General features: G+C 66.1%; 53 protein-coding genes, 2 tRNA genes and 1 pseudogene (1 of these 56 running past the window's edge). 30 read left to right on the top strand and 26 right to left on the bottom strand.

Translation table 11 applies throughout. The features are described from left to right. The 10 genes from rpoE to HV773_RS19920 form a co-directional block, all read right to left on the bottom strand. Positions 1-263 carry the start of an RNA polymerase sigma factor RpoE gene (gene rpoE / locus HV773_RS19965; RefSeq protein ID WP_129562450.1) on the bottom strand. 337 nt of this gene lie to the left of the window's left edge, so only the first 263 of its 600 coding nucleotides appear in the window; it begins with the start codon at positions 261-263; the stop codon falls past the left edge of the window. 236 nt (positions 264-499) lie between these two features. Continuing rightward, complete coding sequence (locus HV773_RS19960) at positions 500-1,057, bottom strand: protein YgfX (protein WP_129562451.1); 558 nt, start codon at positions 1,055-1,057, stop codon at positions 500-502. Further along, on the bottom strand, positions 1,035-2,276 hold the full coding sequence (gene fabF / locus HV773_RS19955) for a beta-ketoacyl-ACP synthase II (protein ID WP_129562452.1): 1,242 nt from the start codon (positions 2,274-2,276) through the stop codon (positions 1,035-1,037). Before fabF ends, HV773_RS19960 begins: the two co-directional genes overlap by 23 nt. 198 nt (positions 2,277-2,474) lie before the next feature. Continuing rightward, entirely contained in the window at positions 2,475-2,714 is a 240-nt protein-coding gene (acpP, locus tag HV773_RS19950; protein WP_004197638.1) for an acyl carrier protein, read from the bottom strand. A 169-nt stretch (positions 2,715-2,883) separates the two neighbouring features. After that, positions 2,884-3,633: a 3-oxoacyl-ACP reductase FabG gene (gene fabG, locus HV773_RS19945; protein WP_129562453.1), complete on the bottom strand. Its 750-nt coding sequence runs from the start codon at positions 3,631-3,633 to the stop codon at positions 2,884-2,886. 41 nt (positions 3,634-3,674) lie between these two features. Further along, the gene (gene fabD / locus HV773_RS19940; RefSeq protein WP_129562454.1) at positions 3,675-4,613 is read right to left on the bottom strand and encodes an ACP S-malonyltransferase; all 939 of its coding nucleotides are present in this window, start codon (positions 4,611-4,613) and stop codon (positions 3,675-3,677) included. Positions 4,614-4,723: 110 nt separating this feature from the next. Further along, positions 4,724-5,713, bottom strand: coding sequence for a beta-ketoacyl-ACP synthase III (locus tag HV773_RS19935; RefSeq protein ID WP_129562455.1), 990 nt, complete (start codon positions 5,711-5,713; stop codon positions 4,724-4,726). After that, entirely contained in the window at positions 5,713-6,858 is a 1,146-nt protein-coding gene (gene plsX / locus HV773_RS19930) for a phosphate acyltransferase PlsX (RefSeq protein ID WP_129562456.1), read from the bottom strand. Before plsX ends, HV773_RS19935 begins: the two co-directional genes overlap by 1 nt. Positions 6,859-7,003: 145 nt before the next feature. Continuing rightward, positions 7,004-7,183: a 50S ribosomal protein L32 gene (rpmF, locus tag HV773_RS19925; protein WP_018441573.1), complete on the bottom strand. Its 180-nt coding sequence runs from the start codon at positions 7,181-7,183 to the stop codon at positions 7,004-7,006. A 130-nt stretch (positions 7,184-7,313) separates the two neighbouring features. Next, positions 7,314-7,982: a DUF177 domain-containing protein gene (locus tag HV773_RS19920; protein WP_129562458.1), complete on the bottom strand. Its 669-nt coding sequence runs from the start codon at positions 7,980-7,982 to the stop codon at positions 7,314-7,316. 318 nt (positions 7,983-8,300) lie between these two features. Here HV773_RS19920 and HV773_RS19915 point away from each other — a divergent pair, with 318 nt between their 5' ends. Next, the gene (locus HV773_RS19915) at positions 8,301-8,948 is read left to right on the top strand and encodes a Maf-like protein (RefSeq protein ID WP_129562459.1); all 648 of its coding nucleotides are present in this window, start codon (positions 8,301-8,303) and stop codon (positions 8,946-8,948) included. Next, entirely contained in the window at positions 8,945-9,667 is a 723-nt protein-coding gene (locus HV773_RS19910; RefSeq protein ID WP_129562460.1) for an SAM-dependent methyltransferase, read from the top strand. The genes HV773_RS19915 and HV773_RS19910 overlap by 4 nt, the downstream gene beginning before the upstream one ends. Positions 9,668-9,772: 105 nt before the next feature. On the opposite strand, the gene HV773_RS19905 is transcribed toward HV773_RS19910, so the two are convergent. From HV773_RS19905 to HV773_RS19890, 4 genes are all read right to left on the bottom strand, one after another. Further along, complete coding sequence (locus HV773_RS19905; RefSeq protein ID WP_129562461.1) at positions 9,773-10,747, bottom strand: S49 family peptidase; 975 nt, start codon at positions 10,745-10,747, stop codon at positions 9,773-9,775. A 15-nt stretch (positions 10,748-10,762) separates the two neighbouring features. Beyond that, positions 10,763-11,182, bottom strand: coding sequence for a Rieske (2Fe-2S) protein (locus tag HV773_RS19900; protein WP_129562462.1), 420 nt, complete (start codon positions 11,180-11,182; stop codon positions 10,763-10,765). Further along, the gene (locus HV773_RS19895) at positions 11,179-11,838 is read right to left on the bottom strand and encodes an HAD-IIIA family hydrolase (RefSeq protein ID WP_129562463.1); all 660 of its coding nucleotides are present in this window, start codon (positions 11,836-11,838) and stop codon (positions 11,179-11,181) included. Before HV773_RS19895 ends, HV773_RS19900 begins: the two co-directional genes overlap by 4 nt. A 79-nt stretch (positions 11,839-11,917) precedes the next feature. Continuing rightward, positions 11,918-12,955 carry an RluA family pseudouridine synthase gene (locus HV773_RS19890; protein ID WP_129562464.1) on the bottom strand — a complete coding sequence of 346 codons (1,038 nt, stop codon included), beginning with the start codon at positions 12,953-12,955 and terminating at the stop codon, positions 11,918-11,920. 917 nt (positions 12,956-13,872) lie between these two features. Between HV773_RS19890 and HV773_RS19885 the strand changes: the two genes are divergently transcribed. The 6 genes from HV773_RS19885 (at position 13,873) to HV773_RS19860 (ending at position 21,405) form a co-directional block, all read left to right on the top strand. Beyond that, positions 13,873-17,154 (top strand): Rne/Rng family ribonuclease, encoded by a 3,282-nt coding sequence (locus HV773_RS19885; RefSeq protein WP_129562465.1) that lies wholly within the window; start codon positions 13,873-13,875, stop codon positions 17,152-17,154. A gap of 189 nt (positions 17,155-17,343) precedes the next feature. Continuing rightward, complete coding sequence (moaA, locus tag HV773_RS19880; protein ID WP_129562466.1) at positions 17,344-18,456, top strand: GTP 3',8-cyclase MoaA; 1,113 nt, start codon at positions 17,344-17,346, stop codon at positions 18,454-18,456. Between the two features lie 23 nt (positions 18,457-18,479). Further along, positions 18,480-19,115: a molybdenum cofactor guanylyltransferase MobA gene (gene mobA / locus HV773_RS19875; protein ID WP_129562467.1), complete on the top strand. Its 636-nt coding sequence runs from the start codon at positions 18,480-18,482 to the stop codon at positions 19,113-19,115. 103 nt (positions 19,116-19,218) lie between these two features. Next, on the top strand, positions 19,219-20,547 hold the full coding sequence (moeA, locus tag HV773_RS19870; RefSeq protein ID WP_129562468.1) for a molybdopterin molybdotransferase MoeA: 1,329 nt from the start codon (positions 19,219-19,221) through the stop codon (positions 20,545-20,547). A gap of 85 nt (positions 20,548-20,632) precedes the next feature. After that, a complete protein-coding gene (locus HV773_RS19865) occupies positions 20,633-20,908 on the top strand; it encodes a DUF3566 domain-containing protein (RefSeq protein ID WP_035522630.1) in 276 nt (91 codons plus the stop codon). Next, positions 20,908-21,405: a GNAT family N-acetyltransferase gene (locus HV773_RS19860; RefSeq protein ID WP_129562469.1), complete on the top strand. Its 498-nt coding sequence runs from the start codon at positions 20,908-20,910 to the stop codon at positions 21,403-21,405. Before HV773_RS19865 ends, HV773_RS19860 begins: the two co-directional genes overlap by 1 nt. A gap of 97 nt (positions 21,406-21,502) precedes the next feature. On the opposite strand, the gene HV773_RS19855 is transcribed toward HV773_RS19860, so the two are convergent. The 5 genes from HV773_RS19855 to pncB all read right to left on the bottom strand — a co-directional run bounded on the left by HV773_RS19855 (position 21,503) and on the right by pncB (position 27,389). After that, on the bottom strand, positions 21,503-23,014 hold the full coding sequence (locus HV773_RS19855; protein ID WP_129562470.1) for a DNA recombination protein RmuC: 1,512 nt from the start codon (positions 23,012-23,014) through the stop codon (positions 21,503-21,505). Next, positions 23,011-24,000, bottom strand: coding sequence for a 2-hydroxyacid dehydrogenase (locus tag HV773_RS19850; protein ID WP_129562471.1), 990 nt, complete (start codon positions 23,998-24,000; stop codon positions 23,011-23,013). The genes HV773_RS19855 and HV773_RS19850 overlap by 4 nt, the downstream gene beginning before the upstream one ends. Positions 24,001-24,066: 66 nt before the next feature. Then, positions 24,067-25,434 carry a sodium:proton antiporter gene (locus HV773_RS19845; RefSeq protein WP_129562472.1) on the bottom strand — a complete coding sequence of 456 codons (1,368 nt, stop codon included), beginning with the start codon at positions 25,432-25,434 and terminating at the stop codon, positions 24,067-24,069. Then, a complete protein-coding gene (locus tag HV773_RS19840) occupies positions 25,431-26,105 on the bottom strand; it encodes a LutC/YkgG family protein (protein ID WP_175196538.1) in 675 nt (224 codons plus the stop codon). Before HV773_RS19840 ends, HV773_RS19845 begins: the two co-directional genes overlap by 4 nt. A gap of 81 nt (positions 26,106-26,186) precedes the next feature. Continuing rightward, on the bottom strand, positions 26,187-27,389 hold the full coding sequence (pncB, locus tag HV773_RS19835; protein ID WP_129563367.1) for a nicotinate phosphoribosyltransferase: 1,203 nt from the start codon (positions 27,387-27,389) through the stop codon (positions 26,187-26,189). Between the two features lie 280 nt (positions 27,390-27,669). On the opposite strand from pncB, the gene fdxA reads away from it, so the two are divergent. From fdxA to HV773_RS19795, 8 genes are all read left to right on the top strand, one after another. Next, positions 27,670-27,993 carry a ferredoxin FdxA gene (gene fdxA, locus HV773_RS19830; RefSeq protein WP_035522616.1) on the top strand — a complete coding sequence of 108 codons (324 nt, stop codon included), beginning with the start codon at positions 27,670-27,672 and terminating at the stop codon, positions 27,991-27,993. A 135-nt stretch (positions 27,994-28,128) separates the two neighbouring features. Continuing rightward, positions 28,129-28,204 (top strand) — tRNA-Asn (locus HV773_RS19825). A gap of 69 nt (positions 28,205-28,273) precedes the next feature. Further along, positions 28,274-28,349: transfer RNA gene (locus HV773_RS19820), tRNA-Asn, on the top strand. Positions 28,350-28,478: 129 nt separating this feature from the next. Further along, positions 28,479-28,970 carry a CreA family protein gene (locus HV773_RS19815; protein ID WP_129562474.1) on the top strand — a complete coding sequence of 164 codons (492 nt, stop codon included), beginning with the start codon at positions 28,479-28,481 and terminating at the stop codon, positions 28,968-28,970. Between the two features lie 27 nt (positions 28,971-28,997). Further along, positions 28,998-29,891, top strand: coding sequence for an AraC family transcriptional regulator (locus HV773_RS19810; protein ID WP_129562475.1), 894 nt, complete (start codon positions 28,998-29,000; stop codon positions 29,889-29,891). Positions 29,892-30,064: 173 nt separating this feature from the next. Further along, entirely contained in the window at positions 30,065-30,853 is a 789-nt protein-coding gene (locus HV773_RS19805; RefSeq protein WP_129563368.1) for an AzlC family ABC transporter permease, read from the top strand. Further along, positions 30,850-31,173, top strand: a complete 324-nt coding sequence (locus tag HV773_RS19800; RefSeq protein WP_129562476.1) for an AzlD domain-containing protein — start codon at positions 30,850-30,852, stop codon at positions 31,171-31,173. Before HV773_RS19805 ends, HV773_RS19800 begins: the two co-directional genes overlap by 4 nt. A gap of 125 nt (positions 31,174-31,298) precedes the next feature. Next, complete coding sequence (locus HV773_RS19795) at positions 31,299-32,051, top strand: DUF4088 family protein (protein WP_129562477.1); 753 nt, start codon at positions 31,299-31,301, stop codon at positions 32,049-32,051. Between the two features lie 24 nt (positions 32,052-32,075). Here the strand turns inward: HV773_RS19795 and HV773_RS19790 are convergent, their stop codons facing one another. Continuing rightward, complete coding sequence (locus HV773_RS19790; protein WP_129563369.1) at positions 32,076-34,286, bottom strand: ATP-dependent helicase; 2,211 nt, start codon at positions 34,284-34,286, stop codon at positions 32,076-32,078. 210 nt (positions 34,287-34,496) lie between these two features. Between HV773_RS19790 and HV773_RS19785 the strand changes: the two genes are divergently transcribed. From HV773_RS19785 to panS, 3 genes are all read left to right on the top strand, one after another. Next, entirely contained in the window at positions 34,497-34,718 is a 222-nt protein-coding gene (locus tag HV773_RS19785; RefSeq protein WP_028215955.1) for an RNA-binding S4 domain-containing protein, read from the top strand. A 162-nt stretch (positions 34,719-34,880) separates the two neighbouring features. After that, entirely contained in the window at positions 34,881-36,299 is a 1,419-nt protein-coding gene (locus tag HV773_RS19780) for an MATE family efflux transporter (protein ID WP_129562478.1), read from the top strand. Between the two features lie 401 nt (positions 36,300-36,700). Beyond that, positions 36,701-37,678, top strand: a complete 978-nt coding sequence (gene panS, locus HV773_RS19775; protein WP_175196536.1) for a ketopantoate/pantoate/pantothenate transporter PanS — start codon at positions 36,701-36,703, stop codon at positions 37,676-37,678. A gap of 76 nt (positions 37,679-37,754) precedes the next feature. Here the strand turns inward: panS and HV773_RS19770 are convergent, their stop codons facing one another. Further along, positions 37,755-38,141, bottom strand: coding sequence for a DUF2917 domain-containing protein (locus HV773_RS19770; protein WP_175196534.1), 387 nt, complete (start codon positions 38,139-38,141; stop codon positions 37,755-37,757). 349 nt (positions 38,142-38,490) lie between these two features. Between HV773_RS19770 and HV773_RS19765 the strand changes: the two genes are divergently transcribed. Continuing rightward, on the top strand, positions 38,491-40,119 hold the full coding sequence (locus HV773_RS19765; protein ID WP_175196540.1) for a phospholipase D family protein: 1,629 nt from the start codon (positions 38,491-38,493) through the stop codon (positions 40,117-40,119). Positions 40,120-40,171: 52 nt separating this feature from the next. Then, positions 40,172-41,572, top strand: a complete 1,401-nt coding sequence (gene fumC, locus HV773_RS19760; RefSeq protein WP_175196532.1) for a class II fumarate hydratase — start codon at positions 40,172-40,174, stop codon at positions 41,570-41,572. Positions 41,573-41,582: 10 nt separating this feature from the next. Here fumC and HV773_RS19755 read toward each other — a convergent pair whose 3' ends face one another. From HV773_RS19755 to HV773_RS19745, 3 genes are all read right to left on the bottom strand, one after another. Next, positions 41,583-42,086 (bottom strand): acyl-CoA thioesterase, encoded by a 504-nt coding sequence (locus tag HV773_RS19755; protein ID WP_129562482.1) that lies wholly within the window; start codon positions 42,084-42,086, stop codon positions 41,583-41,585. Between the two features lie 110 nt (positions 42,087-42,196). Continuing rightward, positions 42,197-43,210 carry a GlxA family transcriptional regulator gene (locus HV773_RS19750; RefSeq protein WP_129562483.1) on the bottom strand — a complete coding sequence of 338 codons (1,014 nt, stop codon included), beginning with the start codon at positions 43,208-43,210 and terminating at the stop codon, positions 42,197-42,199. 124 nt (positions 43,211-43,334) lie between these two features. Beyond that, positions 43,335-43,472, bottom strand: a complete 138-nt coding sequence (locus HV773_RS19745) for a hypothetical protein (protein WP_174220057.1) — start codon at positions 43,470-43,472, stop codon at positions 43,335-43,337. A gap of 242 nt (positions 43,473-43,714) precedes the next feature. Here HV773_RS19745 and HV773_RS19740 point away from each other — a divergent pair, with 242 nt between their 5' ends. Further along, entirely contained in the window at positions 43,715-44,428 is a 714-nt protein-coding gene (locus HV773_RS19740; protein ID WP_129562484.1) for an ArsR/SmtB family transcription factor, read from the top strand. 247 nt (positions 44,429-44,675) lie between these two features. Continuing rightward, positions 44,676-47,372 (top strand): DUF6600 domain-containing protein, encoded by a 2,697-nt coding sequence (locus HV773_RS19735; RefSeq protein ID WP_129562485.1) that lies wholly within the window; start codon positions 44,676-44,678, stop codon positions 47,370-47,372. A gap of 184 nt (positions 47,373-47,556) precedes the next feature. Here the strand turns inward: HV773_RS19735 and HV773_RS19730 are convergent, their stop codons facing one another. Further along, entirely contained in the window at positions 47,557-48,528 is a 972-nt protein-coding gene (locus HV773_RS19730; RefSeq protein ID WP_129562486.1) for a thymidylate synthase, read from the bottom strand. Between the two features lie 637 nt (positions 48,529-49,165). Then, on the bottom strand, positions 49,166-50,557 hold the full coding sequence (locus HV773_RS19725) for a sigma-54 dependent transcriptional regulator (RefSeq protein WP_129562487.1): 1,392 nt from the start codon (positions 50,555-50,557) through the stop codon (positions 49,166-49,168). Positions 50,558-51,133: 576 nt separating this feature from the next. Here HV773_RS19725 and HV773_RS36915 point away from each other — a divergent pair. The 7 genes and pseudogenes from HV773_RS36915 to HV773_RS19690 all read left to right on the top strand — a co-directional run. After that, positions 51,134-51,661 (top strand): hypothetical protein, encoded by a 528-nt coding sequence (locus HV773_RS36915; RefSeq protein WP_227875307.1) that lies wholly within the window; start codon positions 51,134-51,136, stop codon positions 51,659-51,661. Positions 51,662-51,777: 116 nt separating this feature from the next. After that, positions 51,778-52,281, top strand: a complete 504-nt coding sequence (locus HV773_RS19715; RefSeq protein WP_227875308.1) for a hypothetical protein — start codon at positions 51,778-51,780, stop codon at positions 52,279-52,281. Continuing rightward, positions 52,278-52,907: a hypothetical protein gene (locus HV773_RS19710; RefSeq protein ID WP_175196530.1), complete on the top strand. Its 630-nt coding sequence runs from the start codon at positions 52,278-52,280 to the stop codon at positions 52,905-52,907. The genes HV773_RS19715 and HV773_RS19710 overlap by 4 nt, the downstream gene beginning before the upstream one ends. Before the next feature lie 25 nt (positions 52,908-52,932). Continuing rightward, on the top strand, positions 52,933-54,516 hold the full coding sequence (locus tag HV773_RS19705) for a cell wall anchor protein (protein ID WP_129562489.1): 1,584 nt from the start codon (positions 52,933-52,935) through the stop codon (positions 54,514-54,516). Positions 54,517-54,696: 180 nt separating this feature from the next. Beyond that, positions 54,697-55,341, top strand: a complete 645-nt coding sequence (locus tag HV773_RS19700; RefSeq protein ID WP_227875412.1) for a C39 family peptidase — start codon at positions 54,697-54,699, stop codon at positions 55,339-55,341. Positions 55,342-55,355: 14 nt separating this feature from the next. Beyond that, positions 55,356-56,198 (top strand): peptidase C39, encoded by an 843-nt coding sequence (locus HV773_RS19695; RefSeq protein ID WP_129562491.1) that lies wholly within the window; start codon positions 55,356-55,358, stop codon positions 56,196-56,198. 193 nt (positions 56,199-56,391) lie between these two features. Then, positions 56,392-56,687: pseudogene (locus tag HV773_RS19690) on the top strand (hypothetical protein); the annotation flags it as partial.

Here is a 56,687-nt window from a genome sequence, read left to right as displayed (position 1 = left end):
GCAAGGTAGTTCTTCGCCGTGTTGACGGCAATTCGGTACAACCACGTATAGAAAGCGGATTCGCCACGAAACTGCGGCAGGGCCCGATACGCCTTGATAAAGGCGTCCTGCGCCACGTCTTCGACCTCGGCGGGATCCCGCACGAGGCGCGAGATCAGGCGGATGATCTTGCGGTGGTACTTGGAGACCAGAAGTTCGAACGCAGCCTTGTCGCCTTTTTGCACGCGCTCGACCAGCAACTGGTCTATTTCTTTTTCGCTCACCTGAAAAATCCGTTAGCTCATTGAAGTGGACGCGGGGGCACCATTGTAGCGTTACCGCCACGCTGCCACGTTACACGCGTAACAGCCGTTACAGTCGTTACAGCGCTCTGGCAGACGCAACGCAAGACTGGCTGGGGTGCAGCGGCCGGAGACAATGCAGGCAATGCGGAAAAATGCGGGTACGCGAAACCGTAAAAACGCCATCGGCCGTGCAAGCGCGATGGCGCTTGAATGTGTTAACGGCCAGCGGCGGCGCGCGCGCTCACTGCGAGGATGCGGTAAGTCTCGGCACCGAGAGAATCGGCGGCCACGAGCAGCGTCTTGCGGCGTCCGCCCTCTTCCACCACGAGCGCGAGGAGCGCCGCGCCCCACTGCGAGGCGCCGAGCAGGCGTCCGTCGACAAGTTGTGCCCCGGTGCGCGCAAAGGCGGCGAAACGGTCGGCCCCGATTTCGATGAAGGCTGGCTGCGCACGGCGCCATGCCTGAAAAGCGAGCAGTCCGGCTGCGCCCAGCGCGAGCGCCGGCGGCAAAGCCCGCCATGCGCCAAGCCAGGGCGCGAGCGTCGTGAAAAACGCGGCAGTCGCAATCAGCACGCCTGCAAGCAGCAGCGCATGCAGTGCCCAGGACGGGCGCAAGACAATACGCGGCGCACGTATGCGCCGCGTATCGGAAAAGGTGTCGCAGCCGGCCGGCGCATGCAACTGCGCCGGCGCGGCCGCCGTGTCGCACGAGGCGATCACATCGGGCTCACATGCCGTGTTTAGCAGCAGTTCAAGCGAAGCGCTTGAAAACAAGCGTGCCGTTCGTGCCGCCAAAGCCGAACGAGTTCTTCAGCGCGACATCGATCTTCATGTCCCGCGCGGTGTTCGCGCAGTAGTCCAGGTCGCATGCCGGGTCCTGGTTGAAGATATTGATCGTCGGCGGCGACACCTGATTGTGCACGGCCAGCACCGAGAACACCGACTCCAGGCCGCCCGCGCCGCCCAGCAGGTGGCCGGTCATCGACTTCGTCGAGTTGACGACGATGTCCTTCGCGTGATCGCCGAACGCGCGCTTGATCGCGGTGGTTTCCGCAATGTCGCCGAGCGGCGTCGAGGTGCCGTGCGCGCTAACCCAGTTCACTTCGTTCGGATTCACGCCCGCGTTGCGCATCGCGTACTGCATGCAGCGGCGCGCGCCGTCACCGTCTTCGAGCGGAGCGGTCATGTGATACGCATCGCCGCTCATGCCGTAGCCGCCGACTTCCGCGTAGATCTTCGCGCCGCGCTTCTTCGCGTGCTCGTACTCTTCGAGGATCATCACGCCAGCGCCCTCGCCCAGCACGAAGCCGTCGCGATCCTTGTCCCACGGTCGGCTCGCCGTTGCCGGGTCGTCGTTGCGCTGCGAGAGCGCACGCGCCGCCGCGAAGCCACCGATGCCGAGCGGCGAGACGGTCGATTCCGCGCCGCCCGCGATCATCACGTCGACGTCGCCGTACTCGATCAGACGCGAGGCTTCGCCGATACAGTGCAGGCCCGTCGTACAGGCCGTGACGATCGCGAGATTCGGGCCTTTGAGGCCGTACTTGATCGACAGGTGACCGGAGATCATGTTGATGATCGAAGCCGGCACGAAAAACGGCGAAATCCGGCGCGGACCGCGGTTGAGCAGTTCCGTCTGCGTGACTTCGATCATAGGCAGGCCACCGATGCCCGAGCCCACCACCACGCCTACGCGCTCGGCATTCTCTTCGGTGATCTCGAGGCCGCTGTCCTGCATCGCCTGGATGCCCGCAGCAATGCCGTAATGGATAAACGTATCCATGTGACGTGCTTCTTTCGCCGGCATGTAATCTTCGACGTTGAAGCCCTTCACTTCGCCGGCAAAACGGGTCGAGAAGTTCGTAGCGTCGAACTTCGTGATGTTGGCGATGCCGGACTTTCCGGCGACCAGATTGGCCCACCCGTCGGCAACATTATTGCCAACAGGCGAAATCAGCCCCAGGCCTGTAACAACAACTCGACGGCGGCTCACGGTAACCCCTTTTCCATAGATGACAAAACAAAAGCCACAGAGGCCACAGGAAATGCTCCTGTGAGCCCTGTGGCTAGTTGACCGGCCGATGCCCCGCAGCAGATGCGGCGGGTGTTCGCGGTTTCACGGGCAAGCATCCTCGCGGGCCGCTAGCGTGCAACTCGCGTGCGCGCGCCGGCCCGGACAAGGAACAGGCACTCAGGCCTTGACGTTCGCGCGAGCGTAATCGATCGCTTGCTGAACCGTCGTGATCTTCTCAGCTTCTTCGTCAGGGATTTCCATGCCGAATTCGTCTTCGAGGGCCATCACCAGTTCCACGGTGTCGAGCGAGTCTGCACCCAGATCGTTCACGAACGAAGCTTCGTTCTTGATTTCAGCTTCGGCGACGCCCAGTTGCTCGGCGACGATCTTCTTGACGCGCTGTTCGATGTTGTCCATTACCCCTCCAAGGGAAAAAAAGTTAGCTCATAAATGCGAGTGCGCGCATTTTATCAGGTTTGACCTGGCTGAAAAGCGGCGCTCGCGGTTCCGGAACGGCTATTCGCGCACGCGTCCGGCGAGATTATTCGCCAGAGCGCATCAAGGCGCGGATAGTACCCGATTCCGGTTAAGACATATACATCCCGCCATTTACGTGCAACGTAGTGCCCGTGATATAGCCCGCCTGCGGCGATGCGAGAAAGACCACCGCGTGGGCGATATCTTCCGGGCTGCCCAGACGGCCCAGCGGAATCTGCTGCTGGAGCGCAGCCTGCTGCTCGGCGGGCAGATCCTTGGTCATGTCGGTGTCGATAAAACCCGGCGCCACGCAGTTCACCGTGATGCCGCGGCTGCCGATCTCGCGCGCGAGCGCGCGCGTCATGCCCGCGACGCCTGCCTTGGCCGCCGCGTAGTTGGCCTGGCCCGGGTTACCCGACGAGCCGACCACCGACGTAATGTTGATGATGCGGCCGGCGCGCGCCTTCATCATCGGGCGCAGCACGGCGCGAGAGAGGCGGAACACCGACTTCAGGTTGGTGTCGAGCACCGCGTCCCACTCGTCGTCCTTCATGCGCATCGCCAGGTTGTCCTGCGTGATGCCCGCATTGTTGACGAGAATCGCGAGGCCGCCGAACTCCTTGACCGTCGCATCGATAAGCGCTTCGGCCGCAGCCGCGTCGTTGACGTTGAGCACCACGCCGCGGCCCTTCACGCCCGCAGCTTCAAAAGCGGCGGTAATGGCCTGCGCGCCGGCTTCGCTCGTTGCCGTGCCGATCACCGTCGCACCCTGGCGCGCCAGTCCCAGCGCGATGGCCCGGCCGATGCCGCGCGAAGCGCCGGTCACGATCGCGGCCTGATTGTCGAGAGTTTTTTCCATCGTTCGAATCCGTTGCGTTTGATACTTTCCGATGCGGCGGTTTAAGCCTTGAGGAGCGCGAGCGCTTCGTCGAGCGACTTCGGATCGGTCACCGAGGCGCCGGTCAGATTGCCGTCAATGCGCTTCGTGAGGCCCGCGAGCACCTTGCCGGGACCGCACTCGATCACATGCGTCGCGCCCTGCCCAGCGATCGCCTTCACGCACTCGACCCAGCGCACCGGACCGGCGGCCTGGCGCACGAGCGCGTCGCGAATCCTCGCGGGATCGGTTTCGAAAGCCACGTCGACATTGTTCACGACCGGGATGGCCGGCGCATTGAGCGTGACGTTCGCGAGGTATTCGCGCAGCTGGTCCGAAGCGGGTTTGAGCAGCGACGAGTGGAATGGCGCCGAAACCGGCAGCGGCAACGCGCGCTTGGCACCCTTGGACTTGGCGATCTCACAGGCCTTCTCGACCGCGCCCTTGTGGCCCGCGATCACGACTTGCGCCGGCGCATTGAAGTTGACCGCTTCGACCACGCCGCCACTTGCCGCGGCCGCTTCGGTGCAGACCGCGCGCACGGCGTCGTCGTCGAGACCTAGCACGGCGGCCATGCCACCCTCGCCCACCGGCACCGCGCTTTGCATCGCCTGCGCGCGAAAGCGCACGAGCGGCACGGCGTCGCGGAACGCGAGCACGCCAGCAGCCACGAGCGCCGTGTATTCGCCGAGGCTATGGCCCGCGACGATTGCCGGCGCCGGGCCGCCCGCCGCTTGCCACGCACGATAAACGGCGTAAGCGGCAGTGAGCATGACCGGCTGCGTGTTGGTGGTGAGATTGAGTTCGTCGGCAGGGCCTTCGGCGATCAGCTTGCCGAGGTCCTGATTCAGTGCATCGGATGCTTCCTTGAGCGTCTCGCGCACGATGGCGTTGTCGCCGAAGGCGTCGAGCATGCCGACGGCCTGCGAGCCTTGTCCTGGAAATACGAACGCAAATTTCATAACGTCCCCAAAATTCGTTCAAAACAGATGGGCGATGCGCTCCGATGAACCGCTTGCGGGGCCGCGTGTGTCGCAGGCCCGGCCAAGCGGGAGCGCCCGCTTCGGGCAGGTCAGAAACGGATGACCGAAGCGCCCCAGGTAAAGCCGCCGCCGACGCCTTCGATCAGCACGTTCTGGCCGCGCTTGATGCGGCCGTCGCGCACCGCGACGTCGAATGCGAGCGGAATCGAAGCCGCCGAGGTATTGCCGTGCTCGCCCACGGTGACAACCATGCGCTCGGCGGGCAGGCCGAGCTTGCGGCAAGTGCCCTGCATGATGCGGATGTTGGCCTGATGGGGGATCAGCCAGTCGACCTGGTCAGCCGTCAGTTGTGCTTTTTCGAGCGCCTCGATCGCGACCTTCTCGAGCACGTTGACGGCGAGCTTGAACACCGCCTGGCCATCCATATGGAGGAACGCGTTGCCGGCGATCACGCCGCCGTTCACGTTGCCCGGCGTACACAGAATGTGCGCATAGCTGCCGTCGGCGTGGAGCGCGCTCGAGAGCACGCCCGGCTCGTCGGACGCCTGCAGCACGATCGCGCCCGCGCCGTCGCCGAACAGCACGCAGGTCGTGCGGTCGTTGAAGTCGAGAATGCGCGAGAACGTTTCCGCGCCCACGATCAGCGCCGTCTTGTGCTGGCCGCTGCGGATCAGGCTGTCGGCGATCGAAACGGCGTAGGCGAAGCCCGAGCACACGGCCTGCACGTCGAACGCCGCGCCGTGATTGCGGATGCCGAGCTTGTTCTGCAGCAGGCAGGCGGTGCTCGGAAACACGAAATCGGGTGTGGAGGTGGCGACGATGATGAGGTCGATCGATTGCGGATCGACATCGGCGGCCGCGATCGCGCGCTGCGAAGCGGCTAGCGCGAGATCGCTGGTCGTGACGTCGGGCGCCGCAAAGTAGCGCGAGTGAATGCCGGTGCGCGCGACGATCCACTCGTCGCTCGTCTCGACGCCTTTCGCGGCGAGACGTTCGGCCAGATCCTGATTGGTGACGCGCTCAGGCGGAAGAAAACTGCCCGTGCCGAGCACGCGGGAATAGAGAGTCGATTGAGCCATTATGCCTTCGAGGATGATGCGGCGCCGGGCGGCAGATCGCCCGCCGTCTGAGCGGGTAAGCTCGCGGATGGACTCGCGGGCGGCTCCTCGGGAGCCCTTGGGGCGGCGCTGTTCTGGCCGCCGGCTGCCTGTTCGAGTGAACTGGCGTTTTCTTCCATGGCACGCGTGAGACGCTCCAGCACGCCATTTTTGACGGCATCATACCCGCGTTTGATCGCCCACTCAAACGCATAAGCATCCGCGGAGCCATGGCTCTTGAAGACGAGGCTTTTCAGGCCGAGCAGCGCCGCGCCGTTGTACTGGCGGTGATCGACGCGCTTCTTGAAGCGCATGAGCACCGGCAGCGCAGTCAGCGCCATGAGCTTCGTGAGCCACGAGCGGCCAAACTCTTCCTTGATCATGTCGTTGAGCATCTGCGCGAGGCCCTCCGACGTCTTGAGCGCGACATTCCCAACGAAACCGTCACAGACGACAACGTCGACGGTGCCCTTGTAAATGTCGTTGCCTTCCACGTTGCCGCGGAAATTCAGCGTGCTCGCGCGCAGCAGCTCGCCTGCACGCTTGATCGTCTCATTGCCCTTGATGACTTCTTCGCCGATGTTCAGGAGCCCGATGGTCGGCCGGTCCTTGCCCTCGAGCGCGGCAACGAGCGCGTGCCCCATCTCGGCGAACTGCAGCAGATGCTGCGGTTCACAGTCGACGTTCGCGCCGAGGTCGAGCATCGTCGTGTAGCCGCGCTCACTAGGCAGCGCGAACGCGATGGCCGGCCGTTCGATGCCCGGCAGCGTCTTGAGCACATAGCGCGAGACGGCCATCAGCGCGCCGGTGTTGCCGGCCGAGACGCAGGCCTGCGCCTCGCCTTCTTTGACGCGGTTGAGCGCGACGCGCATCGACGAGTCTTTCTTCTTGCGAAGAGCGACTTCGACCGGATCGTCCATTTCGACGACCTCGGTGGCGGGAACGACGGAAAGTGCGGGGAGGTCCTGCGCTTTCAGCTTTTTGAGCTGGGCGCGGATCGCCGTCTCGATGCCCACCAGTTGCAGTCGCGCATCGGGATGCGTGCGAACGAAATTGACTGCGGCAGGCACTGTCACGGACGGACCGTGGTCGCCTCCCATGCAATCTATCGTGAGCGTAACGGTCATGGAGTGCGACGAATTTCAGGCACAAAAAAGCGGCAGTTGAATGCCGCCTTTTTTGCCGAGCCGAAAAATTGTCAAGCGAACGGAATCGCCATGTGCAGCGCTGTGCAAGCCCGGATTCGGGCCGTCGCGCCGCACGCTGGGACGATTAGTCGTTCTTGGTCTTGACGACTTTCTTTCCGCGGTAGTAGCCGTTCGGGCTGATGTGGTGACGCAGATGCACTTCACCCGTGCTCGGCTCGACAGCCAGCGGCGCGCCCGTGAGGAAATCGTGCGAGCGGTGCATGCCGCGCTTCGACGGCGACTTCTTGTTTTGTTGAACTGCCATGATAACTCCTGAAAATTTTCCAAATTCTAACACAGCCCGATCCGGCCGCCGCCACCCTGGGGGATGACCGGACTCCGGGACTGGGCCACGAATTGATACTGCACGCCACCCGCAGCCACCCGGTAAAACCTTAGTGCTTGCTGCCGGGACCGTCCTTCTTGAGCGATTCGAGCGCCGCAAACGGGTTGACGCGCTCTTCCGGCTCGACCTCCTGCTCCGGCACGTCTTCGACGGAATCCACGCCATCCGCGCCGTCGGCACCCGAGGCGAGGCTTTCGTGAATTTCCGGACAAACGTCGTGCTTCGGCACGAGCGGCAGCGAGAGCAACAACTCCTCTTCGATCAAGTCGACGAGATCGAAATGGCGCGAGCCCACAATCACATCGAATTCATCGTCGTCGAGCGAAAACTCGTCCGCCTCATCTTCCGTCTGGACGATCCGGAAGACCGGGTCCGCGTTGAACGCCTGCTCATAGGGAGCGAGGCAACGCTGACACGTAAGCCATGCAGCACCGTGAACCGCGAGCCGCAGGTACGGCTGCGGCCCCTCGGTGCCGTTGTCCTGCAATTCCTGTTGCGTGAAACCCTCGGCCTGCCACGTGAACGCGGTGTCGCGATCTGGCGCATCGGCCGGGACTTCGTTTAGCATGCGCGGCAGTTGCGAGAGACGCACCGTACCCGATGCACCGCGCCCGCTACGCGCAAATTCGAAAATGTCGAAATCGCGCGGATTGAGCGCGCCCTTATCCGCACCTACATCCGATGCGGCGCCCGCAGGCTTGCCAGAATGTTCGGTCATGTGCGCTCTCCTGCTCCAGACGCGCGGCCCGCAGGCGGCGCAAAAGCCCTACACTGCTGCCGATCTGTATCTTGTCGGCCCGCTTCCCTCGTCGCTTCCCTTCATTGCACCCGGACATTGGCCGGACGCACGAGGTGAGCGTACCGATGAAAAGCCCAAAATCATAACGTCTTTATCTTTGCGAGTCAAACACTTAAGCTCACGCTCGCAAGCCTCTGTGCGGCTTGGGTATTTTGGCAAATTCGTTGGTAAATGCGCCCGCCGAATGCCTGGTCCGCCCTGCGCCGCCCTACGACCATTATTCACGATCCGACCATCATGCAGGATACCGCTGCGCCCGCCCGGCAACCGAGCCGACCCACGCTGATTCTCGCCTCCAGCTCGCGCTACCGTCGCGAGCTGCTCGAGCGCCTGCGCATTCCTTTCGACACTGCTGTGCCGGCCATCGACGAAACACCGCACGCCGGCGAAACGCCCGCCGCCACGGCGCTGCGCCTGGCCGAGGCCAAGGCCCGCGCCGTGGCCGCAGCCTTGCCGGCTGATGCTGGGCGCGCGCTCGTGATCGGCTCTGACCAAGTGGCGACCTTTGACGGCCTCCAGATCGGCAAACCGGGCACTCACGAGCGCGCACTCGAGCAATTGCGCGCCATGCGCGGACGCGAAGTGTTGTTCCATAGTGCACTCAGTCTGCTCGACACCGCTACTGGCCAAACGGCTACCGTCGATGTCGTAACCACGGTGCGCTTTCGCGATCTGCCTGACGCCGTGCTCGACGCCTACCTGCACGCCGAGCAGCCCTATGACTGTGCAGGCAGCGCGAAATCGGAAGGGCTTGGCATCGCACTGCTGGAAGCGATCAAGTCCGACGACCCCACCGCACTGATCGGCCTGCCGCTCATCGAGCTCACGCGCATGCTGCTCGCCGCCGGCTATCCGCTACTGACGCCGCAGGAGGCTCGCCAATGACCACGGGCACGCTCTATCTGATCCCGAACACCCTCGGTGACGGCGACGACGCCGCGCTCGCCGCCGTGCTGCCCGGCCCCGTGCGCGAGCGCGCGGGCATGCTGGCCAGCTATATCGGCGAAAACGCCAAGACCACGCGCGCGTTCCTGAAGCGCGTCGGAACCACGCGGCCGATCCAGGAGATCGAGATTCACGAGCTCAACGTCAACACGCCCGCTGGCGAGATCGACAAGCTGCTCGCGCCGCTTCTGGCCGGCATCGACACGGGGCTGGTTTCCGAAGCGGGCGTGCCCGCCGTCGCCGACCCGGGCGCCCTGCTGGTGCGGCGCGCGCACGAGCGCGGCATCAAGGTCGTGCCACTCGTCGGGCCGAGCTCGATCCTGCTCGCGTTGATGGCCTCGGGTCTGAACGGCCAGAGCTTTGCATTCCATGGCTACCTGCCCGTCGACGCGAACGAGCGCACCAAGAAGCTGCGCGAACTCGAGCAGATCTCCCGCAAGGCGAAGCAGACGCAGATCTTCATCGAGACGCCCTACCGCAACCGCGCGCTGCTCGACGCGCTGCTCGCAACCTGCGCGCCCTCGACGCTCGTGTGCGTGGCCGCCGACCTCACGCTGCCCAGCGAGACGATCGTGAGCCGCGCCGTGTCCGAATGGAAAAAGAAGCCGGCGCCCGAGTTGCATAAGCGACCCGCGATCTTCCTGCTGCTGGCGAACTAAGGACAAACTGAGCGCTGCGGCAGCACGCGCAACCGCAAAACAAAACGGCCGCTGTGCATCACACAGCGGCCGTATTTACGTGAGTTTGAGCCAGTTTGTGCAGAGTCAGCGCACCGAGACCCTCCCGCCCGAGATCAGCGAATGCACGGCCGCCGAGCCAACGCTTGCGCCAAAGCGCTTCGCGACGCGGTCGGTGATGCCCTGCTTGACCGTATAGTCGACGATGTCCGGCGCCTTGATAATCTCGCGCGCCACGTAGTCGCTATCGCCGAAGCCGTCGGCGAGGCCGAGCTCGACACTCTTCTGGCCGGTCCAGAAAAGGCCCGAAAAGAGGTCTGGCTCATCCTTCAGGCGCTTGCCGCGGCCCGCCTTCACGGCGTCGATGAACTGCTGGTGAATCTGGTCGAGCATCTCCTGCGCGTGCGCGTCCATCTTCGGCGTATTCGGTGAGAACGGGTCGTAAAAGCCCTTGTTCTCACCCGAAGTGCGCAAGCGCCGCTGGACGCCGAGCTTGTCCATCAGGCCCGTGAAACCGAAGCTATCCATCAGCACGCCGATCGAGCCGACGATGCTCGCCTTGTTCACATAGATCTTGTCGGCAGCAGCGGCAACGTAATAGCCGCCCGAAGCGCACATATCGCCCACCACCACGTACAGCGGAATGGCCGGGTATTTCGCGCGCAACCGGCGGATCTCGTCGTTGATGATGCCGGCCTGTACCGGCGAGCCGCCGGGGCTGTCGATGTGCAGGATCACGCCGGCGGTGCCGTCGTCGTCGAAAGCGCTGTCGAGCGCGCTATTGATGTCGTCGGCGTTGGCGGGCGTGTCCGCCGAAATCTCGCCGCTGAGCGTGACGAGCGCCGTGTGGCGGCCGCCGCTGTCCACGCGCGCGCCAGAAAAGTCGAGGATGCTCCACGCAAGCAGCACCAGCACCGCGAGAAACGCGAAGCGGAAAAAGATCTTCCAGCGCCGCGCCGAGCGTTGCTCGGTGATCGCGGCCATGGCGATGCGCTCGAGCGCTTCGCGCTCCCAGCCGGGCTTGCCGCCGTCGGCGCCATCAGGGGTCAGATTATCGGGCATGCGTGGGCAGTGAAATCAAGATGGGGTCGGACTCAAATCGTCGTCTGGGAGCCAGAATACCGCACGGCCCTCGGGCGTGTCGCGTTCCTCGACACGTACCGCGCGCAGCCGGGCGCCGCGGCACGGCCCGCCCACGCATTTGCCGGTGTCGGGCTGGTAGATCGCGCCATGCGTCGCGCACATGATATAGAGCCCCGACGACTCGAAGAACTGGCCTTCGACCCAGTCGAGCTCCATCGGCACATGGGCGCAGCGGTTCAGGTAGCCGTACACTTCGCCGCCGTAGCGCACGAAGAACACGACGGCGTCGCCGCCCGCATAGGTCGCGCTCATGCGCTGGCCCGCACCGCCCTCGGCGAGCTCCTCGGCGGCGCACACGCGCACAGGCCCATGGCCCGTCTCACGGGTTTCGCTCGCACTGGGCTGCGCGTTCATGCGTGCTCCCGCAGCCAGCCGGCCAGCGCGGCCACGTCCGGCGCGATGAACCGCGGCGCAAGCCCGGCCAGCGCGCCCGACGAATGCGCGCCGTAAGCCACGCCCACGCCCGCCGCGCCCGCGTTCGCGGCCATCTGCAGGTCGTGTGTCGTGTCGCCGATCATCACCGTGCGGTTCAGATCCTGCCCCAGTTCGCGCGTGAGCTCCTGGAGCATGGCCGGATGCGGCTTCGAGAAGGTTTCGTCGGCACAGCGCGTGCCGTCGAACAAGCTCGTCAGGTTGGCTTCGGCCAGCGCGCGGTTCAGCCCCACCCGGCTCTTGCCGGTCGCCACCGCGAGCAGATAGCCCGTGTCGCGCAGCTCAGTGAGCATCTCGCGCACGCCCGAAAACAACTCGGTCTGCTGGTCCTTCAGCAGGTAATGAATGCGGTAACGCTCCACGAGGCGCGGATAGTCGGCGGGGTCGAGCGTGGGCGCGGCAATCTGCAATGCCTCGCGCAAGCCAAGGCCGATCACGTAGCTCGCGGCTTCGTCGCCGGGCACCGGCAGTCCCAGGTCTCGGCACGCGGCCTGGATGCTGCGCGTGATGTGGGCGGTCGAGTCCATCAGCGTACCGTCCCAGTCGAACACAATCAGGTCAAATTGCTCTCGGGCCATGCGGTCCTTCTCCAAACACTGTAATTCTTGAGTCCGGTGTGCTCCCCGGTTCGTCGCGGCAGCCGGCAGCGTCGCACCCTTATTCGGGCCGTGCAGCGGTATGGCTCCCGCCTTCGCCAGCCGCTTCGCGCTGCGCGCGCAGCTCGCTGACAAAGCTGCGCAACTCGGGCGGCAGCGGCGCCTCGAATTGCAGCGGCGCGCCCGTGATCGGGTGCGTGAGCTTCAACCGGTACGCATGCAGGAACATGCGCTTGACGCCGGGCTTCGCACCGGTGCGCGCGAGCGCCTTGTTGAGCGCGAAGTCGCCGTACTTGGCGTCGCCGACGATCGGCAGGCCCAGATGCGCGAGATGCACGCGGATCTGATGGGTGCGGCCGGTCTTGAGCTCGGCCTCGACCAGCGCGTAGCCAGGCCAGCGCTCGACGAGATTGAATACCGTATGCGACGGCTGGCCGTCGGGCTGCACGCGCACGCGCCGCTCGCCTTCAGGGGTCAGATACTTGTGCAGCGGCTCCTTCACGGCGCGCCGGCGCCCCCAGTCGTTCGCCCACTCGCCGTGGACGCACGCGTAGTAACGCTTGTCCGTTTTGTTGTCGCGCATCTGCTCGTGCAGGCCGACCAGCGCCGAGCGCTTCTTCGCGAGCATCAGCACGCCGGAGGTCTCGCGGTCGAGCCGGTGCACGAGTTCGAGAAATTTGCCGTGCGGCCGCGCCTCGCGCAACTGTTCGATCACGCCGAAAGCCACGCCGCTGCCGCCATGCACAGCCACGCCGGCTGGCTTGTCGATCACGAGCAGCGCTTCGTCCTCATACAGCACGCTGAAGTGCGCCGCCGGCACGGGCGCCGCGCCCGCAGGCTCGCTCGGCTGGGCGACGCGTATGGGCGGCACGCGCACGACATCGCCCATCTCGAGCCGGTACTGTGCGTCGATTCGCCCCTTATTCACGCGCACTTCCCCGCTGCGCAGAATCCGGTAGATATGGCTCTTCGGCACGCCTTTGCACACGCGCAACAAGAAATTGTCGATTCGCTGACCGGCGGAACCTTCGTCGATCTCGACGAACGAAACCTGGTCGCTCGCGACCTGATTCTGGGATATTTTGCCTAACTCTTTCATTCTGAATATAATTTGCCCAGCGCTGACGCGACGGCAGGCCAAACGGCCAAAAAGTTCCTGATTCGCCCGACCAATACCCAAGGGCGCTTCTCCGGGATCTTGAACCGCGCGGCATGCGCAGGCGGCAAGCGATAAACCGATATTTTACTTGCGCCCGGGGCCGGTTGCTCACCCCGTTTTAGAGATGCAACGAGTTGCACGCACGGAAGTCCGCGCGGCAGGGACGGCGCCCACAGGCACGTTCGGTCGAGGCGGGCTCCGACGGTAACGGAAGGTTGGTATAAAGAATTCATCCGGCGCGTCATGCCGCGCGGTCGCAACATTTTCGAGCGACTGCAGCCCGACGCGCTGGTGGCGAAAATACGGCGAGCGCCTGATGCGTCCCGGCAATGTGCGGGATATGGCGACGTCAAAAGTGGCGAGACACCCCGAGGGGGAAGACGGGCGTTTCTGAAAGCTTCCCGTACGTGGTCCTGGGCTCGATGCCCGAGGCCACAAAGCAGATCCAGCCAGCAGCGCGCGCAGTTCGCGGCTGCGGCCCATGTTCTGTCGCAATAGTGCGTGGCGCAGTTTGCCGCCAACGCACACAGCACCGACGCAAGCCGGCAATCAGCGGCTACAAGCGGGCAACAAGCGGCGACAGACGGATCGGAAGCGCAGGAAAACCGTGCCCCCCGCGCGTCTGGCCGCTATTGAAGACGTATTTCGCATGTGCCCACGCGGCCCGTCCATGGCAACGCAACGCCAGACCGGCCGCCCGCAAGGCAATTCTCCCCGCCATCGTTCCTGCTCCAGCGTGCTTGTGAAAACACAATAAGGCGCGGCTTGCCGCGACCCTCTCCCCCATGCAGCCCAGCGAAGCGCCGGGCGCCATCCAGGAACCGAGGGCCGTGCATGAGCCGCACTGGAGCCGTTCAATGAAACGAATGCTGTTCAACGCGACGCAGCAGGAAGAGCTGCGCGTCGCCATCGTCGATGGACAGAAGCTGATCGACATCGACATCGAAACCGCCGGACGCGAACAGCGCAAAGGCAATATCTACAAGGGCATCGTCACCCGCATCGAGCCGTCGCTCGAAGCGTGTTTCGTCAACTACGGCGAAGATCGCCATGGCTTCCTGCCGTTCAAGGAAGTCGCCCGCCAGTACTTCCGCGAAGGCGTCGACATGCGCGGTGCGCGCATTCAAGACGCCCTCAAGGAAGGCCAGGAACTGATCGTCCAGGTCGAAAAGGAAGAGCGCGGCAACAAGGGCGCGGCCCTGACCACGTTCATCTCGCTCGCTGGCCGCTACCTCGTTCTCATGCCGAACAACCCGCGCGGCGGCGGCGTGTCGCGCCGCATCGAGGGCGACGACCGCCAGGAACTGCGCGAAACCATGGCGCAGCTGGAACTGCCGGACGGCATGAGCATCATCGCGCGCACGGCCGGCATCGGCCGTTCGGCCGAAGAACTCCAGTGGGACCTGAACTACCTGCTGCAACTGTGGCGCGCCATCGAAGCCGCGTCGCAAGCCGGCCAGTCCGGCCAGCCGATGCTGATCTATCTGGAATCGAGCCTCGTGATCCGCGCGATCCGCGACTACTTCCAGCCCGACATCGGCGAAATCCTCATCGACACCACCGAGATCCATGACCAGGCGCGCGCCTTCATGGATATCGTGATGCCGGATAATGTCAACAAGGTGAAGCGGTACCACGACGACGTGCCGCTGTTCTCGCGCTTCCAGATCGAGCACCAGATCGAGACCGCGTACTCGCGCACCGTCCCGCTGCCCTCGGGCGGCGCGATCGTGATCGACCACACCGAAGCACTGGTCGCCATCGACGTGAACTCGGCGCGCGCCACCAAGGGCGCCGACATCGAGGAAACCGCCGCGCGCACCAACCTCGAAGCCGCCGACGAAGTGGCGCGCCAGTTGCGCTTGCGCGACCTGGGCGGCCTGATCGTGATCGACTTCATCGACATGGAGTCGGCCAAGAGCCAGCGCGAAGTCGAGCAGCGCCTGAAGGACGCGCTGCGCCACGACCGCGCGCGCGTGCAGATGGGCAAGATCTCGCGCTTCGGCCTGATGGAGCTGTCGCGCCAGCGTCTGCGCCCGGCCCTCTCGGAAGGCAGCCACGTCACTTGCCCGCGCTGCAACGGCACGGGCCATATCCGCGATACGGAATCGTCGGCGCTTCAGGTCCTGCGCATCATCCAGGAAGAGGCGATGAAGGAAAACACCGCGGCAATCCATTGCCAGGTGCCTGTCGAAGTGACCGCCTTCCTGCTCAACGAGAAGCGCGCGGAAATCAACAAGATCGAGTCGCGCTTCAAGGTCGGCGTCGTGCTGATCCCGAACAAGCACCTCGAAACGCCGCACTACAAGCTCGAGCGCCTGCGTCACGACGATGCGCGCCTCGACGACCCGCGCGCCTCGTGGAAGATGGCCGAAGAGGCTGCACGCGAGCTCGAGTCGGAGACCGGCTACAGCAAGCGCACGGCCGAAGCCAAGCCGAAGCAGGAAGCCGCGGTGAAGGGCATCACGCCCGAGCGTCCGGCGCCCACCGCGCAGCCCAAGCCCGCGGCAGAGCCGATGCCCGTTCGCGCACCGGTCGCGGCCGCGCCGGCAAGCGGCGGTGGCTTCTTCGCCTTTATCAAGCGCATCTTCGGCGGCGCGCCGGCACCGGCTCCCGCGCCGGCACCGGTCGAGCAGGAGAAGGCCAGCCGTCCGGCACGCGAAGCCCGAACCGAGCGTGGCGAGAAGACTGGCGCCGGCTCCACCGATCGCAACCGCAACCGCCGTGGCGGTAGCCGCGACGCGGCAGGCCGTGGCGAAGCGGCAGGCGGTGCACGCACCGGCCAGCCCTCGGGCCGTCGCGAGGAGCGTGAATCGCGTGAGCCGCGTGAGCCGCGCGAAGGACGTGAAGGCCGCGAGAGCCGCGACAGCCGTGAAGGCCGCGCACCCCGTGAACAGCGCGAGCCGCGCGAGCAACGCGAACCGCGTGAAGCACGCGAGGGTCGTGAGCCCCGCGCCGAACGCGAGCAGCGCATCGAACGCGTCGAACGTGGCCAGGACCGCAGCGAAGATGCAGCCGAAGCCGCCCCGCGCGGCGAACGCCAGGAACGTGGCGAGCGCCGTGAACGCGGTGAGCGCACCGAGCGTGGTGAGCGCGCCGAACGTGGCGAACGCCGCCGTCAGCAGCAGCCCGAAGCCGCCGAGGCACAAGAGGCACGCCTCGACGCCGCAAGCACTGAAGCCGAGGTCGCCGAAGCAGCCCAGGCCGCCCTCACCGACGGCGTGACCCACGCTGGCACGGATGAAGACGGCGCACCGCAAGGTGAAGAGCGCCGTCGTCGCCGCCGTGGCCGCCGTGGTGGTCGCCGCGAGCGCGATGCGGAAGGCACGCAAGGGCTCGAAGGCGCAACCGGCGCTGACGAAGGCACCGACGACGTCGCCGCTGACGAGCAGCCCGCGGTCGAACAGGCTGAACGCGTTGAAGCCGTCGTTCACGCTTCCGTCACCGAGGCGGTGGTCGCGACAGCCCTGCCAGTCGCAGCCGCCGCAGCCGCCGAAGCCACACACTCGGCTCAAGCGGAACAAGCCGTGCAAGCGCCCGCTGCGCCGGCAACCGAAGCACCGGCTGTTGAAGCACCGGCAATCGTTCCGGCAGCACCGGCCGAAACCGCGGTTGCAGCCACGCCCGAAGCGCCGGTTGCTGCGCCTGTCGCGCCCGCTGTCGAACCGGTCGCAGCCGCCACGCCGGCTCAAGCCGTTGTGGAACCGGTGGCCGTTGTCGCGACGCCGGCTGCCCAGGTCGAAGAGCGTGCAGCCGCCGAATCACCGGCGATCAGCGAGGAGCGCGTCGAAGCTCCGCAGGCAGCGGCCACCGAGCCGGCTCCGGTCGTCGCTCAACCTGCGCCGGTCGAAACGCGTGCCGAAGCTGTCGTGGCACAAGCCGAGGCCGCAGCGCCGGTCGCCGAGCCCGCGACTCAGCGTCACACGCAAGCGAGCGTTGCCGCCACGGCCGACACGCTGCGTCCGATGCTGGAGTCGGCAGGCCTCGAGTGGGTCAACACCGACGCCACCAAGCTGCGCGCCGCGCAGGACGCCGCCGCTCAAGTGGTGAAGCCCGCACGCGTGCCGCGTGAGCGCAAGCCCCTGCCGCCGGCCGACAGCGCGCCGATGCAGCAAGTGGAGACGGACCGCCAGCCCTAACCGGCCCGTGCGAGTCAGCCGGACCGGAAGTCGACCTCAGGATCGCTTCCGGCACCGGCGACAATGCCGCATCGCAACACGAAGCCCGCCTCTTTCGGCGGGCTTTTTTTTGATATATCAGCGTTCACCCTTGTCTGTGCGCAAGGTGAGGTTCAGCTAGAATCGAACCATCGAGAGAACGAACACACCATGGCCCGACGCATCATCCCTGTTGCCGACATCCGCTCGCTGCCGCCCAGCCCGGCAGCGCAGACCGTGCGCGCGCCGTCTGGCGAGCTGCTCGACGCCCTCGCGCGGCCGTTGCACGACTTGCGCATCTCGGTCACGGACCGTTGCAACTTCCGCTGCGTCTACTGCATGCCGCGTGCGGTTTTCAACAAGGACTACCCGTTCCTGCCGCATTCGTCGCTTCTCTCGCTCGAAGAAATTGAGCGTATCGCGCGGCTTTTCGTCGCGCACGGGGTCACCAAAATCCGCCTGACCGGCGGCGAGCCGCTGCTGCGCAAGAACATCGAATTCCTGATCGAGCGGCTCGCGAAGCTGCGCACGCCTGAAGGCCAGCCGCTGGACCTCACGCTCACGACCAATGGATCGCTGCTCGCACGCAAGTCGCGCGCATTGCGCGATGCGGGCCTCACGCGCGTCACGGTGAGCCTCGACGCGCTCGATGACGCCCTCTTCCGCCGCATGAACGACGCCGATTTCTCGGTCGCCGACGTGCTCGACGGCATCGCGGTCGCGCAGTCGGTCGGGCTCGAGCCGATCAAGGTCAACATGGTCGTCAAGCGCGGCACCAACGACAGCGAAATCGTGCCGCTCGCGCGCCACTTCCGGGGCTCGGGCGTGACCTTGCGTTTCATCGAATACATGGATGTGGGCACCTCGAACGGCTGGAACATGGCCGAGGTGCTGCCGTCCGCCGACGTGGTCGCACGCATCGCCGAGCACTTCCCGCTCGTCCCGCTCGAAGCGCACAGCGCCGCCGAAACGGCGCAGCGCTGGGGTTACGCGGACGGAGCTGGCGAAATCGGCGTGATTTCCAGCGTCACGCGCGCATTTTGCGGCGATTGCACGCGCGCGCGGCTCTCGACCGAAGGCAAGCTGTATCTGTGCCTGTTCGCCTCGACGGGCTACGACCTGCGCGCGTTGCTGCGCGGCGAAGCGAGCGACGAGGCCATTTCGAACACGATTGCCCACATCTGGGAACAGCGCGCCGACCGCTATTCGCAATTGCGCGGCAGCGACGCCGCTCCGGCCGTGGGCGAAGAGCGCCGTATCGAAATGTCCTATATCGGCGGCTGATACAGCGAAACATCGATACGCCGATGCCCTCCTCCTCGCCGGCCTCCGCCATCCCCACCGCTGCGCTCACCGGCCTTGTGCTCGCGGGCGGCCGCGGCCAACGCATGGGCGGCGTCGACAAAGGCCTCCAGCACCTGCACGGCCAACCGCTCGCCGCGCACGTGCTCGCGCGCCTCGCGCCGCAGGTGAGCGCACTCGCCATCAGCGCGAACCGCAACCACGATGTCTACGCCGAACTCGGCGCGCCGTGGTACGCGCAGGTCATCGCCGATACGTTGCCCGACTACCCCGGCCCGCTCGCGGGACTGCTTGCCGGCCTGCGCGTCGCCGGCACCGAATGGCTGCTGAGCGCGCCGTGCGATTCGCCGTGGCTGCCCGCCGATCTCGGCGCACGGCTAGCCGCTGCGGTGCGCGCGCAAAACACGCTCATCGCCACCGCAACCACGGTGAACGCGGCCGGCGAAGTCAGCCTGCACCCCGTCTTCGCACTCGTCCACACCTCGCTCGCTGGTGATCTCGCAGCATTCCTTGACGCGGGCGAGCGCAAAGTGCGTGCGTGGTACGCGCGCCACACGGCGGCCGAAGTGGTCTTTGCCGACGAGCGTGCGTTTTACAATGTCAATTCCTTACAGGAACTTGCCGAGCTCGACCGTGCCTGACGAGCGCGTCCGGCTCGACCGCCGCCGCCCGCCACCGGCCTGACGCACGCTCCCCAGGACGATCGCCACACCCATCCGTGCGGATGCGACGCTTCTCCACTCCATGACCACGCTTAACAGTATTTCCGGCAGCGCAGGAAGCCTTGGCCAGTTCGATCCACAAGCCTTGCCCGTCAGTGCCGCCCAGGCCATCGTGCTCCAGTGGGTAACGCCGCTCGCGCAAAGCGAGCGCGTGCCATTGCGCGATGCACTTGCGCGCGTGCTCGCGAGAGACGTGATCTCGCCGATCGACGTGCCCGCACACGATAACTCGGCCATGGACGGCTATGCCTTCGATGGCGCATCGCTGCTCGCGCAGGCTGCGCCCGCCAGCGCGACGCTCACGCTGAACGTGGCTGGCAAGGCGTTTGCCGGCCATCCCTACACGGGTGCCGTCGCGCCAGGGACGTGCGTGCGCATCATGACGGGTGCGCCGATGCCCACCGGCTGCGACACCGTCGTGCCGCAGGAGCGCGTAGAGCATAGCGGGGGTGCAGAACCCGCAGCCGTCACCTTCCGTGCCGACGCCGTTACGCCCGGCGCAAATCGCCGCCGCAAGGGCGAAGACCTCGCGCGCGGTAGCGCGGCGCTGCGCGCGGGCCGCGTGCTGCGCGCGAGCGACATCGGCTTGATGGCCTCGCTCGGCATTGTCGATGTGGCGGTGAAGCGGCGCCTGCGCGTGGCGTTCTTTTCGACCGGCGACGAATTGCGCTCGCCCGGCGAGCCGCTCGACGCCGGCTGCATTTACGACAGCAACCGCTACACGCTCGGCGCGATGCTCCAGCGTCTGAACGCCGAGCCGATCGATCTCGGCCGGGTACGCGACGATCCCGAATCGCTCGCGGCCACGCTCAAGACCGCCGCCGAAAGCGCCGACGTCGTGCTGACCTCGGGCGGCGTCTCGGTCGGCGAAGCCGATTTCACGCGCACCCAGTTGCAGGCGCTCGGCGATGTGTCCTTCTGGGGCCTCGCGATGCGTCCGGGCCGCCCGCTCGCGTTTGGCCGCATCTGGTCGGGCGGCCGCCCCGGCGCCGGGCGCGCGGCGCTGCTGTTCGGGCTGCCAGGCAATCCGGTCGCCACCATGGTCGCGTTCTACCAGATCGTGCGCCCCGCACTGATCGCGATGTCGGGCGCCACGCCGCAGCCGATGCCGCTCATTCCGGCGCGCTGCGACACACCCATCCGGAAGCGTCCGGGCCGCACCGAATTCCAGCGCGGCATCGCCGAGCGCGATGCGCAGGGCCAGTGGCGCGTCGCACCCACGGGCTCGCAAAGCTCCGGCGCGCTCAGCACGATGAGCGAGGCGAACTGCTTCATCGTGCTCGCTCACGAAAGCGCCGACCTCGATGCGGGCGACACCGTCGACATCATGCTCTTCGACGGCCTCGTCTAGCGCAGCGCCCATGACCAGCCAGCGCATCGTTCAACATGATTCGGCGTCCATCAGCGACGTCCCCTCGACCTACGGACCGATTCACATGAAAAAACAGATTTCGTTCATCGCCGCCGGGCAGACCGCGAAGGCTCTCATCCTCGTGTACCTGACCTTCAGCGTGCCGGTCGTGCTGCTCGTCGCGGTGGTCGCCTTCTTCCGCTACGGCACCTTCGAGCTCGGCACCGTGTTCAGCGCGCTGATCCTCAATGCGATCGTCGGCTTCGTGCTGCTGTGGATTGCCTGCCATCTGTACAACTGGGTCGCCGCGCGCTTCGGCGGCATCGAGATTCATCTCTCCGACGTGCCCGAGGAGGCGTGATGACGGCCACGATCCGCGCAGCCGCGCCCACCGACGTCAGCGCCATGCACGCGCTGATGTATGAACTCGCCGAGTTCGAAAAACTCACGCACGTCTTCACGGGCACGCCCGAAGGACTCGCCGATGCGCTGTTCGGCGCGCACCCGGCGGCCGAGGCACTGGTGGCCGAGGACGCGGGCCGCATCGTCGGCTACGCGCTGTTCTTCCACAACTACTCGACTTTCCTCGGACGTCGCGGGCTCTATCTCGAAGACCTATACGTGCAGCCGTCGCAGCGCGGCACGGGACTGGGCACGGCGCTGCTGCGCGCGCTCGCGGCCATCGCCGTGGAACGCAAGTGCGGCCGCTTCGAGTGGACCGTGCTCGACTGGAACACGCCGGCCATCCGCTTCTACGAGAAGATGGGCGCAACCATCCTGCCCGACTGGCGCGTGGTGCGCGTGACGGGCGATGCGCTCGACCAGCTTGCGGCGCCTGCCGAGCCGGTCGCTAGCTAAAACCGCAGCAGCATGAAAATCGGGCCGTCCGCAGCGATCTGCGGACGGCCCGATGTTTTTTTGGATGCTTCGTTGCGTGGCTCGCGCTAAACGTGCGTCACTCGTCGCCGCTATCGTTGTTCTCGCCGCTCCCACCATTGCGCAGCGCATCGCCGAGCAGGTTCGACGCGGCCTCGCCGGGCAAAGCCTCGACGTCGCGCAGCTTGCGGTTCATCACGCGCGTGCGCACTTCGGCGGCCTCGATCGAGCGCGTGACCGTCTCCAGTTGCGACTTGGTGCGCGCGAGCACTTCGCCGAACTTGCCGAACTCGGTCTTCACCGCGCCCAGCACCTGCCAGACCTCGCTAGAGCGCTTCTCGATCGCGAGCGTGCGAAAACCCATCTGCAGGCTGTTGAGCAGCGCCGTCAACGTGGTCGGGCCCGCGACGCTCACACGGTAGTCGCGCTGCAACACATCAGTGAGGCCCGGGCGGCGCAGGATCTCGGCGTAAAGCCCTTCGGTGGGCAGGAACAGCAGCGCGAAGTCGGTCGTGTGCGGCGGCGCGACGTATTTCTCGGCGATGGTGCGAGCCTCGGCGCGCACGCGCGCTTCCAGAGCGCGGCCGGCCTCCTCGATGCCGGCCGCGTCGGCACGCTCCTGCGCATCGATGAGCCGCTCGTAGTCCTCGCGCGGAAACTTGGCGTCGACCGGCAACCAGACCGGCGCGCTGTCTGAGGCGCAAGCCTCGGCACCGCCCGGCCCGCCCCGCCCCGGTAGCCGAATCGCAAACTCCACGCGCTCGTTGCTGCCCGGCACCGTCGCCACGTTTTTCGCGAACTGCTCGGGCGTGAGCATCTGTTCGAGCAACGCTTCGAGCTGCACCTCGCCCCACGTGCCGCGCGTCTTCACGTTGGTGAGCACTTTCTTCAGGTCGCCGACGCCCGCCGCGAGCGTCTGCATTTCGCCCAGTCCGCGATGAACCTGCTCCAGCCGGTCGGAAACAAGCTTGAACGATTCGCCGAGACGCTGCTCGAGCGTCGCGTGCAGCTTCTCGTCGACGGTGCGGCGCATCTCTTCGAGCTTGGCCGCGTTGTTGGCTTCGATGTCCTTCAGGCGCTGCTCGAGCGTCGCGCGCACCTCGGCGAGGCGGCGGTCGTTCGCCTCGGTCAGCTGCGCGATTTGCTGGCCGAGCACGTTGCCGAAATGGCGCAACGCCTGGCCTTGCTCGTCGCGCGCCTGTTGCGCCTGCAACTGCTGGCTCTGGCGCATGGCTTCGAGCTGCTGCGCGAAGCTCTCGAGCTGGCCGTTCTGCACGGTCGCGATGCTCGTGAGATGCGCGGCGAGCCCCTGCTGCACCTGCGTGAAGCCGCCGCCGAATTCGCTGCGCGAGGCCTGCGCGGTGCGCGCGATCTCGTTGCGCAGCTCGCGCTCGATGCGCTCGGCCGCGCGCGCCTGGGTGTCGGTCGAGCCCGCGATACGGTCGCTCAACTGGTCGAGCGCGTCGAGCGTGGCTTCCGCGTGCGCGTCGTCCTGCGTACCGCGGCGCGCGCGCAAGAGCGCGAACACCGCGATCGCCAGGGCAACCGCAAGCACGAGCGTCGCCACCGCCATCAACGGCTCCGCGTTCATGAACGCGCCTTCCCCATGACGTCCGGATTGATCGGATTGGGCGGCTGCCCCGCGCGCGGACCCTCGCCCAGCGCGGCGATCAGGTTCTCGGCGGCGAGGTTGGCCATCGCGCGGCGCGTGCCTTCGCTCGCACTCGCGATATGCGGCGTAAGCACCACGTTGTCCACCGTGAGCAAAGCCGGATGCACGCTCGGCTCGCCCTCGAACACGTCGAGGCCCGCAGCGGCGATCTGGCGCGTGCGCAGCGCCTCGGCGAGCGCCGCGTCGTCGACGATGCCGCCGCGCGCGATATTCGTGAGCGTGGCCGTGGGCTTCATCAGCGCGAGTTCGGCCGCGCCGATCGTGTGATGATTCGCCGGCACATAGGGCAGCACGAGCACGACGTGATCGGCCTCCTTGAGCAGCGCTTCTTTCGAGCGATATTCCGCGTTGAGCTCGGCCTCGATCTCGGGCGCGACGCGCGAGCGGTTGTGATAAATCACGCGCATGTTGAAGCCGCGCGCGCGGCGCGCGATCGCCTGGCCGATGCGGCCCATGCCGATCACGCCGAGCGTCGATCCGTGAATGTCCGCGCCGAGAAACATGTCGAAGGACCACTTGCTCCACTTGCCCGCGCGCAGGAAGTGCTCCGACTCGGTCATGCGTCGCGCGGCCGCCATCATCAGCGCCCAGCCGAAGTCGGCCGTGGTTTCGTTGAGCACGTCGGGCGTGTTGGTGCCCAGCACGTTCGCCGCGTTGAAGGCCGGCATGTCGAAGTTGTTGTAGCCCACCGCCATGTTCGAGACCACGCGCAGGCGCGGCGCCGCGGCCAGCACCGCCGCGTCGATTGGCTCGCCCATGGTGAGCGCGCCGTCCTTGTCGGCGAGCCGCGCCTTGAGGGCGTCGGCGGACAGCGTCTCGCCATTGTTCCAGTCGACGTCGAAATACTGCTTGAGCCGATCGATCACGTCCGGGAAGATCGGGCGCGCCACGAGAATTTTTTGCATGGGTGCTCTCCGCACTACTACAGATCAAATAAAGGTCAACTCAACGAGCTGTGCCGAACCCGCTCGTTAGACGAAAAAGAGCCAGGTCGCGACGGCGAACACCGGCAGCAATACCACGCAGGACCAGCCAAGATAGCCGAAGAAGCCCGGCATGCGCACGCCGCGCCGCTGCGCGATGGCCTTCACCATGAAGTTCGGCGCGTTGCCGATATAGGTCATCGCGCCCATCCAGACCGCGCCGGCCGAGATGGCCGCAAGCGTTTTCGCACCGCCCGTCATGAGCGCCTGCGCGTCGCCGCCTGCGAGATTGAAAAACACGAGATAGGTGGGCGCATTGTCGAGGAACGACGAGAGCAGGCCCGTCGCCCAGAAGTACAGCGCGTCGTTGGGCTGGCCGGGCGCGTCGTTCACGAACTGGATCAGCGCAGCAAACGCGCCCGCCTCGCCCGCGCGCAGCATCGCAATCACCGGCGCGATCGTCACGAAGATGCCCGCGAACAGCTTCGCCACTTCGGCGATGGGCGCCCAGTCGAAGTCGTTGTCGGCGCGAGCTTTGCGCGACACGAACACGAGCGACACGAACGCCAGCACAACCAGCCCCATGTCACGCACGAGATTCTGCAGCTCGAGGTGCACGCCCGGCAACGCCATGCCGATGTCAGGCTTCCAGACGCCACTCATCAGCACGAGCGCAATCGCGAGCGCGAGCAGCACGAAGTTGAGCTTGCCGCCGACGTACAGATCGGGCGTGTCCGGCGTCGGGTCGAGAAACGCCGCGCGCGCCTCGCCCGAACGATGGAAGTACCACGAATCGAGCGCATGAAACGCAGCAAGCAGCACGCCGCAGACGAACAGCATTGGCAGTGCGAGATGCTGCGTAGTCCAGAAGAAACCCACGCCGTTGAGAAAACCGAGGAAGAGCGGCGGATCGCCGAGCGGCGTGAGCGAGCCGCCGGCATTGGCCGCGAGAAAGATGAAGAACACCACGACGTGGACGTTGTGGCGCCGGTTGTCGTTTGCGCGCAGGAGCGGCCGGATCAGCAGCATCGCCGCGCCGGTCGTGCCCATCACGCTCGCGAGCACGGTGCCGAGCGCGAGAATCGCGGTATTCGTGCGCGGCGAGCCGCGCAGGTTGCCGTACACGCAGATGCCGCCCGATATCGTATAGAGCGCGCCGAGCAGGACGATGAACGGCACATACTCATCGAATAGCGCGTGCAGCATGAGCGGCCAGGCGGCCGCGAAACCGTGCGTCGCCGCGAACGGCAGCAGGAACGCGAGCGCCCAGACCGCCGAAATCTTGCCGAAATGCCGATGCCAGAACGTGGCCGCGAACATCGGAAAGAGCGCAATCGACAGCAGCATGCACGCGAACGGCAAGCCCCACGCGGCGGAAAGCGTTGCGCCGTCGACGACGGCCGCCTCAACCGTCATGCGCCCTTCACGACGATGACATGCACGCGATACGGCCCGTGCGCGCCGAGGACGATGGTCTGTTCGATATCGCCGGTGCGCGACGGTCCCGAAACGAAGTTGACCGCGCGCGGCAGCTCGCCACGTTCGGCGCGCATGAGCGCGAAAGCGTCTTCGTGACCGGCCACGATGCGCGACGCAGGCACGACGGCAATGTGCGTCTCGGGCAGCAGCGCGCCCGAGGCCCACGATTGCGGGCTGGACAGCAGGACCAGCGTGCCCGTTTCGGCGGTCGCGCAAAAACATCCGGTCAGGCCCACGAGATCGCGGTCTTCCGGCTTGCGAAATTCGACGCTCAATCCCGCGCCGGCCCAGTCGAACGACTCGAGCACCTTCCAGGCGACCGCCTCGGTCGGGAGTCCGAGCGACGCGAGATAGCGCGCGGCGGCAGCGGGCACATCGGCGAGCTGCTCGACTTCGTCGATGCTCGACGCCATCTTCTTCGCCTCGTCCATGAAGCGCGCGACGAGATCGCCTTCGAGCGGCGGACGTGGCCCTTGCGGATGACGCGCGAGGTAGTCGGCGACGGCTTCGCGCTCTTGCGCGGCAGGCGTCGCGTCGCGGCCCTGCGCCGCGCGGATGCGCGCGAGTATGCTGCGGCGGGCGGCCGTGGTGTCGACCTTGGAGTCCATACGCGACCTCGACAGATGAAGAAAAGCGACGCGCCGATTATACCGGGGCGTCGCTTTTCTTCTGACCTCGAACAAAGAGGCTTATTGGCCCGCGATCTCTTCTTCCGTGGGCTGCTCGATGCCGAACACCTGACGCAGATAGGCGAGATAAGCCTTGTCGTCGCACATGTTCTTGCCCGGCGAATCGGAAAGCTTGGCGACCGGCTGGCCATTGCAGCGGACCATCTTGATGACGATCTGCAGCGGCTGATAGCCGAGGTCGTTGGTGAGATTGGTGCCCACGCCGAACGCGAGGCGGCAACGCCCGCGAAAACGCTCATACAGGCGCAGCACCTTGGGAATGTCGAGCGCGTCCGAAAAGATCATGGTCTTCGTACGCGTGTCGCAACGGTTGTCCTCGTAGTGCTTGAGCAGACGCTCGCCCCACTCGAACGGGTCGCCGGAGTCGTGGCGCGCGCCGTCGAAGAGCTTGCAGAAGTACATGTCGAAGTCGCGCAGAAAGGCCTGCATACCGTAAACATCCGAGAGTGCGATGCCGAGGTCGCCGCGATACTCCTTCGCCCACATCTCGAAGCCGTAGATCTGCGAGTCGCGCAGGCGCGGGCCGAGCGCCTGGCAGGCCTGCAGATACTCGTGCGCCATGGTGCCGAGCGGCGTGAGGTTGTGCTTCATGGCGTAGTAGACGTTGCTCGTGCCCGTGAACTGCTCGCCGAGATCTTCCTTGAGCGTGAGGATCACCTCCTCGTGCCAGCGCTTCGAGAAGCGGCGGCGCGTGCCGTAGTCGGCGATCTTGCAGTCGGCGAACTCAGGCTTCGCGCCGAGCAGCTCGATCTTGTGGCGCAAGCGCTCGCGCCCCTCCTCGTACTGCGGATGCTGCTGCGTGTTGCGGAAGTAGACCTCGTTGACGATGGCGAGCACCGGGATCTCGAAGAGAATCGTGTGCAGCCATGGCCCCTTGATCTCGATGTCGATTTCGCCATTGCCCTTCGGTGAAGGCGTGACCGAAATGTACTTCTCGTTCAGATGGAAGAGCGCGAGAAAATCGATGAAGTCGCCCTTGATGAAGCGCATCTTGCGCAGATACTCGAGTTCGGGCTCGGCAAAGCGCAGCCTGCAAAGCTTCTGGATCTCGCTGCGAATTTCGTCGACGTAAGGGACTAGATCGACGTTGGGCGTACGGCAGCGGAAGCGATATTCCACATTGGCCGCGGGGAAATGATGCAGCACCACCTGCATCATCGTGAATTTGTACAGGTCGGTATCGAGCAGCGAAGTAATGATCATGATGAGCGAGGCGGCTGCGCCGCAATCGGCATGCGCCGAAGATGCCTGCATGTTACCCGAATGCGTCCGTGCCACGCCGCCGGCCCCTCATGTCGCATGCGCTCCCTTGCGCGGATCTTGATCGCGCTTACCCAACGTGGCGCATAAACTAATCACGAAACGATCTAAGAACCGCTGCGGACGTCTGGCTGAGAGAAATCGGCATCAGTTACAATATTGGTTTTGGCGCACGGCCAATCGCGCGCCCACCCCCGATACAAAGCATGCAGGAGCTGCCTGAATGACCCACGTTGTGACCGAAAGCTGCATCAAGTGCCGCTATACCGACTGCGTCGATGTGTGCCCGGTGGACTGCTTTCGCGAAGGTCCCAACTTCCTCGCGATCGACCCGGACGAGTGCATCGACTGCGCCGTGTGCGTTGCCGAGTGCCCGGTGAACGCCATTTACGCCGAAGAAGATGTGCCTGGCGACCAGCAGCACTTCACCGAGCTGAACGCCGAACTGGCAAAGGGCTGGCCGAGCATCACCAAGACCAAGGCGCCGCTGCCGGAAGCCGACGAATTCAAGGACGTGAAGGACAAGCTCGCGCTGCTCGCGCGCTAAGCACACGTTCTGCCCCTGGGGTGTCGTCATCCTGAATTCCTGCCATCTTTTTTGCAGGAATGAATAATAAGATGACGACAAGGTATTGACAGGTTGCGCCAGACCCCATAGAATCTCGTTCTCTGCTTTTGTTGATCCCCGATAGCTCAGTCGGTAGAGCGCCGGACTGTTAATCCGTAGGTCCCTGGTTCGAGCCCAGGTCGGGGAGCCAAGATTTACAAAAGCCCGTTAACCAGAACGGGCTTTTTCATGAAGTAAAAGGTTGTAGTTGTACTGCTGTTCCCCGATAGCTCAGTCGGTAGAGCGCCGGACTGTTAATCCGTAGGTCCCTGGTTCGAGCCCAGGTCGGGGAGCCAAAATATCGAAGCCGTTGCGTATCTTGCGCAACGGCTTTTTTCTTTTGCGCAGTAGCCCTACGAAGCGACCAGGATCACCTCCTCCCCGCCCTGCCCGATAATGTCGCTTCGCCATTTTCGGAACTCCGCATGAAATCGACTCGCTTCGCCGCCCGACTGCGTCCGGCGCTCGCCTTCTGCGCCGGCGCGCTCGCGCTGGGCGCCGCCCACGCCGAGCAGATCGGCAGCGTGAACACTAATTTCCGCATGACCGGCTCCGACAAGGTGGTCGTCGAGGCCTACGACGATCCCGCCGTGAGCGGCGTCACGTGCTACGTCTCCCGCGCGCGCACCGGCGGCGTGAAAGGCACGCTCGGCATCGCGGAAGACCCGACCGAAGCGTCGATCGCCTGCCGCCAGGTCGGCCCGATCAGTTTCGCCGCCCCGCTCAAGCAACAGGCCGATGTCTTCAGCGAGCGCATGTCGCTGGTCTTCAAGACGCTGCACGTGGTCCGCGTGGTCGATACGAAGCGCAACGCGCTTGTCTACCTGACGTACAGCGACCGCGTGGTGAGCGGCAGTGCGAAGAACAGCGTCACCGCGGTGCCGATGCCCGCGGGCACGACGATTCCCGTGCGCTAAACTAGGGGTGCTGGCCGGACCCTTTCCATGACCCTCTCCCGTTTTCGCGATTCCGCCCGTTATTGGCGCACGCCGCTTTTGCCCGGCGCGGATCTGCTCACGGCCGAATATCACGATCACACCTTCACGCCGCACTGGCACGAGGCCTACACGATCCCCGTGATCGAGGACGGCGCCGAGTGCTACCACTACCGCGGCGCGCAGCACGTCGCGGAAGCGGGCAGCGTGCCGGTCATCAATCCGGGCGAGGTCCACACGGGCTCGCGCGCCGTGGACGAAGGCTGGCGTTATCGCGTCATGTACGTGCCGGTCGATTATCTGCACACGCTCGCGGGCGAAATTGCGGGCCGCGCGCAGCCGCTACCGTGGTTCGACGCCGAGGTGATCCGCGACGCCGATCTCGCGCGCCGGCTCTCTCGCGCACACCAGTTGCTGGAGGCGGATGCGGACCGTCGCCGTACTGAGTTCGCGCTGGTGCCCAATGCATCCCATGCACTGGACGCGCCGCAGCCCGACCTCCTCGCCGTGGAAGGCGCATTGCTCGACGCGCTTTCCACGCTCCTGACCCGCCACGCGCGCACGCGCGAAGCCCGGCTCGAATCCACCGCGAACGAGCCGCGCGTCGAAATCATGAAAGCGCTGCTGGCCGCCGATCTCACCGAGCCGCTGCGCGTGGCCGATCTCGCGCAGGCGGTCGGCCTCTCGCCATTTCATGCGACGCGCCTGTTCACCCAGGCCACGGGGCTGCCGCCGCATGCGTGGCGCACCCAGTTGCGGCTGCAACGCGCGCTCGGGCCATTGCGCGCGGGCGCCTCGGTTGCCGAGGTCGCCGCCGCGAGCGGCTTCACGGACCAGAGTCATTTCACGCGGCACTTCCGCCGCATGTTCGGCGTGCCGCCCGGCCGCTGGCAGGCCAACTAGCTGCCCGCTGCCGGATCCACGGCGCACGGCCCCCACCACTGGCGACGCCGCAAGAACGTACAAGCCGCACGCGCCGCTTCCCGCTATGCTGGCCTCCCAATCTGGAGACTCGCTTGACCCGTCACCCCCATCGCTTCAAGGAATTCGTCGCCGGCGCACGCGACACGATCCCCATGATGATCGGCTCCGCGCCCTTCGGCGTCATTTTCGGCACGCTCGTCACCTCGGGCCCGCTGTCGCTCTGGCACGGCCAGTTGATGTCGCTCGCCGTGTTCGCGGGCTCCGCGCAATTCATCGCGCTCGGGCTGATCGCCGCGCACGCGAGCTTCGCGGTGATCTGGGCCACCACGCTCATCGTGAACCTGCGTCACGTGCTCTACAGCGCGACGCTCGCGCCCTATGTCTCGCATCTGCCGATGCGCTGGCGCCTCGTGCTCGGCGGCCTGCTCACCGATGAGGTGTTCGCCGTCTCCTGGGCCTACTTCCGACGCCATGCGCCCGGCGATGTCTCACCGTGGCATTTCCTCGGTTCGGGCCTTTCGATGTATCTGAACTGGCAGCTCTGGACCGCAGCGGGCCTGCTGTTCGGCGCGGCCTTCCCGGGGCTGCAGTCGCTCGGGCTCGACTTCGCGATGGTTGCCACCTTCATCGCCATCGTCGTGCCGCAGCTCGTGGCCGTGCGCTATCTGGCCGCCGCCGCCACCGCGGGCACGCTCGCCTTCTTCTGGCAAGGCTGGCCGTACAAGCTCGGCCTGCTTGGCGCCGTGTTCGCGGGCGTGGCCGTGGGCGTCGCGCTCTCGCTGCCGCGCAAGCCGCGCGCGAGCGCGGCAGCCGGGGACACCCCAGCCGCCCAAACCACCCCCGCTGCCGAGGCTGCCGGCCCGGTCGGCAAGAGCACGAGCGAGGCAAGCGCCGCCTGTCTTTCCTGTCACGATGCGCACACCGCTGGAGGCCGCCCATGAACTACGTCGTCCTGATTCTCGGCATGGCCTTCATAACCGTGGCAGTGCGCACCGCCGTCTTCGTGCTGGGCGATCGGCTGGTGTTCCCGCCGATCGTGCGCACCGCGCTCGGCTTCGTGCCCGTCACGGTGCTCACCGCGATCATCGTGCCGATGGCCGTGTCGCCGCACGGCCAGCACGCCGAGCTCACGTGGCGCAATCCGCAGCTCGTCGGCGCGCTCGCGGCCATCGCCGTGAGCGCGCTCACCAAACGGCCGCTCCTCACCATAGCGGTGGGGCTGGGCGTGTTCTTCCTCTGGCAGGGGGTGGTGCTGCGCTGAGGCTGCTGGCTCCCGTCCGGTCCTGTCTGCCCCGCCTCAAGTTTCGCCCCGCTGCGCCGATAAACCGTCGAGGCCTGCATTGGCGCGACAGACAGGCACCGCGAGGAATACACGGGGCAACCACAATGGGGCATATCACTCTCACTCTCAAGGACGAAACGCTTGCGTCGCTGCGCAAGGATTTCGATGCGTTCCTGCGCGTCTCGCTCAAGCTCGACCCGCAGTTCCTCACGCCGTCGTTCGAGGACTTCCTGCGCGCGAAGCTGCTCGACAACATGACGCCGCTCACCGAGCAGGCCGTGCAGCGGCTTTTGCAGGGCGGGCAGTACGCCTGGGCCAAGCGCACGCTCGACAAGGAGTTCCCCGAGGTCGTGTCGATCCTGCTGCGCCAGGCGGGCGAATTCGGCTTTGGCTTTGCGTCGCGGCCCGAATGGACGCCCGACGAGCGCGCGAAGCAATGCCGCGAGTGGGCTGCCGCGATCGTCAGCGAGGCGGATGCCGGGGAGGCGCTGATCGACCCGCTCGCCGCGCAGATCCAGTCCGGCGTGCAGGATATCCAGATGCTCGAAGAGTCGATGCAGACGCCTGCGTGGCGGCTCGCGGAGTCGGTGCGCCAGCGCGTCTACGAAGCGAAGATCGGCTGCGAGCAGGCGAGCGGCAGCCTCGCGCGCGAGCGTCTGGGCGAGCTGCGCGGCCTGCTGCGTCTGGCCATCGCGCACGGCACGTTCCAGAAACAGGAGGCGCAGCAGATCATGGAATATCTACGTCTTTTGAAGCCGGAAATTTTCGTCGAGGAACCCGACGACGTGTTCACGCGCCTGGCCGCCTGGCTGCGCAACTTCTTCGTGCCGCCGCCGAAGAATCAGGCGCGCGGATAGTCCGCTCAAGGCGAGGGCCCAGCCCTACTCCCACATCTTGCGCAGCTTCGCGCCGATCTCGACCTTCGCGCGCGCGGCGGCGGCCAGCCCCGCCGCGCTCGGCGCGCTCACCACCGGCGCAGGCGGCCAGGCGCTCGACTCGAAAAGCGGCAGCATCTGTGCAGCGATGAAGCGCGTGCGCGACGCCCACACATGACGGTCGCCGCTCGCGGCCTGGTTGTGCAGATAAAAGCGCTGCGGCACGACAATGTGCAGATCCTCTTTCGCGCGCGTCATCGCCACGTAAAGCAGACGCCGCTCCTCTTCCAGTTCCTCGTCGCTGCCCGCGCCGAGATCGGACGGGATGCAGCCGTCCACGCCATTGAGCACGAACACGTTGCGCCACTCCTGGCCCTTGGCCGAATGGATCGTCGAGAGGATCAGGTAGTCCTCGTCGAGCAGTGGATCGGCCGACTCGGCGCTCGTGGCGTCGGGCGGGTCGAGCGTGAGCTCGGTCAGGAAGCGCTCGCGCGACGCGTAGGTGCTCGCGATGCTCTCCATCTGCAGCAAATCGGCGAGACGCACCTGGGCATCTTCGTGATTGCGCTCGAGAAGCGGCTCGTACCAGCGCCGCACACGCTCGAACTCGGCGGGCCAGGGCGTTGCGCGCATACCGAGCTGATCGACGAGCGTCGCAAACGCGGGCCAGTCCTCGGCCGCGCGCGGCGGCGGCGCGAATGCGGCGAGCGCCTGTGCGGCGCGGTACGCCCCTGTGCAGGCCGCGACCTGATCGAGCAGGCGCGCCGCCGTCGCGGGCCCGACGCCGGGCAGCAGTTGCGTCACGCGAAATCCCGCCACGCGGTCGAGCGGATTCTCGGCCCAGCGCAGCACGGCGAGCACGTCCTTCACATGCGCGGCATCGAGAAAACGCAGGCCGCCGAATTTCACGAACGGGATGTTGCGGCGCGCGAGTTCGATTTCGAGCGTCGCGCTATGGTGCGCGGCGCGAAACAGGACCGCCTGCTGCATGAGATTCATGCCGCCCTCGCGCGCCTCCAGGATCTGCTCGACGACGTAGCGCGCCTGAGTGGCCTCGTCTGCAACCGTGACGAGGCGCGGACGCTGCTGCGACGCGCGGTCGGTCCACAAGTTCTTGGTGAAGCGCTCGGCGGCGGCGTCCATCACGGCGTTCGAGGCGGCGAGGATCGGTTCGGTCGAGCGGTAGTTGCGCTCGAGCGTGACCTGACGCGCGGGCGGATCGAACTGCGCCGGGAAATCGAGGATGTTGCGCACCGTCGCGCCGCGAAACGAGTAGATCGCCTGGGCGTCGTCGCCGACCACGGTGAGGCCGCGCCCGTCCGGCTTGAGCGCGAGCAGGATCGACGCCTGCAGGCGGTTGGTGTCCTGATACTCGTCGACGAGGATATGGTCGAAGCGCCCCGCCAGATCGGCCGCGATGGTCGGTTCTGCGGCCATGTGCGCCCAGTAGAGCAGCAAGTCGTCGTAGTCGAGCACGTTCTGCTTCTGCTTGGCGTCCACATAGGCCGCGAACAGCGCGCGCAGTTGCGGCTCCCATTCGAGGCACCATGAGAACGAGCGCGCGAGCACGTTCGCGAGCGAGTCGCCGGTGTTGACGACGCGCGAGTAGATCGCGAGGCAGGTCGACTTCGCGGGAAAGCGCTTGTCCTTCGCCGACAACCCCAGTTCGTGGCGCACGAGGTTCATGAGATCGGCGGAGTCTTCGCGGTCGTTGATCGTGAACGCTGGCGAGAGGCTGATCTGCTCGGCGTATTCGCGCAGCAGACGCGCGCCGATGCCGTGGAACGTGCCTGCCCAGGTGAGCCCCTGGGCCAGCGCCGCCGCTGCGCCAGAAACACCCGCTGCAATGCGCGCGACGCGCCGCGTCATCTCCTGCGCCGCGCGGCGCGAGAAGGTCAGCAGCAGGATGCGATGCGGATCGGCGCCGTTCGCGACCAGATGCGCGACGCGGTGCGCTAGCGTGTTGGTCTTGCCCGAGCCCGCGCCGGCGATCACCAGCAGCGGCGCAGGGAGCGCCGCGCCGGGCGCGAACGCCTGCGGCCCGCCATGCTCGACCGCGGCACGCTGGGCGTCGTTGAGCTTCGCGAGGTACGACGCCGCCTCGCGCGCGATATCGTTCGTGCTAAGGGAATCCGCGAGAGAGGCAGTGGAGACGGTCGACAAGGCAGATCCGGCGATATCCGGTGAAAATGAGAAGTCGCGTGCCGCGTCGGGCATCGACACGGCGACGCATACTGTATATTCATACACCTCTTGTCCGCAAGCGCCGATCTTGCCGTGATCTGGCGCCATTCAGCGCCCAACTTGGGCGCGCGACGGCGATGTGGCCGAAGCAACGAGGTAACGTCCACCCGCTCTCCCGCAATCGCTTATGATGCTTACCCTTCGCGCGCCCTGCCCGGCGCACCCCTGATTTTCGTTTCCGCCATGCCCAATCTCGATTTCACCCTCACCGGCGACTACGTCGAACTCCACAACCTCCTGAAGATCACCGGTCTCGCCGACAGCGGCGGCTCGGCCAAGCAGATCGTCGCCTCCGGCGCCGTGAAGGTGGATGGCGAAGTCGAACTGCGCAAGACGTGCAAGATCCGCGCGGGCCAGTCGGTGCTGCTCGGCGACACGCGCATTGCCGTGCGCGAAGCCGAGTAAGACAGGCGCTACCCCGGCCAAAGTGAAATAGATTCGAAAGCGGATGCACCATCCGGGTGCTTTTTGTCCGAAAGAAGCGTAATCTCGCATTGAGCTTCCCAACTCGACACGAACGCACTTTCTGAACGCGCGGCGCGATTTATCGCGCCGCGCTTGCTTTTCATGACCCGACCGACTACTCCCGCGCGCGCCGATCACGCGAGCCGCGCCATCGCCCCGCCCTCGCTCAAACGCCACGCCGCCGACACCGCACGCCTCGCCGCGCCGCTCGCCATCGCCCAGCTTTCGCAGATGGCCATGAGCGTGACCGACACCGTGCTGCTCGGCTCGCTGGGCGCGGGCGCGCTCGCGGCGGGCGGGCTCGGCGCGAACCTGTTCTTCGTGGTGGTGACGGTGCTGCAAGGGGTGCTGACTTCGGTGAGCGTGAGCGTCGCGCAAGCGCGCGGCGCCGACGACCTGCACCGCGTGCCGCACATCTACTGGACCGGCTTCGCGCTGTCATTGCTGCTGGCCCTGCCCGCGTTCGCGCTGCTGTCGTTCGCGGGGCCGCTGCTGGTCGCGCTCGGCGAGCCGCCCGTACTCGCCCACCAGGTGGGCGAGTACGCAGCCGTGCTGCGTTGGGGCGCGCCCGCCAGCCTGATCGGCGTGGGGCTGATGCGCTCGTTCCTGCCCGCCATCGGCGCGGCGAAGCGCCTGCTGTGGATCTCGATCATCAGCGTGTTCTTCAACGGCTTCCTGAACTACGGGCTGATTCACGGCGCGTGGGGCCTGCCGCGCCTCGGCTTTCTCGGCTCGGCGGTCGCCACCGCGATCACCGTCTGGCTCACCACGCTGGTGCTGATGGGGCTGCTGCATCTGCGACCGTCACATCAGCACTTCGTGGTCGCGCGGCGGCCCACCGCGCCGCTGATGGGCGAGCTCTTCGCCATCGGCTGGCCGGTGGCGATCACCTACGCCGTGGAATCGATGCTGTTTCTCGCCACCGGCCTGCTGGCCGGCCTGCTCGGCGCGACGCCGCTCGCCGCGCACCAGATCGCGCTGAACGTGGCTTCGGTGATGTTCATGGTGCCGCTCTCGATCGGCCAGGCGGCCAATGTGCGCGTGGGTTACTGGATCGGCGCGGGCGTGCCGCGCGCGGCGCGCCACGCGGGCTTCGTCGCGCTTGCGCTGGGCGTGGGTTTCATGTCGATGTCGGCGCTCGTGATGGTGCTCGCGCCGCACTGGATCGTCGGGCTCTACCTGCATCTCGACGATCCGGCCAACGCGCAGACCGTCGCGCTCGCGGCGTCGCTGCTCGGCGTGGCCGCGCTGTTCCAGATCGTCGACGGCATGCAGACCGTGGGCTCCGGCTGCCTGCGCGGCCTGAAAGACACCCGCATTCCGATGGTCGCCGCGACGCTCGGCTACTGGGGCATCGGCTTTCCGGTCGGCTATGTGCTCGCGTTTCACTTCGGGATGGGCGCGCTCGGGCTCTGGTGGGGGCTCGCGGCCGGGCTCGCGAGCGTGGCCGCGCTTATGACGTGGCGCTTTCACCGCATCAGCCGGCGCGCGCAAATCGAGGCGGCAACGCACGCGGGCTGAAGCCGCGCACGCTCGTTCAGGCGGGTTGCCGACGGGTTGCCGGCGCGTCGCCGATGAGCCCCCGAACAGTTCGTTAAACGCCTGGTTAAAATGGCGGACCTGGCGCCGCTCGCCGTCCGCCCCACAAAGGCAAAAACCAGCGCAAAAAAACCAGGGCCGGAAAATCGCCACTCAGCGGCCACCCCGCCTCCGCCCTGGCTGCGCGCGACGCACCGCACGCCGGCCGGCGCATCAGCCACAGCCGTGGATCACATCGCACTCCGTCCGCACCGGCCCGCGCCAGCCGGCGCGCGTCGGCGCGTCGTCGTGAGTGCGGTTGCCGCGCCTGCTGCGCGAACATTGCGCGCACAACCCAACAACACCCGACAACGCCCGATAACACCCCGCTCACGGACCCACTCATGCTTGCCCCGATTACCCGACTGTTCCCGCTCTGGGCCGTCCTCGTCTCGCTTTTCGCCTACTTCAACCCGGGCGTCGTCGCGCCCGTCACGCCGCACGTCACGACGCTCCTGACGATCATCATGCTCTCCATGGGCGTGACGCTGTCGTTCGCCGACTTCCAGCGCGTCTTTACGCGGCCCGCGCCCGTGCTCGCCGGCATCGTCCTGCACTATCTGGTGATGCCGCTTGCCGCGTGGGTCATTGCCCACGCGCTGCACATGCCGCCCGACCTCACTGCGGGCATGGTGCTGGTAGGCAGCGTCGCGAGCGGAACGGCCTCGAACGTGATGATCTATCTCGCGCGCGGCGACGTCGCGCTTTCCGTGACGATCAGCGCGCTCTCGACGCTCGTGGGCGTGTTTGCGACGCCGCTCCTCACGCGCTTTTACGTCGACGCCTCGATCGTCGTCGACGTGCACGGCATGCTCATGAGCATCCTGCAGATCGTGGCGCTGCCGATTGCCGTCGGCCTCGTCGTGAACCGTCTTGCGGGCCGCCTCGTGCGCCGCGTGGAGCCGATTCTGCCGCTCGTCTCGATGGTCTCGATCCTCGCGATCATCGCGGCCGTGGTGGGCGGCACGCACGCGAGCATCGCCACGGTGGGCCCGCTCGTCGCGCTCGGCGTGGTGTTGCACAACGGCATCGGTCTGCTCGGCGGCTACTGGGGCGGGCGTCTGCTCGGCTTCGACGAATCGGTGTGCCGCACGCTCGCGATCGAGGTGGGGATGCAGAACTCGGGCCTCGCGGCGACGCTCGGCAAGCTCTACTTCTCGCCGCTCGCCGCACTGCCCGGCGCGCTGTTCTCGGTGTGGCACAACCTCTCCGGGTCGCTGCTCGCGGGCTACTGGGCCGGCAAGCCGGCGCGCGGCAGCGAGCGCGATGCCGACGAAGCGCGCAGCGCGAACGCCGGGGCCGCGTCCAGCCGGCGCGGATAAGCCCGGCTGTGCTTCAGGCAGGGCCGCCTATGGCGGGCATCGCGCTTAGCCGCCCGGCCAGCCGCCCTGCCCGGCCTCATCCGCGCAGCGCCCTCATCCGCACATGGGCGGGGCGCTTCGGCGCGCGTGCCGCCAGGCGCGCGAGCCAACCAAGCAAGACACGCACATACCGTTCGCCCGACAAGGCGGACGACGTACACAACTCGCAGCGCACCGCTTCGTCCCATCCGCCGATCCACACCCGCTCACCCGGCGCGAACGGCAAAGCTTCGCCGGGCTCGAGCCAATAGTCTTGCGGGTCGTTTTCCACGGTCATCAGCACGCGCCCTTCGAGCACGCCCAGCACGCCACCCGACGCCCGGCGTACGAGGCGGCAGTGGCCGCGCGCGATCTGCAGTTCTTCGCGCAGTTCCTCGCGCCGCGCCTGAGTCCCGGCCGCGCCCGCTTGCATGATCCGATCCATCGCGCTCTCCTCGGTAGGTGATGGGCGCAGTGTGCGGCGAGTGAGCGCGCCTACGTTTCCATCCGGCATGAAATGAGGCTTGCGGCAGCGCACACGCTTAAGCGCCGTGCGACACGGCTTCCCGATAAAATCGGCGGCAAAAGGCGTACGACGTAAGCGAACCATTAGGGACGCCGCAGCGCCAATAAATTCGCATGCAACCGGGGGGCACGCGCTGTGCGCCAACCCCGGTGGCCAGGAGAGGAGAATCCGCTTGCCCGCGCATACCGTTCAGAGCTTCGCCGCCGATACCCGACCCGCAGCCCCGCGCGCAGCCCTCGCAGCGCCGTCGCGCCGCGCCCGGCCCCGCCTGCTCGCGCCGTTCCCTTCGCTCGCTTCGTTCCGGTTGCTTGCGCTCCTGAGCGTCACGCTGCTCGCGGCCTGCGCGACGCGCCCGCCCGCCACGGCGTTCCAGCGTGCCACCTCGGCGGCGCTGCCCGCCTCGGAGGCGAGCGCCACGCCGCTTGGCGTCGCGCTCGCCGCGCCCGTGGCCGCCCATCCCGACGAATCGGGCTTCCGCCTGCTCGCCACCGGCACCGACTCGCTGCAGATGCGCATCGCACTCGCGCACGCGGCGACGAAAACGCTCGACATGCAGTACTACATCGCCAACGAGGACACCACCGGCAAGCTGCTGCTGGGCTCGGCGCTGTATGCGGCCGATCATGGCGTGCATGTGCGCATGCTAGTCGACGACCTGAACTTCCGTGACATCGACCGTCTGATGGCGGCGCTCAACAGCCATCCGAACATCCAGATCCGCGTGTTCAATCCGTACGGCAGCCCGAGCGAGAGCATGTTCAGCCGAACACGCAACTTCTTCACGAACGTCGACCAGTTCACGCGCCGCATGCACAACAAGGCGACGATCGTCGATAACGAACTCGCGATCGTGGGCGGGCGCAATCTCGGCGACGAATACTTCAGCGCGAGCGAAACGCTGCAGTTCCGCGATCTGGACGTGCTGACCGCCGGGCCGGTCGCGGCCAGCGTCTCGGCGAGCTTCGACGACTACTGGAACAGCAGCGTGTCGTACCCCTTGAACGTGCTCAACCATCAGAAGTTCGAGCAGCACGATCTCGACGCGGCGCGCGACGAGCTGCGCGCGCACTGGCGCGAGACCGCCGACCCGTACAACGCGAAGCCGCTCAACGCCACGCCGCTCGCGCAGCAGATCGTGCGCAATGAACTCGGGCTCACCTGGGCGAAGTGGGAATTCGTGGCCGACGCGCCGGAAAAAATTTCGGGCGCCGAGCGCGGCCAGATGGGCGACGCGATGCGCTCCCTGCTCGATCGCTTCAATCAGGCGCACAGCAGCGTGCTGATCATCTCGCCGTATTTCGTGCCGCACGACGCGGGCGTGCAGGCCATCCGCGCGCTCACTGCGCGCGGTGTGCGCGTGGCGATCCTCACCAATTCGCTCGCGGCCACCGACGCCGTCGCCGTGCAGGCCGGCTACAGCCCCTACCGCGTGCCGCTGCTGGAGGCCAACGCGGAGCTCTACGAGTTCAAGTCCGTACAGCCCAAGCCCGAGCGGGCGCGCCGCTTCCCCATGATCGGTTCGCGCTCGCGCGCGAGCCTGCACGCGAAAGCCTATGTGATCGACGACAGCACGCTGGTGATCGGCTCGCTCAATCTCGACCCGCGCTCGGCCAATCTGAATACGGAGCTCGCGCTCGCCGTGGAAAGTCCAACGCTCGCGCAAGAAGTGGCCAAACTCTTCCAGTTCGCGACCTCCCCGAAAGTGAGCTATCGCGTCTCGCTCGCGACGCCTGCCCAGCTCGCGTCGCTGCGCGGCAGCGCGATTTCGTCGCCGCTCGTGTGGACCGACGAGGAAGACGGCATGGTCCGCACCTACAACCTCGACCCCGGTGCGGGTTTCTACAGGAATGTGCTAACCGGACTATTCTTGCTGTTGCCGGTCGACAGCCAGTTGTGAGCCCCCAGGGCCTGGCTTCCCGCGCGCGCCACATTCACCTTGGAGTGTCACCATGACCGGGAACGTCAGAATGGAACGCGACACGTTCGGCGAGATCGCCGTGCCCGCCGCGCAACTCTGGGGCGCGCAAACGCAGCGCTCCCTGCAGAATTTCCGCATCTCGAGCGAGAAGCAGTCGCCCGAGCTCATCACCGCGCTCGCCACGATCAAGCGCGCCGCCGCCGAAGTGAATCTCTCGCTCGGCATGCTCGACGAAACGAAAGCGCGCGCGATCATCGCCGCTGCCGACGAGATCATCGAAGGCAAGCACCCCGGCGAATTCCCGCTCGCGGTCTGGCAAACGGGCTCCGGCACGCAAACCAACATGAACCTCAACGAGGTGATCGCGAACCGCGCAAGCGAGATTCTGGGCGGCGAGCGCGGCGAGGCACGCAAGGTGCATCCGAACGACGACGTCAATCGCGGCCAGTCGTCAAACGACGTGTTCCCCACCGCGATGCACGTGGCCGCCGCGTACGGCATCGCCAAGCATCTGCTGCCCGCGCTGAAGACGCTGCGCGACACGCTGCAAGCCAAGTCGAAGCAGTTCGCCGACATCGTGAAGATCGGGCGCACGCACCTGCAGGACGCCACGCCGCTCACGCTCGGCCAGGAGTTCTCGGGCTACGTCGCGCAGCTCGACCAGGGCATCCGGCACGTGGAGTCGACGCTGCCCCACCTGTACGAGCTCGCGCAGGGCGGCACCGCCGTGGGCACGGGTTTGAATGCGCATCCGCAGTTCGCGCAGAAGGTGGCCGAAACCATCGCGAAGCTCACGGGCGTGCCCTTCGTCACCGCGCCCAACAAGTTCGAAGTGATGGCCGCCGCCGACGCGCTGGTGTTCGCGCACGGCGCGCTCAAGACGGTGGCGGCGAGCCTCATGAAAATCGCCAACGACATCCGCTGGCTCGCGAGCGGCCCGCGCTGCGGACTCGGCGAACTTTCGATCCCCGAGAACGAGCCGGGCAGCTCGATCATGCCGGGCAAGGTGAATCCTACGCAATCCGAAGCAGTTACGATGCTGTGCTGCCAGGTGTTTGGCAACGACGTGGCCGTGAACGTGGGCGGCGCGAGCGGCAACTTCGAGCTAAACGTGTTTCGCCCGATGATCGCGCATAACGTGCTGCAGTCGATCCGGCTGCTCGCTGACGGCGCGCTCTCCTTCAACGATCATTGCGCGGTGGGCATCGAGCCCAACCGCGCGCGCATCGACACGCTGCTCAACGAGTCGCTGATGCTGGTGACGGCGCTCAACCCGCACATCGGCTACGACAAAGCCGCGCAGATCGCCAAGAAGGCGCACAAGGAAGGCACGACGCTCAAGGCTGCCGCGCTCGCGCTCGGCCACGTGAGCAGCGAGCAGTTCGACGAATGGGTCAAGCCCGCCGATATGGTGGGCACGCTAAAGGAATAAGCCCAGCCGATCAGATCCGGCCTTTCGCCACTTCGTCGGGCTTCAGTTCGACGATCGCGTCGAGCGCTTCCTTCACGTCGAGCGCATATTTCGCGAGACGCTTTTGCTCGTCCGTTTCCGGCACGAAGGTCGGCACGGGAATCGGGTTGCCGTTTTCGTCGACGGCGACGAACACGATCAGGCAATCGGTCGTGAGGCGCAGCTGGCCACTCTTCGGGTCGCCCGCGTGCACGGTGATGTGGATGTGCATCGAGGTGCGGCCCGTGGCCACCACGCGCGCGCGCAACTCGACCATGTTGCCGACCAGAATCGGCCGGCGAAAGCGGATGTTGCCGACGCTCACCGTCACGCAATAGCGGCCCGACCAGACGGCAGCGCACGCGTAGGCGGTTTCGTCGATCCATTTCATCAGGGCGCCGCCGTGGACTTTGCCACCGAAGTTCACGGAAGTCGGCTCGGCAAGAAAACGGAACGTCGTTTCCGAACGGTCCAACGGCTGGGAAGGCGTACTCATGGTGGCTCCGCTCGTGGGGGTTGCGCCTTGCTGACAAGGCGTCGTTATAGGGTTGCGTCGATTATACGAGCGCCGTATGTCATCCAGTCATCCGCCGACGCTCCGCGCGCTCAGGCCGATGAAAACCGCGTCCGGTAGTCGAGCGGCAGCACGCCATAGCGCCGCTCGAACGCGCGCCGCAGGTTCTGCTCGGTGCCGAAACCGCAGTCCGCGGCAATGCGCTTGAGGGGAAGGCGCGACTGCGCGAGCGCGTGCGCAGCGGCTTCCACGCGCATGGCCGAGACGGTGCGCGCAGGCGTTCGCCCCACCGACTCGACATAGCGCCGCGCGAAGGTGCGCGGGCTCATGCGCGCCGCTTCGGCGAGACGCTCGACGCTCAACTCCCTATGCAGGTTCGCGGCCATCCAGCCATGCAGCGCGTCGAATGCACCGCCCGCCGCGCTTTGCGCCTCCAGCGCCTCGCTGAACTGCGCCTGGCCGCCCGGACGTTTCATGAACACGACGAGTCGCCGCGCGGCACGCATGGCGACCGCGTGGCCGCAGTCTTCCTCGATCAGCGCGAGCGCGAGATCGATGCCGGCTGTCACGCCCGCCGAGGTCCAGATCACCCGGCCGTCGCGCTCGTCGCGCACGAAGATCGGCTCGGGGTCGACATTCACACGCGGAAAACGGCGCGCAAGCTGCGCCGCGTTGAGCCAGTGTGTAGTGGCGCGCCGGCCATCGAGCAGACTCGCTGCGGCAAGGTAAAACGCGCCGGTGCAGACCGAGGCGACACGCCGCGCGCGCGGTGCGGCGGCGGCGATCCAGGCGACGAGTTCGGGCTGCAGCACGGTCGAATCGTCGATGGGAACGCCCGGGATGATCAGCGTGTCGATGGCGGTGGCGTCGAGCGTGTCGAGCCGCTCGGTGACGACCGGCATGCCCGCGAACGTGGGCAGCACACCGCCCTCCACCGAGGCGAGCGTGACGCGGTAGACGCAGGGATCGGTGGAATCCGTGGCGCGGCCTGCGCGCATCGCCAGTTCGGCCCGCCAGAAAGCCTCGACCGGCCCGCAGGCGTCGAGCAGCACGAGATCGGGTGCAACCGCGAAAACCACGTGGCGCACGCAAGGAGACGCGGACATAGGAGTGCAAACGGCGATGAAGACTCGAAGCGGCCATCATCGCACGCGCGCCGTTGGCAGACTCGCCTATCTTGCGTCAATTTCTGCCACGTATGGCAGCGCCCGGATCGTCTGTCCTGGCCGGTTATTTGTGAATCGTGATGCCCTCGTCAATCGTGCCGTACATCGTGATGCCGCTCGCGGTGCTGTTCGACGGTGCGGTGCCGCCAGCGCAGGCCGTGCACAGCAGCGCAATCGCCATAAGGGCCAGAATTCGTTTCATGACTGACTGTTTGCTTCCAGAAAGAAATTCATTCTAGCGCGCCACAGCCGGGCCTCCACGGCAAGTCGGCAACGTCGCGCCTCACTCGCCCACCTGCGCGCCTTGTTTGCAGGCCAGATTCGCACGCCATATTTCACCGCAGCCTGAAACGTCGAATCGCTGATTTCGCTAGAGTAAGCACATGGACGAACAGCCGGCGCAAGCCGTGCCGTTCTAGCCGCCAGTTCCGCACGGGAGCCATCATGCCTCTTCCCCCCACCGACGAAACCAGCCACTTCCCCGGCCTCGCGCGCGTCGCGGCGCTGCTCGCCGACCCCGGCCGCGCCGCCATGCTGTGGGCGCTCATGGACGGCAGCGCGCGGCCGGCCGGCGAACTGACTATGATCGCGGGCCTTTCGCCGTCCGCCGCGAGCGCGCATCTCGCCCGGCTCGCCGAAGGCGGCCTGCTCAAGCCCGAAGTACGCGGGCGGCACCGCTATTACCGCATCGCCACCGCCGAAGTCGCCGCCGCCATCGAAGCGCTGATGAACGTCGCGCACGCCGCCGCGCCCGCGCAGCCCGCGACGCGCCCCGCGCGCACCGTGCCCGTCGAGATGCGCCACGCGCGCACCTGCTACGACCACATGGCGGGCGAAGTCGCGGTGCGCGTGTTCGACCTGCTCGTCGAAGGCGGATGGCTCGTGCGCAATGACGACGATCTCGAAGTGACGGAGCAAGGCGTCGCGCGGCTTTCGAACTGGGGCGTCGACGTGAAGGCGCTGCACGCGCGCCGGCGGCGCTTCGCCTGCACCTGCCTCGACTGGAGCGAGCGGCGCCCGCACCTGGGCGGCGCGCTCGGCGCGGCCCTGCTCGAACGCTTTACCTTGAACGGCTGGGTCGAGCGCGCGAGCCGCCCGCGAGTGCTGCGCATCACGCCGCTCGGCCAGCACGAATTCGACACCTTCGTGACGTCATAAGCACCTCAACAAGCTGACAAATACCCAACAAAATCCGCTAACGCGCATCGAAAAGCGGCCTTTCCAGGGACAGGCACACGTTCTGTTACATCTGGTGCATAAGCCCTAACAATTGAGCGCCCATTGAAACAGGCGCGGCAGATAGAGTTCCCCACATGGCGCCCCGAAATTCGTTCGGGGCGCTGTGCTGTGCATGGGATGGCACTAAGGCGCTAAAGCGCCAAGTGCCATCGACAGGAGAACCAATATGACAACGCGCACCTCATCGCTCACCACGCACGAAGACCCGAACTCGCAAGTCGCGACACGCCGCCCGCATGGCCGCACACTGATCGCCGGCGCCGTGCTCGCCGCTTTCGCGTTCAGCCTCACGGGCGCCAACGCCTGGGCGCAAGCCGCGCCCGGCGCGGGCGACCCGCCCGGACGCGTCGCGCGCCTCGACTATATGGCGGGTGACGTGACCACCGAGCCGGCCGGCGCCACCGACTGGTCCTATGCGCAGCTGAACCGCCCGCTTACGACCGGCGACCAGATCTGGAACGACGCGAATGCGCGCTCGCAGATGCATATCGGCTCGACGGCGGTGCGCATGGGCCCGCAAACGAGCGTCGACGTGCTCAACCTCGACGACTCGAGCGCCCAGCTCAAAGTCGCCCAAGGCACGCTCTCGACGCGCGTGCGCGAACTCCCCCCCGGCGGCGCGTATGAAATCGACACGCCCAATCTCGCGCTCGGCGTGACGAGCCCCGGCGACTATCGCGTGGACGTCGCACCCGATGGCAGCGCCACGACAGTCACGGTGCGCAGCGGCAATGTGACGGTGTATGGCGAGAACGGTCAGACGCCGATGTCGGCGGGCCAGCAGATCCGCTTTGCCGGCACCGACCTGCAGCAGGTCGAGAACGAGGCCGCGCCGCCGCCCGATGCCTTCGACCAGTGGGCGCTCGCGCGCGACGCAGCCGAGGACCGCTCGGTCTCGGCGCGCTATGTCTCGCGCGACATTCCCGGCTATCAGGATCTGGACGCCAACGGTACGTGGCGTCAAAGCCCGCAGTATGGCGAGGTCTGGACGCCCAACGACGTGCCGTCGGGCTGGGCGCCGTATCACGACGGTCACTGGGTGTGGCAAGCGCCTTGGGGCTGGACGTGGGTGGACGACGCACCGTGGGGCTTCGCGCCTTATCACTATGGCCGCTGGGCCCAAGTCGACGATTCGTGGGCGTGGGTGCCGGGCCCGATCGTCGAGACCGCGCCGCCGGTCTACGCGCCCGCGCTCGTCGCCTTCGTAGGCGGCGGCGGCGGCGGCCCCGACTGGGGCGTGAATCTCGCCATCGGCGGCGCGGCGGCGGCGGGCGTCGCGTGGTTCGCGCTCGGGCCGGGCGAGCCGTGGCATCCGCATGGGGGCGACTGGAGCCCGCGCTACTACGATCGCGTGAATCAGACCGTGATCGTCAATAACTACCGCCACGATGTAAACGTCACGAATATCACGAACGTCAATGTGCACAACAACACGTTCGTGAACTACCGCGTACCAGGCGCCGTGACTGCCGTGCCCGCCACGGCCTTCGTCCACGGCCAGCCGACCTCGCGCTTCGCGCAGCACGTCGACCCGCGCCAGTGGCAGAACGCGCGCATCCAGTCGGGCACGCCTGGCATCGCGCCGGTCAAGGGCAGCTTCGGCCCGAACCTGCGCCGCGCCGATTACCGGCCGCCTGCGTCGCTCAATCAGCGGCAAGTGGTAGCGACGCGCGCACCGGTTGCGCCGCCCGCCTTCCATGACAACCTCGCGCAGCGTTTCGCCCGTGGCGGCGGCGCCGTGCCGGGCGCGGGCGCGCCCGTCGTGCGCGTCTCCGCGCCGGCGCACGCCCCGTTCTCGCCCGCCTCGCACGGAGGATGGCCGCAGCAGAACGTGCGCGTCGTGCCGCCGCACTCGCCTGTGATTGGCGCTACGGGCCGGCCTAACGGCCAACTGGGTGGCCAACCCATCGGCCAGCCGGGGCGGCCCAACGGCGCGCCCGGCCAGGCGTCCAATCAGATGCGCGGTCAAATGCCGGCTCAAATGCCAGGCCAAACGCCGGGTCAACCGCCGCGTCCGGGCGCTTTCGCCCAGGGCGGCCCGCATGGCCCCAACGAGTCCATGCCCATGCGCGGACAGCAACCCGGCCAGCCCGGCATGCCGCCCGCAATGGCGAACGGCCACGGCCCGTCCGCCGGGCAGCCGAACGAAGCGCATGGCGTGCCGCGTCCGCCGCAGTTCGCCGGCCGGCCGGAAGGTGCGCAACCGCAGGGTTCCCTGCCCGGCGGCCAGCCGCACGCACCCGGCACGCCGGGAGCCGCCGGCAACATGAATGGCCGCGCGATGGCGAGTGCGCCGGGCGAGGCGCATCAGCCGTCGTGGATGCAACCGCACTCGCCGATTGCCCAGCGTGGGCAGCCCGGCGGCGCAGCGCCGGGTCAGGAGAGCCGCCAGCAAGCCCTCGCGGCAATGCAGCAGCCGCATGACGGCGCGCCGGCTCGCATACTGCAACCCTCCGCCGGCAACGCGTCGCACGGACCGCAAGCGGGCGCGCAAGCCCACCCGCAGCCCCAGGCGCAGCCGGAGCAACGCGCCGACTTTCATCCGCAGCCGCAGCCGCGCGAGCAACCGCGCCCGCAGCCTCAACCGCAGGCCGAGTTCCATCCGCAGCCCCAGCCGCAGCCGCGTGAAACACCGCGTCCGCAACCGCAGCAGCAACCTCAGCCGCGTGCGGAATACCATCCGCAGCCCCAGCCGCAACCGCGTGCGGAATTTCACCCGCAACCGCAGCCGCAACCACGTGCCGAGTTCCACCCGCAGCCGCAGCCCCAGCCGCAGCCGCGCCCCGAGCCCCGTCCGCAGCCTCAACCCCAGCCGCACCCGCAAGCGGGTGGTGGCGGCCACGACGACCGCCATCGCGGCTAAGCCCACCTGCCCCGGCGCGCGCAAAAAAAGCGCGCGCCATCAACGCAAAAGCCCGCGAACGTTCTGAACTGAACCCCGTAAGTTGGACACCGATCCAACCTTTGGGGTGCAGTTCATTCACCGTTCGCGGGCTTTATCTATCGTGCGCGGCTCCAGCCAGGCGCCACCGCACTACCTCAGCACGCTAAACCGCCATCGGCGCGGTAAGCGGTTCGTGATGCCGGTAGCCAGCCAGCGAGAAGTCCGACGGCTCGACTTTCTCGAGCCACTCCGGCTCGTAGATACCGGTTTTCGCGTACTCGGGCACGCGCGAAGCGATCTCGAGGCGCGGGCTCTCATAGGGCTCGCGGCGCAGTTGCTCGTTGAGCATGCCGAGCTGGTTCTCGTAGATATGCGCGTCGCCGATAAAGTACGTGAACCATCGCGGCGTATAGCCGGTCAGGCGGCCGACGAGATGCAGCAGCACCGCGCCTTCGGTCAGATTGAACGGCGTGCCGAGCCCGACGTCGTTGCTGCGGATATACAGGCACAGCGAGATCTCGCGCTTCGCGACGTTCGGCAGGAATTGGTAGAGCAGATGGCACGCGGGCAGCGCGATTTCATCGAGCACCGCTGGGTTCCAGCCATGAAACAGAATTCGGCGATCGGCGGGATTGTTCATGATCGTATCGAGACACTGGCGCAGCTGATCGACCGCCTTGTAGAGCAGCACCTTCGGGCGGCCGTTCTCGCTGAATTCACTGACGCGCGCGTAGCCGCGCGACTGCGCGTCGGCAAGCTGCGCGCTCGCGTCGGCGTCGAGCACCTTGTAGGCGGGCCACTGGCGCCACTGAACTCCGTAGACGTCGCCCAGATCGTCGGTGCCGCGGCGGTACGGATTGGCCAACCACTGCGCGTTCTCGTTCGCATTGGCATCCCAGACCTTGCAGCCGAGCGCGCGGAAATCCGCCGCGCTGCGCGAGGCGCGCAAGAAGCCGATCAGCTCGCCCACCGCCGACTTGAACGCGAGCTTTTTCGTCGTGACAGCGGGGAAGCCCTGTTGCAGATCGAAGCGCAACATCGCGCCCGGCATGCTGATCGTGCGGATGCCGGTACGGTTTTCCTGCCAGGTGCCGGTGTCGAGAATCGAGCGGACGAGCTCGAGGTACTGTTTCATGCGCGCTTCCCTGAGCGGGCGCGCGAGCGCACCCGATGCGGATTCAAAAGCGAGATTCTATAGCAAGCGGGCAAACGGCAGATCCGGCCGAATGGGTCAGGCAGCGCAGAACAAGCGGGATACAAGCGGGGTACAAGCAGGAAGACGCGCAACGACACGACGACGTATTGGCATAACATGCTTATGCAATACGCATTATCTCGGCGAAGCGAAAAATAAAATAATTAATGGGCCTCGCGGAAACGTCATGTGGCAAATGCAAACGGAGGCAAACGGAGAAAAATTCGACACGCAGAATAGCGTGACAGCCGTGGGGCAAATTCGTGAGCAAATGATGCGCGAATAATCCACCCTATCGCCATCGGCAAACCCGGGCCGCACGCACGAACGCAAGCAAACGCAAGCGTGGCTCAAGCCACGCGGACAAGGCGGCCCACACACGCGAGCCGCCCGCCGCACGAACCCGCGCCCCCGCGCGGGACCGCCTGGCACCCCTGCACCCTACAGTCCGTCCAGCACCCTCATGGCCGTTTCCGGCTCTTCGTCGCCTGCTTCTTCGGCGCTTGTCCGGCTGCTTTGCGCAGCCGCTTTATGGTCCCCTCAGCGAGGCCGCTTTCAGGTCACCTTCAAGTCACCTTCAAGCCCCGCCCCCCGAAATCAGCCCGCCCGGATGCGGCGCGAGCGGGTCGCTCTCCATATGCCGCATGCCGTGCGCGCACAACAGCCGGTACAGCGTCACACGCGAAATACCCAGTTCCTGCGCAGCGTCGCCAAGGCGCCCGCGATGGCGCAGCAATGCAAGTTCGATGGCCTGACGCTCGGCGGCCTCGCGCGCCTGCGCAAGCGAGACCGGCACCACCTCGACGTAATCGCCGAGTTCCAGATCGCGCGCCGTGATCGCCCGCCCTTCCGACATGACGATCGCACGCCGTACGCGGTTGATGAGCTCGCGCACGTTGCCCGGCCAGCTGTAGTTATGCAGCGCCGCGATGGCGTCGGGCGAAAAGCCTCGCAGGCGGCGCGTGCTGTCTTTCTTGAAGCGCTCGAGCATGTGCCGCGCGAGCAATTCGATGTCCTTGCCGCGCGCGCGCAGCGGCGGCTCGTCGATCTGCAGCACGCACAGGCGGTGATACAAATCCTGGCGGAAGCGCCCTTCGACCATCGCCGCGCGCATGTCCACGTGCGTGGCGGAGATGATGCGCACATCCACCGGCATCGACTGATGGCCGCCCAGGCGCTCGATCTTGCCTTCCTGGAGAAAGCGCAACAGGCTCGCCTGGCTTTCCATCGGCAGATCGCCGATTTCATCGAGGAAAAGCGTACCGCCGTTGGCCGCTTCCACGCGCCCGGTCTTGCGCTGGCTCGCACCCGTGAATGCGCCGCGCTCGTAGCCGAAGAGCTCCGACTGCAGCAGATGCGGCGGAATCGCCCCGCAGTTGATGGGCACAAACGGCGCATTGCGCCGGGACGAGCGTTCGTGAATCGCCACCGCAGTGAGTTCCTTGCCGGTGCCCGACTCGCCCGAAATGAACACCGGCGCGTCGGTCATCGCGACCTTGCGGATCGAGCGGAACAGCGCCAGCATGGCCTCGCACGAGCCCACCATTTCGCCTTCGGCGCCGCCCGAATGGTCGTTCGAGGCACGCTCGCAAAGCGCGACCATGCCATAGGCGTGGCCCACGGAATCGACGATGCGCTCGCCACTCCAAGGCACCGTTACGTAATCGAAACAGTAATCGCGCACGAGACGGCGCAAATTGGCGTCCTGCAACTGGCCAGTGGTGGTCGCAGCCACCCAGCCCACGTTAGGCAACGTCAGGCACGGCTCGAAGGCGCCGATCTCATGGAGGTGGAATTCGCTGGTCAAATCGAGCAGCCCACCTGCGGGCAAACCCGCGCGCAGCGCCCGCCGCGCGTCCCGCGCGTTGCCGACGATCTCCACCTGCCAGCCCCGCTCGTGGAACCGCTCGTTCAGCGCTTCATTCGGATTGCGCGTCACGTAAACCAATTGCCGCATTGCGGATTCCATTATTCAGATCCTCTTGCCAACACATCGTTGCGAAATGACGGCACGCACCTGATGTACAGACACGCCGCAAAAGAAACCATTCGCCGGGCGCAATTAAACGCGGGCGAACATAGGGGCTTTTGCGAACAGTGAATCCCCGAACTGCGGCGTGTGGTCAACTCGGCCCTCTCAGGGCCTTTGTTATGGCTATTACTCGTTTTTCTGAAGCTTACTATATGCACCGGGGTGTTGGATAGGAAATATGCGGCGTGAATCGATAAGGGCGCGATGGAAAGGTTTCCATTACACAACCGCTGAATTGTAAGAGGAAAATCAATTGCGGATGTTTCCATTCTGTTGCTCCCGCACTGTTTTCCAGACGCATCAGATTACGTCGGACAAAATCGCGCAAACGTTTTCCTTGTAACTTTCCGGCGAATTTCTCGCGTTTAAAACAGATCGACGTTTCAGCGCTGAAACGTTTTTTCGAAAATCCGCTATTCAAAATCCGTAGAAAATATTCCAACCCTCGACGTATCAATGGATTGCGTGGCATGGCACACGTTTCGCTAAATGTCTCGCACAAGGAGATACGCCATGCGACTCATTCCTTCGAACGTCAGGCGCAGTGTGACCGGCCCGTGCGGCATGCTTGCCGCCGTGCTGATTCCCGCCGTGCTCTTCGCCTTCGCACCGTCGGTGCGCGCGCAAACCACGACAGATGTGGCGAGTGCGAGTGTCGTCGCGGCGAACTCGAGTGTCGTTCCTGCAACAAACGCGGCCATGACGAGCGCAACGCTCGATATGAGCATGGCCCCTGACTCCTATTACGGCACCAGCAGCAAGAACTTGAGCGCCGATATGAGCGCCCGCACACTCGCCGCCGATCCCGGCCCCGCTGGGGACGATCCGGCGCTCGCGGGCATCGGCGCCCTCGACGACCAGACGCTCGAGCGCCAGCGCGGCGGCGCCGTGGGCATGGTGATGGTCGCCGCCACGCCGCAGCTCATGCGCGGCAACGGCGTGACGCTGTGGGACGAAATCGCCCCGCCCGCCCCGCTGCCGATCCCGGTGGACGCCGGCCAGGCGGCACAGGGAAATATCGCCAGCTACGTCCGGAAGTAACGGCAAGAACGCGGCAGACAACGCCGTTATCGCCCAACCGGCCCCGTGCCGGGCACAGCGTGGTTCGGAAGCGGCGCCCAATGCGCGCCGCACCGCAAACAGAGACGGAGACAGACATGATCGTTCGCTTGAAGACGCCGCGCCGGCACTCCGCCCGGCTCGCCGCCGTGCTGAGCGCCGCATTCGCGGCGGCGCTGGCGGCAGGCGTCAACGCTCAGCAGGTGACCAATCCCGGCGACATCATCGTCGAGCGCGACATCACCCCGCGCAGCGCGTTCGCCGCCGTGCCGAAGAGCCAGGACCCCGTACTCGTGCGGGCCACCACGTTCCCGAAGAACACGTTCGACCCGACCATGGCGACGCTCGTCAACGATACGGATCTCACCAACGCGCACGGCAATTCCGGCGTGAACACCAGCGGCGCGCTCGCCGGCGAGGCCGCGGGCATGCAGGCCATCACCCGCGTTCTCGTGGGCAATCCGGCGGGTACGAGTTCGGCGCTCGGCGCGGGCGGCAGCGCCCAGGCCGTGGGCGGCCTGGGCGGCACGATCTCGTCCACGGTCACCAGCGCAATCTTGCCGGTCACGAACGCGCTGGGCGCGATCGGGAGCATGAAATGAGCCGCCGCACGCACCCACGGAACGTTTCGCGCGCTTTGGAAGCCATCGCGCTCGCCGCCTCACTGGCCACGCTCGCAACTGCCGCGCAGGCCCAGGTCACGGTAGGCGCGACCGCCGTGATCGCGCCGAACGCCGCGACCTCGACCACCGGCGCGCTCGCCGTGAACGAAACGGCCGGGCTCGACAACGCCCAGGCTAACCAGCTGACCATCACTAACGGCGGCTCGGTCGCCAATGTGAATCTCGACGAACAAGGCGCCACGACGCGCGCGCGGCTCGGCAATGCCACCGCGCTCATCGGCTCGGGCGCATTCGCAAACACGTCCGGCGCCATGATGGTGAATCAGTCGGCGGGCGTGGGCAACATCCAGCGCAACAGTGCGCAGATCAGCACTGGTGTGCTCGGAGTCGCGTTGGTGTCGGACGGGGAGTTGTCCTCGGCCAGCGCGACGAACGGCGGTATGGGCAACCAGCCAGGCGAGACACGCGGCATTCGTGAGGTACGCATCGACGGTGCGGCCTTCAGGAATGCAACGGGCCTCGTACAGGTGAACCAGACAGCCGGCGCCGGTAACGTCACGGCAAACAGTTTTGTGCTCCGTCCCCCGGCGGGCACTCTTTTTTAACTGACCACTAGTATCGGAGCGAAACATGAAGCGCACCCTCATCGCAGCAGCAGTCCTCGCGACGGCGGCTAGTTCCGCTTTCGCAGGTCCCAAGACGGCTTTCCTCTTCAACGCCACAGGAGTCACCGAGTTTGTGGGCATTGAAGGCTTTGTCGGCCTGTTCGGATGCGTGAGCGTCTCGAGCACGGCAGGCGCGGTCATCAACAACACGCAGAATACGAGCGGCGGCACGCTGCTTCCGCAGGCGCAGAGCTACCAGTTCGGCAACGTCACGACCACGTACGACAACAAGACGTGGAGCAAGGTCGGCACGGGTACGAACTCGAGCTACCGGACCTCGTCGTACGGCGAGGCCTCGGCTTCGCAGTCGGCAAGCGCGTCATCACACACGAATAACGTGAGCGCCTCCACCTCGAAGACCTCGTCGAGCAACTCGAGCTTCGGCAAGACCTTCAACGCCGGCATCGCGGCCGACTATCACGTCGCCACTGACAACGGCAGCACGAGCAATTCGACGACCGCAAGCACCTACAGCGACACGGGCAGCGCCTCGCACGGCCATGCGTACCAGAGCGTTGGCAACAACACCTCAACGCATTCGCAGAGCGGCAACGCGGGGGTTCAGGTCGGCGCCTCGTGGACGCACACCGGCAACTTCTTGAACGGTTCGGCCACTTTCGCCGCGAGCGGCTCCGAAGGCTCCTCGCACACGAAGACCAACTCGCATAACAACAGCGACGCGACGGCAACGGCTAGCACGTGGTCCAAGAACAACGACCGCAACACGAGCAACAGTTCGACCAACGCGAACACCGCCTATGCCGACGGCTCGGGCAGCGCCGCGGTCTCGGCCTATGCGAACGGCACCAGCTCCAAGTCGAGCGACTCGAGCAGGACGTACAACCATATGTACAGCGACTCGAGCAGCAGCTCGCACTCGCACTCGCAGTCCTACGGAAGGGAGACGGCTGAAAGCCATACGTCTGGTTACAGCGTGAACGACACGATGACGACGGTCAACGAAACGACGACCGGCTCGATCACGGATCACATCAACACGCAGCAGGCCGGCACGCTTGACGCCAACACGGGTAACAACGCAGCAACCGGCGTGACGGGCAACCTCGGCGTGAACATCGCCGAAGGCATCAACAACGCGCAAAGCAACGACGTCGCGCTCGCTTCGGTCGATGTGGGCAATGTGTTCGGTAACGCTCAGATTTTCAACAATCAGGCGTCCGCGGGCAGAGCGAATGTGAAAAACTTCAATCTGAACGCATCGGTGGGTGACGGCTCGCTCGCCAGCGTCTCGGGCAATGTCGGTGTGAACGTCGCTTCGGGTATCGGCAACGCGCAGAACAACAGCCTCGCCGGCTCCGTAACGACGGCCACGAACGCCGGCTCCGCCCAGACCACGGCGATGGTCGCGACCGACAACAACGTGCAGAACGCGGGCATGACGGCGACTGGCCAGTTCCAGGGCACGGCTAGCCTCGGCGCTAACACGCTGACCGGCGCGAGCGGCAACATCGGCGTGAACATTGCCGGCGGCATCGGCAACCTGCAGCACAACGGCATGGCCATCGCGGCTATGAGCAACGGCCACTAAGCATCACTAAGCAATTCGGTAGTCGATGTAATTCCAGGCTGTACCCCGGCGCGCCGGCTGCTGTCACATAGCGGCTGGCGCGCAAACCCGATGCAGGAGACCACCATGTCCGGGTCCGTTTCGTCCCCGGCGTCAAGAACATGTGCTGTCGCGTTGGCGCTCGCCGCCGCCGCGGCGTGGATGCCTTGTCATGCGCAGTCGACCATCGACGGGACCCACTTGATCGGCGTGCCGATCAAGTTGCCGGTCCACTCGATGCGCGAGATTCGCTACAACAGCGTCGTCACGCAGCAATACGACTACAGCTGTGGTGCCGCCGCGCTCGCGACGCTGCTCAAGTACGGCTACGGCATCGACATTCCAGAACCGGAACTGATCCGGCGCATGATGGTGTTCTCCACCCCCGAGGTGGTCGTGAAGAACGGCTTTTCCATGCTCGACATGAAGAAGTTCGTCGAAACGATCGGCCTGCGCGGCCGGGGCTTTCGCGTCAATACCGACGCGCTTTATCACCTGCAGATTCCCGTGCTCGTTCTCATGAACATCGAGGGCTACGAGCACTTCGTGATCGTCAAGCATGCCGAGAACGGCCGCGTCTTCATCGCGGACCCCGCGCTCGGCAACCGCATCGTCGCCGAGGACGACTTTGCGAAGACGTGGAACGGACTCGTCTTCGCCGTGCTCGGCAAACCGTTTCGGGAGGATTCTCCGCTGTTGCAGAACAACGAGTCGCTCGCCCTGAAGCTGCGCGAGAACGCCTTGCTCAATGGCACGGCGGCGACTCCCTTCTTCGAATACGGCCTCGACAAGGCCTTGATGTTCTGAAGTCCTGAAGAGTCATGAAACGCAACCTCTCACAGTGTGGCATCGCGGCAGGCGTCTGCGCGCTCGCCTGCGCTTGTACGGGCAATGCGTACGCAGCAGAAAGCCTCGCCGCCACCCAGGCGGCCGTGCCTGCATTTCTCTCGGCGGGCGGCGCTGACGCGCAGCCCGTGCGCTGCGAGCTCGTCGACGACGACGTGCTCGCACATCAAACCGGCAAGTACGCCGGCAGCGACATGATTTCCGGGTTCGTACTCAACGTGCTGTCGCAATGGCAGCTGCCCAACGGCGCCAGCGCCGTCGCGCAAGGCGCGCTCACCGTCTCGCAGAACACAGCCAACCAGCTGAGCGCGAGCGTGCAAACCCGCGCCAACGTCACCGACCCGATGCCGGGCGGCACCACCCCGGGCAATAGCGGCGCCACGCCGAACACGTCGGCCTCGGGCGGCCAGAACGTGTCGGTCAACGGCGTATCGCAGATCACCCAGGTGGCCGGCAACAGCAACGTCGGCTCCAACGCCGCGACTATCGATTACAGCAATACCCTGCCGATCGCCGGCATGGCGGGCTCCAACCAGACGAGCGCAGCGGCTTCGAACGCGAACGGCACCATCAAGGCCGGCATCGCATTCGGCGGCAACGGCATCAACGTCACGCTCCAGACGCCCGCTGGCATGGCGACACAAAACATCGTGCCTGGCAGCGCCCAGCAGGCGGGCGCCATTGCCCAGCTGCTCCAGGTCGCGGGCAACAACCAGCAAGTCGCAAACCAGTTGCAGCTTAGCTTGCAGACGCAGCAGTTGAGCGCACAAATGATCCGGCAGGCCGGCGTATTACAGGCTCTACGCAACACCCGTTAAGAAAAGCGCCGCCTGGTTACAGCAACAAGATGCCGCCGACCGCCATCGACGGCCGCCATAAGGAGACACCGGCAGGAGGCCAGCACGCGAACCGCCAGAACGCGTGAAGCAACATCGAGCAAGCGTATCGACGATGCGAGCGCAGAACCAGAACGTTCTGTCATGCATCGGCTTTCGATCCGGGGGGAAAAGAATGAATACGACGTACCAGACGGCGGCGCCGCGTTTGACGCTGGCCGCCATTCCAGCAGCAGTCCTGCTTTTCGCGCTCGCGCAAACTGCCAATGCGCAGGCGCTGCAAAGCCAGTCTGTCGAAGACCGTCTCAACACGCTCATGCGTGTGGTGGACGAGCAGCAGAGACAAATCCAGTCTCTCGAGCGCCAGGTCACGAACCTCGAAATGGCGCAGCGCGGGCGCGGCATGCCGGGCGCGGGTGCGCCGGCCGCCAGCGACGGCGCGAGCGTCGCCGACCAGCCCGGCGCGGACGG

The sequence above is a fragment of the Paraburkholderia caffeinitolerans genome, from assembly GCF_902859945.1.
In the GTDB taxonomy this organism is placed as follows: domain Bacteria; phylum Pseudomonadota; class Gammaproteobacteria; order Burkholderiales; family Burkholderiaceae; genus Paraburkholderia; species Paraburkholderia caffeinitolerans.
The sequence above is the reverse complement of the archived record's forward strand: the minus strand, read 5'-3'. Positions and strand labels throughout refer to the sequence as shown.

Excerpts from the sequence above, each read along its gene's own strand:
- acpP (WP_004197638.1), bottom strand. The coding sequence starts at position 2,714 with ATGGACAACATCGAACAGCGCGTCAAGAAGATCGTCGCCGAGCAACTG.
- fabG (WP_129562453.1), bottom strand. The coding sequence starts at position 3,633 with ATGGAAAAAACTCTCGACAATCAGGCCGCGATCGTGACCGGCGCTTCG.
- fabD (WP_129562454.1), bottom strand. The coding sequence starts at position 4,613 with ATGAAATTTGCGTTCGTATTTCCAGGACAAGGCTCGCAGGCCGTCGGC.
- HV773_RS19935 (WP_129562455.1), bottom strand. The coding sequence starts at position 5,713 with ATGGCTCAATCGACTCTCTATTCCCGCGTGCTCGGCACGGGCAGTTTT.
- plsX (WP_129562456.1), bottom strand. The coding sequence starts at position 6,858 with ATGACCGTTACGCTCACGATAGATTGCATGGGAGGCGACCACGGTCCG.
- rpmF (WP_018441573.1), bottom strand. The coding sequence starts at position 7,183 with ATGGCAGTTCAACAAAACAAGAAGTCGCCGTCGAAGCGCGGCATGCAC.
- HV773_RS19920 (WP_129562458.1), bottom strand. The coding sequence starts at position 7,982 with ATGACCGAACATTCTGGCAAGCCTGCGGGCGCCGCATCGGATGTAGGT.
- HV773_RS19915 (WP_129562459.1), top strand. The coding sequence starts at position 8,301 with ATGCAGGATACCGCTGCGCCCGCCCGGCAACCGAGCCGACCCACGCTG.
- HV773_RS19910 (WP_129562460.1), top strand. The coding sequence starts at position 8,945 with ATGACCACGGGCACGCTCTATCTGATCCCGAACACCCTCGGTGACGGC.
- HV773_RS19905 (WP_129562461.1), bottom strand. The coding sequence starts at position 10,747 with ATGCCCGATAATCTGACCCCTGATGGCGCCGACGGCGGCAAGCCCGGC.
- HV773_RS19900 (WP_129562462.1), bottom strand. The coding sequence starts at position 11,182 with ATGAACGCGCAGCCCAGTGCGAGCGAAACCCGTGAGACGGGCCATGGG.
- HV773_RS19895 (WP_129562463.1), bottom strand. The coding sequence starts at position 11,838 with ATGGCCCGAGAGCAATTTGACCTGATTGTGTTCGACTGGGACGGTACG.
- HV773_RS19890 (WP_129562464.1), bottom strand. The coding sequence starts at position 12,955 with ATGAAAGAGTTAGGCAAAATATCCCAGAATCAGGTCGCGAGCGACCAG.
- HV773_RS19885 (WP_129562465.1), top strand. The coding sequence starts at position 13,873 with ATGAAACGAATGCTGTTCAACGCGACGCAGCAGGAAGAGCTGCGCGTC.
- moaA (WP_129562466.1), top strand. The coding sequence starts at position 17,344 with ATGGCCCGACGCATCATCCCTGTTGCCGACATCCGCTCGCTGCCGCCC.
- mobA (WP_129562467.1), top strand. The coding sequence starts at position 18,480 with ATGCCCTCCTCCTCGCCGGCCTCCGCCATCCCCACCGCTGCGCTCACC.
- moeA (WP_129562468.1), top strand. The coding sequence starts at position 19,219 with ATGACCACGCTTAACAGTATTTCCGGCAGCGCAGGAAGCCTTGGCCAG.
- HV773_RS19865 (WP_035522630.1), top strand. The coding sequence starts at position 20,633 with ATGAAAAAACAGATTTCGTTCATCGCCGCCGGGCAGACCGCGAAGGCT.
- HV773_RS19860 (WP_129562469.1), top strand. The coding sequence starts at position 20,908 with ATGACGGCCACGATCCGCGCAGCCGCGCCCACCGACGTCAGCGCCATG.
- HV773_RS19855 (WP_129562470.1), bottom strand. The coding sequence starts at position 23,014 with ATGAACGCGGAGCCGTTGATGGCGGTGGCGACGCTCGTGCTTGCGGTT.
- HV773_RS19850 (WP_129562471.1), bottom strand. The coding sequence starts at position 24,000 with ATGCAAAAAATTCTCGTGGCGCGCCCGATCTTCCCGGACGTGATCGAT.
- HV773_RS19845 (WP_129562472.1), bottom strand. The coding sequence starts at position 25,434 with ATGACGGTTGAGGCGGCCGTCGTCGACGGCGCAACGCTTTCCGCCGCG.
- HV773_RS19840 (WP_175196538.1), bottom strand. The coding sequence starts at position 26,105 with ATGGACTCCAAGGTCGACACCACGGCCGCCCGCCGCAGCATACTCGCG.
- pncB (WP_129563367.1), bottom strand. The coding sequence starts at position 27,389 with ATGATCATTACTTCGCTGCTCGATACCGACCTGTACAAATTCACGATG.
- fdxA (WP_035522616.1), top strand. The coding sequence starts at position 27,670 with ATGACCCACGTTGTGACCGAAAGCTGCATCAAGTGCCGCTATACCGAC.
- HV773_RS19815 (WP_129562474.1), top strand. The coding sequence starts at position 28,479 with ATGAAATCGACTCGCTTCGCCGCCCGACTGCGTCCGGCGCTCGCCTTC.
- HV773_RS19810 (WP_129562475.1), top strand. The coding sequence starts at position 28,998 with ATGACCCTCTCCCGTTTTCGCGATTCCGCCCGTTATTGGCGCACGCCG.
- HV773_RS19805 (WP_129563368.1), top strand. The coding sequence starts at position 30,065 with ATGATGATCGGCTCCGCGCCCTTCGGCGTCATTTTCGGCACGCTCGTC.
- HV773_RS19800 (WP_129562476.1), top strand. The coding sequence starts at position 30,850 with ATGAACTACGTCGTCCTGATTCTCGGCATGGCCTTCATAACCGTGGCA.
- HV773_RS19795 (WP_129562477.1), top strand. The coding sequence starts at position 31,299 with ATGGGGCATATCACTCTCACTCTCAAGGACGAAACGCTTGCGTCGCTG.
- HV773_RS19790 (WP_129563369.1), bottom strand. The coding sequence starts at position 34,286 with ATGCCCGACGCGGCACGCGACTTCTCATTTTCACCGGATATCGCCGGA.
- HV773_RS19785 (WP_028215955.1), top strand. The coding sequence starts at position 34,497 with ATGCCCAATCTCGATTTCACCCTCACCGGCGACTACGTCGAACTCCAC.
- HV773_RS19780 (WP_129562478.1), top strand. The coding sequence starts at position 34,881 with ATGACCCGACCGACTACTCCCGCGCGCGCCGATCACGCGAGCCGCGCC.
- panS (WP_175196536.1), top strand. The coding sequence starts at position 36,701 with ATGCTTGCCCCGATTACCCGACTGTTCCCGCTCTGGGCCGTCCTCGTC.
- HV773_RS19770 (WP_175196534.1), bottom strand. The coding sequence starts at position 38,141 with ATGGATCGGATCATGCAAGCGGGCGCGGCCGGGACTCAGGCGCGGCGC.
- fumC (WP_175196532.1), top strand. The coding sequence starts at position 40,172 with ATGACCGGGAACGTCAGAATGGAACGCGACACGTTCGGCGAGATCGCC.
- HV773_RS19755 (WP_129562482.1), bottom strand. The coding sequence starts at position 42,086 with ATGAGTACGCCTTCCCAGCCGTTGGACCGTTCGGAAACGACGTTCCGT.
- HV773_RS19750 (WP_129562483.1), bottom strand. The coding sequence starts at position 43,210 with ATGTCCGCGTCTCCTTGCGTGCGCCACGTGGTTTTCGCGGTTGCACCC.
- HV773_RS19745 (WP_174220057.1), bottom strand. The coding sequence starts at position 43,472 with ATGAAACGAATTCTGGCCCTTATGGCGATTGCGCTGCTGTGCACGGCC.
- HV773_RS19740 (WP_129562484.1), top strand. The coding sequence starts at position 43,715 with ATGCCTCTTCCCCCCACCGACGAAACCAGCCACTTCCCCGGCCTCGCG.
- HV773_RS19735 (WP_129562485.1), top strand. The coding sequence starts at position 44,676 with ATGACAACGCGCACCTCATCGCTCACCACGCACGAAGACCCGAACTCG.
- HV773_RS19730 (WP_129562486.1), bottom strand. The coding sequence starts at position 48,528 with ATGAAACAGTACCTCGAGCTCGTCCGCTCGATTCTCGACACCGGCACC.
- HV773_RS19725 (WP_129562487.1), bottom strand. The coding sequence starts at position 50,557 with ATGGAATCCGCAATGCGGCAATTGGTTTACGTGACGCGCAATCCGAAT.
- HV773_RS36915 (WP_227875307.1), top strand. The coding sequence starts at position 51,134 with ATGCGACTCATTCCTTCGAACGTCAGGCGCAGTGTGACCGGCCCGTGC.
- HV773_RS19715 (WP_227875308.1), top strand. The coding sequence starts at position 51,778 with ATGATCGTTCGCTTGAAGACGCCGCGCCGGCACTCCGCCCGGCTCGCC.
- HV773_RS19710 (WP_175196530.1), top strand. The coding sequence starts at position 52,278 with ATGAGCCGCCGCACGCACCCACGGAACGTTTCGCGCGCTTTGGAAGCC.
- HV773_RS19705 (WP_129562489.1), top strand. The coding sequence starts at position 52,933 with ATGAAGCGCACCCTCATCGCAGCAGCAGTCCTCGCGACGGCGGCTAGT.
- HV773_RS19700 (WP_227875412.1), top strand. The coding sequence starts at position 54,697 with ATGCCTTGTCATGCGCAGTCGACCATCGACGGGACCCACTTGATCGGC.
- HV773_RS19695 (WP_129562491.1), top strand. The coding sequence starts at position 55,356 with ATGAAACGCAACCTCTCACAGTGTGGCATCGCGGCAGGCGTCTGCGCG.